Below are 57,671 nucleotides of genomic sequence, written 5' to 3' on the forward strand. Positions count from 1 at the left end.
GGTGGCGCCGGCCGATTCGACGGCGGCGATGCTGGCCGGCTGCGGCCCGACGGGGCCGCGCACGGTGAGGTTGGCAACGCGGCGGGCGCGGTCGAGGGTGGCCGAGACATGGGTGTAGTGCAGCGCGTCGGCTTCGATGCGGCGGGCGAGCGGCGGCAGGGCAACGCCGCGGCCGTCGGTGGGGCGGTCGCTGAGTGCGGCCAGTTGCAGCGCGCGCTCTTGCACGCGGGCGGCAAAGGCGGCCGGCTTGGCGATCTCGTCGACCAGGCGCCAGTCTTTTGCCTTCTGGCCGCGCACGCCCTCGGCGCTGGTGCAGAAGACATCGGCCAGGTCGTGGCGCACGCGGCGCTTGTCGGTCAGACGCGTCAGGCCGCCGGTGCCGGGCAGCACGCCCAGCAGCGGCACCTCGGGCAGGCTGACGGCGCTGCTGCGGTCGTCGACCAGGATGATCTCGTCGCAGGCCAGGGCCAGCTCGTAGCCGCCGCCGGCGCAGGCGCCGTTGACGGCGGCCAGGAACTTGAGCCCGCCGTGGGCGCTGCTGTCTTCGAGCCCGTTGCGCGTCTCGTTGGTGAACTTGCAGAAGTTCACCTTCCAGGCGTGGCTGGAAAGACCCAGCATGAAGATATTGGCGCCCGAGCAGAAGACCCGCTCGCGGGCGCTGGTGATGACCAAGCAGCGCACCTCGGGGTGCTCGAAGCGGATGCGGTTGACGGCGTCGTGCAGCTCGATGTCGACGCCCAGGTCGTAGCTGTTGAGCTTGAGCTTGTAGCCCGCGCGCAGGCCGCCGTCCTCGTCGAAATCGGCCACCAGCGTGGCCACGGCGCCTTCGAACAACAGCTTCCAGTGGCGGTAGCGGCTGGGGTGGGTCTGGTGGTCGACGCGGGGCGCTGGGCTCATGGGTTCTCCGGATGCGGCAGTAAAGTGCTCTTGTTGTCTTCAGTTTCGGCACTGTAAGACATGCACTATGCTGCAATCAAGCGCTATCTTTCCTGTGTAGAGCGGGCTTACCCGGGTAGGCCCAGCGCCTTGCCCACCTGTTCACGCAGCGCGGCGTAGGTGGCTGGCAGCGGCGCGGCGCTGGTGTCGAGGCGGAATTCGGCCTTGGCGTAAAAGGCGGCCCGACCGGCCAGGATGGCCTTGAGGTCTGCCAGCGCCTCGCGATTGCCCGCCATCGGGCGCAAGTCACCCTGGGCCATCACGCGCCGCATGTGGTCTTCGGGGTCGGCCTGCAGCCACACCGTGGTGCAGTGGGCCAGCAGCAGGTTGAAGGTGGCGGGGTCGGAGACCAGGCCGCCCGGGGTGGCGATCACCGCCTCAGGGTAGATCTGGATCGCCTCTTCCATCGCGCGCCGCTCGTAGCGGCGGTAGGCATTCTGGCCGTAGAGATTCTGGATCTCGTTGATCGAGCAGCCGGCAAACTTCTCGATCTCGCGGCTGAGTTCGACGAACGGAAAACCGAGGTCAGCCGCCAGCATCTGGCCCAGGGTGGACTTGCCGGCGCCGCGCAGCCCCACCAGGGCAACGCGGGCGCTGCGCTGTGAGAGGCCGCGGCCGTGGGCGCCGCCGGTGCCCAGCAGCTCGCCCACGGCCTCGCGCACGCGGCGCAGCGTGGCCTCGTCGCGGTTCTCGAGCAGTTCGCGCAGCAGCAGCCATTCGGGTGAGCGCGTCGTGGCGTCGCCCAGCAACTCGGCCAGTGTGCATTTGAGGGCCCGCGACACCTGCAGCAGCACCAGCACCGAGGCATTGCCGACGCCGTATTCCAGATTGGCCAGGTGGCGCTCCGACACCTCGGCGGCGGCCGAGAGTGCCTTGCGCGTCATGCCGCGGCGCGAACGCAGGGCGCGCACGCGCTCGCCCAGGCCGACGAGGAAGGGGTGCTTGGCAGCTGGATCGGTGCCGGCGTCGGCGGCACCGTTCTCGTCCCGCGTCTGCCGGTGGGTTGGCGCCGGTGATTGCAATATATTGCTTGACATGCGAATCAGGCATCAATAAATTTCATCAACGCACAATACTGCAAGTGCCGACCGGCGGCAAGACAGAGGCCCGCACACAGGGCCCTCAGCCACCACGGATGGAGACAGGCATGACCGACCCCACGCTGAGCGCCGAGGTGAGCGCGCCTCCAGAGCGCTTCAACTTCGCCCAGCACCTGCTTGCCCGCAATGCCGGCCGCGCCGCCAAGGCCGCCTTCATCGACGACCAGGGCAGCCTGAGCTATGGCGAGCTGGAAGATCGCGTGCGCCGCCTGGCCACCGGCCTGCGCGCGCTGGGCCTCAAGCGCGAGGAGCGCGTGCTGTTGCTGATGCTGGACGGCAACGACTGGCCGGTGAGCTTTCTGGGCGCCATGTATGCCGGCCTGGTGCCGGTGGCGGTGAACACCTTGCTCACCGCCGACGACTACGCCTACATGCTGGAACATGCGCGCGCCCAGGCGGTGCTGGTCTCCGGGGCCCTGCTGCCGGCGCTGACGGCGGCGATGACACGCTCCGACCACGAGGTGACCAAGGTCATCGTCTCGCGCCCGCAGGCGCCGCTGCATCCGGCCGAAGTCGAATTCGAGGCCTTCCTCGATGCCCACGCGCCGGCGCCGCGGCCCGCCGCCACCAGCCCCGACGACCCCGGCTTCTGGCTGTACTCCTCGGGCTCCACCGGCCGCCCCAAAGGCACGGTACACACGCACGCCAGCCCCTACTGGACGGCCGAGCTGTACGGCAGCCGCGTACTGGCCCTGCGCGAGGGCGATGTCTGCTTCTCGGCGGCCAAGCTCTTCTTCGCCTACGGCCTGGGCAATGCGCTGAGCTTTCCGCTGAGCGTGGGCGCGACCACGCTGCTGATGGCCGAGCGGCCCACGCCCGATGCCGTCTTCCTGCGCTGGCAGGGTGGCGTCGGCGGGGTGAGCCCCACGGTCTTCTACGGCGCCCCCACCGGCTTTGCCGGCATGCTGGCCAGCCCGCGGCTGCCGGCGCGCGGCGCGCTGGCGCTGCGCCTGGTGTCTTCGGCCGGCGAGGCCTTGCCGGCCGAACTGGGCGAGCGCTTCAAGGCGCACTTTGGCGTCGACATCGTCGACGGCATCGGTTCCACCGAGATGCTGCACATCTTCCTGTCCAACTGGCCCGAGCGCGTGCGCTATGGCAGCACCGGCTGGCCGGTGCCGGGCTATGCCATAGAACTTCGCGGCGAAGACGGCGCGGCCGTGGCCGACGGTGACATCGGCGATCTCTACATCCAGGGGCCGAGCGCCGCACTGATGTACTGGGGCAACCGCGCCAAGACGCGCGAGACCTTCCAGGGCGGCTGGACCAAGAGCGGCGACAAGTACGTCCGCAACGCCGACGGCAGCTACACCTACTGCGGGCGCAGCGACGACATGCTCAAGGTCGGCGGCGTCTACGTCAGTCCCTTCGAGGTCGAGGCCACCCTGGTGCAGCACCCGGCCGTGCTCGAGGCCGCCGTGGTGGGCCGGGCCGACGCCGACGGCCTGGTCAAGACCCGGGCCTTTGTGGTGCTCAAGCCCGGCGCCAGTGCCGATGAGGCCGAGCTGAAGGCCTTCGTCAAGGACCGCATCGCGCCCTTCAAGTACCCGCGCTCGATCGAGTTCCTGGCCGATCTGCCGAAGACGGCCACCGGCAAGATCCAGCGCTTCAAGCTGCGCGAACGAGACAGCGGCAGCTGAAATGGCCGTCGACTTCGTTGGCATCGCCTGGCGCGGTCGCCCGGTCAACATCGAGCACGAATGGATTGCGCCCGAGCGCCGCGCTGCGCCGCTCTTCGTCTTTCTGCACGAGGGCCTGGGGTCGCTGGCGATGTGGAAGGAGTTTCCGGCCCGGCTTTGCGAGGCCCTGGGCTGCCGCGGCCTGGTCTATTCACGCCCCGGCTATGGCCGCTCGACGCCGCGCGCCGCCGAAGAGGCCTGGGACATCGACTTCCTGCACCGCCAGGCCGATGAGGTGTTGCCGGCCCTGCTGCAGGCGCTCGCCATCGATGCGGCTGCCGAACCCCCCTGGCTGCTGGGCCACAGCGACGGCGGCTCCATTGCGCTGCTGCATGCAGCCCGCCATGCCGTGGCCGGCGTGGTGGTGCTGGCGCCGCACATCATGGTCGAGGACTTGTCGCTGGCCAGCATCGAGCTGGCACGCCAGGCCTATCTGCAGACCGACCTGCGCCAGCGCCTGGCCCGCTACCACGACGATCCCGATTCGGCCTTCTGGGGCTGGAACCGCATCTGGCTGCACCCGCCCTTCAGGCACTGGTCGATCGAGGACGAGATTGCCGCCATCACCTGCCCGTTGCTGGCCGTGCAGGGCTTGGACGACGAGTACGGCACGCTCGCGCAGGTCCGCGGCATCGCGCGCCGCCTGCCGCAGACGCGGCTGCTGGAACTGGCGCACTGCGGCCATTCGCCCCAGCGTGACCAGGAGCAGGCGCTGATCGCGGCCATCATCGCCTTCCACCGCGACCACCCCCCTACACCCGACGGGGCCTGAAGACCGCCACCGCGGCCGCGCCACAATGCGCGCCTTCCGCCGGGCACCCGTCACCGCCGGCCGCCGCCACAGAGAACTTTCCCTTGGACCTCGCCACCTTCCTCATCCAGTGCCTGAACGCGCTGCAGTACGGGCTGCTGCTGTTTCTGGTGGCCTCGGGGCTGACGCTGATCTTCGGCATCATGGGCGTCATCAACCTGGCGCACGGCAGCTTCTACATGATCGGCGCCTACATGGCCTATGCGCTGTCACCGCTGGTGGCCACGCGCCTGGGCGGCGGTTTCTTCGTCATGCTGGCCCTGGGCCTGGTGCTGGCCGTGCTGCTGGGCTATCTGCTCGAATGGGCCTTCTACAGCTTTCTCTACGAGCGCGAGCACCTGCAGCAGGTGCTGATGACCTATGGCCTGATCCTGGTCTTCGAGGAACTGCGCAGCCTGCTCGTCGGTGACGATGTGCACGGCGTCAAGGCGCCGGAATGGCTGTCGGGCTCGCTGCCGCTGGGCGAGATGATGAGCTACCCGGTCTACCGCCTCTTCATCTCGGCGGTGTGCGTCGTGCTGGCGCTGGGCATGTACTTCGTGTTCACGCGCACGCGGCTGGGCATGATGATCCGCGCCGGCAGCAGCAACCGCGAGATGGTGCAGAGCCTGGGTGTCGACATCCAGTTCCTCTACCGCGTCGTCTTTGCCGCCGGCGTGGCGCTGGCGGCCCTGGCCGGCATGGTGGCGGCGCCGGTGAGCAGCGTCTACCCGGGCATGGGCAACGGCGTGCTCATCATCTGCTTCGTCGTGGTGGTGATCGGCGGCATAGGCTCGATACGTGGCGCCCTGGTGGCGGCGCTGCTGATCGGCCTGGTCGACACCTTCGGCAAGGTGCTGCTGCCGCAGGCGGCCGGCGTGCTGGTCTATGTGCTGATGGCGCTGATCCTGCTGTGGCGGCCGGACGGCCTCTTCAAGGCGGCCTGAGGTCATGGGCCGCGTCTCAGCCTCCAAGCTCGCCTTCGTCGCCGCAGCCTTTGCGCTCCTGGCGGCCTACCCGCTGGTGGCGGGCAGCTTCGGCATCGACCTGGTGAGCAAGATCATGGTCTTTGCGATCTTCGCCCTCAGCCTCGAATTGCTGGTGGGCGGCGTCGGCCTGGTCTGCTTCGGCCAGGCCGCCTTCTTCGGCATCGGCGCCTATGCGGCCGTGCTGCTCTCGCCGGCCGACGGGCCGGCCGGCCTGGCCTGGCTGCTGCCGGCGGCGGTGGGCGCGGCGGCGCTGTATGCGCTGGCGGTGGGCGCGCTCTCGCTGCGCACGCGCGGCGTGTACTTCATCATGGTCACGCTGGCCTTTGCGCAGATGGCCTATTACGTGGTGCACGACACGCCGCTGGGCGGCGGCACCGATGGCATCTACCTCACGGCCAAGCCGGTGCTGGGGCGCTGGCTCGATCTTGATCGCCCGCTCGTGCTGTATGCCTTCACGCTGGCCGCATTGGTGGTGGTGTTCGGCTTCCTGGCCCTGCTGTCACGCTCACGCTTCGGGCGGGCGCTGGCCGGCATACGCGCCAGCGAACAGCGCATGCGCGCCACCGGCTTTGCCACCTACCCCTACAAGCTGGCCGCCTTCACGATTTCGGGCGCCATCGCCGGCCTGGCCGGCTTTCTGTTCGCGGTGAAGGATGGCTTCGTCAATCCGGAGCTGATGAGCTGGCACTTCAGCGGCGCGGTGCTGATCATGATCATCCTGGGCGGCATCGGCCATCTGCGCGGTGCGCTGGTCGGCGCCTTCGCCTTTGCGCTGCTGCAGGAATTCTTCAAGTCCGAGGCAGTGTTCGGTGCCTTTGCCAAGCACTGGCAGCTGGGCCTGGGCCTTTCCATCATCGCCAGTGTGGCCCTGCTGCCCCGCGGCCTGGTGGGCCTGCCCGGGCAGTGGCGCGAGCGCCGCGAACGCACTGCAGGTCGCGCCGAGGCGGAGGATCAGCCGTGAGCGGTGAGGTGCTGTTGCGCGGCAGCGGGCTCACGCGGCGCTGGGGCGGGCTCACCGCCGTCAGCCGCGTCACGCTGGAACTCGAACGCGGCACGGTACACGCGGTCATCGGCACCAATGGCGCCGGCAAGTCGACGCTGATCAACATGCTCTCGGGCGAGATCCCGCCGTCCGAGGGCCGGGTGGAACTGCTGGGCCAGGACGTCACCGGCTGGAGCCAGCCGCGGCGTGCCCGCGCCGGTCTCGGCCGCAGCTACCAGCGCACCACCGTCTTCCCCAACTTCACCGTGCTGGAGAACTGCCGCCTCGCAGCCCAGGCGCGCAAGCCCCGGCCTTGGCGGTGGTGGCAGGACGCGTCGCGCTGCCCCGACAGCGTGCCGGTGGCCCATGAGGCGGCGGTGCGTGCGGGGCTGCAGCACCTGCTGGATCGCGAGGCCGGCCTGCTGAGCCATGGCCAGAAGCGCCAGCTCGAGATTGCCATGTGCCTGGCCACCGCGCCCCAGGTGTTGCTGCTCGACGAGCCCCTGGCCGGCATGGGCGCCGAGGAGACCGAGCGCATGCTGGCCCTGCTGGCCGAACTGCGCGCCGGCCACGCCATCCTGCTGGTGGAACATGACATGGACGCCGTCTTCCGCGTGGCCGATCGCATCACCGTGATGGTCAACGGCGCCGTCATCGCCTCGGACACGCCGCAGGCCGTGCGCAGCAGTGCCGAGGTGCAGGCGGCTTATCTGGGCGGGCATTGAGATGGTGGCGCCGGAACTCTTCCTCGAAGCCAGCGCCATCCACGCCTGGTATGGATCGAGCCATGTGCTGCACGGCATCGATCTCGCCATCCACCGCGGCCAGACCGTGGGCCTGCTGGGGCGCAACGGCATGGGCAAGAGCACGCTGATCCGCACGCTGCTGGGCCATGTCGCGCAGCGCGAGGGACATATCGCCGTCCTCGGCGCCGATCTCTCGCGGGCGCGTCCGCACGAGATGGCGCGCCGCGGCGTCGCCTATGTGCCCGAGGGCCGCGGCGTCTTCCCCAACCTGACGGTGCGCGAAAACCTGGTGATGGCCGCGCGCACGCCGGCCCAGGCGGGCCGGCCCGCGGCCCGCGGCTGGGACATGGCGCGCGTGCTGCAGACCTTTCCGCGCCTGGCCGAGCGCATGGGCCATCTCGGCAGCCAGCTCTCGGGCGGCGAGCAGCAGATGCTGTCGATAGGCCGCGCGCTGATGACCCAGCCCGAGTTGATCATCCTGGACGAGGCCACCGAGGGCCTGGCGCCGCTGATCGTGGCCGAGATCTGGCGCGTCATAGCCTCGATCCGCGACGACGGCATTGCCACGCTCATCGTCGACCGCGACTACCGCAAGGTGCTGGCCCACAGCGACCACGCCCTCGTGCTGCAGAAGGGCCGCGTGGTGCTGGCCGGCGCCGCCCAGGACTTGGCCGACAGCGCCGAACTGGCGGCCTTCCTGGGCGTTTGAGGGCGAGCTCAGCCGTTCTTGGGGCGACGGGCGCGCGGAGCCGGCGTCGGCGCCGTCGTCGGCCGTACCGGGGTGGTTGCGGTGGTCCTTGTGATCACCGTCCCTGCGGCCGGGCCGGCCACCAGCACCGGCGGGGCTGAGGGGCGCGGCACAAAGCACCAGGCCTCGAAGACACCGGCCGGCACGCGTGGCTGGTCGAAGCCGGTCAAGGCCACCAGCGACGAGGAGAAGGGCCGCTTGAGCGTGTCGGCCAGGAAGCCGCAGTGAACGCGCAGCATCAGCCGGCCCGAACTGCCGAGCAGGGCCTGCAGGCGTTCGCGGTCGTCGGAGGCGGCCCAGTCGATGCTGGCCGGCGACAGTTTGCTCGAGCCATGCACGGCCAGCAGCACACCCGGCTGGGTGGCCACGCCTCCGGTGGCCAGCAGCGGCTCGGTCTCGAACCAGACCTGCACCGCCTGAGGCTGGGTTTCGAGCAGTTCGGGCAGCAGCGGCGCCGACAGCGTGAGGTTGATGCGCGACAGAAGCGTCATCGCGGCGGCCACCGTCAGCCGCTGGCCCTGGGGCCAGTTGAGGCGGGCAATGAAAGGCCAGTCCAGCGCCGCCGGGTCGCCGGGTGGGCCCTGCAGTCCCTGCGGCCCGGGCGGACCTGACAGGCCTGTGGGACCGACAGGGCCAATGGGGCCTGCGGGCCCGGTCAGACCCTGGGCCCCGGGCTGGCCCGCAGGCCCGGTGGCGCCGACGGCGCCAATCGCTCCGGCGGGGCCGGCGGGTCCGGCAGGTCCGGCTGGGCCGATGTCTCCGCGTGCGCCGGATGCACCGGGCAGGCCTTGCGGCCCCGCGGGGCCTTGCAGGCCCTGAGGGCCCTGAAGGCCAGTAGCGCCGGCGGGCCCTTGCGGTCCCGCCGGCCCTGGCGCGCCGTCAGCCCCCGGTTGGCCGGCAGCACCGTCCGCGCCCGCCGGGCCTTGCGGTCCTGGTTCACCCACCGGCCCAGCGGCGCCGGCTGCCCCCACCGGCCCCGGAGGACCGACCTCGCCGGCAAGCCCTTGCGCACCGGCTTCACCGACTGGGCCCTGTGGCCCGGTCTCACCCACCGGCCCTTGCGGCCCGGCGTCACCGGCAGGCCCCTGGGGTCCGGCCTCGCCCCCCGATCCCTGCGGCCCCGGTTCGCCCGCAGGTCCGGCTGGACCCGCCGGGCCCTCGGGGCCTATGGCGCCGGCGTCCCCGGCCGGCCCCGCAGGCCCCGGCGGGCCGGCGTTGCCGACCAGCGGAGCGCCGTCGTAATACCAGCGGCCGTCGGTGTCCTGGCGGTGCTCGCCGCTGTGGCTGTGGGCGCCTGCAGCAACGAACAAGGCCTCGTCCTGGCTGGGCCGTGGGCCACCATCGCCCGCGACCATTTGCGCGATCACCAGTGCGTCGGGGCCGGGGTCGCTGCCGTCGTCGGCTTCCAGCGTGGCCTGGGTCAACAGCGTGATGACCGTGGCCGTATTGCCCACGCGCAGCGCGGCGCGGTCGCCATTGCTGGCGCGCAGCACGACGCGCTGTTCGGATTGCGGCGCGCCCAGCGAGACCGTGCTGTCCAGCGCCAGGCGTACGCCGCCGGCGGCGAAGGCGACGCCGGGCGACACCTGCACCTGGCCGCCCTCAAGCTGCACACGCAGGCCCCAGGCGATGTGGCGCGGCCCCACCGTGCGGCGCAGGTCGGCCACCGATTCGCGCAGCCGGTCCTGCAGATGCTGCAGATGTTCGGCCGTGACGCGCAGGCCTTCAACGAATTGTGAGCGTGCATCGTCGGCCATGGTCTTGGTCCTTGGTTTCGTTCACGGGTTCATCAGACGTCGGAGACGACGTCGATGTCGCGCCAGGTCACGCTGCCCGCGACGCGGCTGGTCAGGCGCAACTGCGGCGCGGCGCTGGCAATGCCGCCGGCGGGCGCCAGCGTGCCGGCCGCGCCCTTGGCCGTGGGGGTCACGGCCACCGCGGGCGAGGCGTCGAGTTGCAGCTCAAGCGGCGCCATCGGTGCAGCCTTGGGCGGCAGGCCGACCAGGCGCAGGCGGGCGCGGGCATTGATGGGGCCGACCGCATCCTGCAGCGGTTGGGGCAGGGCCTTGAAGGGGCCGGTGGGCGGCCCGCGGCGTGGCAGCTGCGCGTTGAGCGGGTCGGCCGGAGTGGCGCTGGCGCTCGCCAGCGCCCAGCGCGCGCTGCCGCGTGCCACCACCAGCACCATCCAGGGCAGGGTGGCATCGGCCAGCGGCTGGGGCTGGGCGAAATCGAAGCGCACCCAGGCCTCGGGGGCATAGGCCGCGGCCGCGGCCAGCGTCACAGGCTCGCTGGCACCCTGCGGCAGGGCGGCCAGCGGGGCGCCGCCCACAGGGTCGGCCGACCACAGCACCACGCGCACCTCGGCGCCGTCGCCATCCACAGCCAGTGGCAGGCGCAGCGCCGTCAGCGTGGCCAGGCCGCTGCCCGGGGGCAGGCGAACGGCGACGGCGCGGCCGGAGTCGACCAGCAACTCGGCCAGCACCGGCGTGCCGCTGGCCTGGGCCGCGTCGGGCCCCAGCGGCGGCAGCACGCGCTCGGCCGCCAGGTCAGCCTCGGCGATCCAGCGAACTTCGTCGATGCGGCGCAGGCCGGGGCCGGGCGGCGAGGGCAGGTCTATGGGCAGATCGATGCGGCCCTCGCTGTCGAAATCGCTGCGGGTGCTGGTCTCGCCACCGAAGCGCAGGCGGCGGATGCGGCGCAGCTTGGGTGTGCCCGAGGTGGCCAGTGAAAGCTCGCAAGGCACGGCGGTGCGCAGCGTGAGCTGGAAGCTGGCCGGCGCCTCGTCGCCCAGCGGATTGGCGGCCAGCGCCGCCAGCGCTGCCGTCAGCGGAACGATGCGGCGCGAATCCTTGTCCCAGCCGGCCTCGTCTGGCGTGGAGACGTCGCCACGCGGCTGCACCGGCTCGGGGTGCTGGTACACCGGCTGGCCGCCATCGATGCTGATGGTCAGGCCCGAGGGCGGCTCGGGCAGGCGCAGGCTGACGGCGGCCAGCTCGTCGCCGTTCAGTTGGCGCGAGATGACGACGCGCAGGCGCTCGGTGCGCACCTCGGTGAAGAGGGCGTTCGAGGTGGCGGTGGCTGCAAAGGCGGCCGTGGGTGAGAACTGCGTGCCCAGCCAGGCGAAGACCATGTTCACCTGGGCGCCGCCGGGCAGGCTGATGCCGCTGACCGTGCGCGCGGTGCCGAAATCGACCACCAGCTCGTGGCTGGTCGTCGTGTCGTAGGCGCGCACCTGGGCCACCTGCTGCAGCAGCGTGGAGTCGACCCGCCTGGCCTGCACCAGCAGCTTCCATTCGTCGACCAGTGCATTGCGTGGCAGCGCCACCGTGAGCGTGGTCTCGCTGCGGCCCTGGAACAGCGCGATCGGGTAGAGGTAGCTCATCGCCACCTCGCCGACGAGGAAGGACTCGTAGCCGCTTACGGCTGTCACGGCGGCTGACGGGGCGGCCATTTCGATTGCCGGTGGCTCGTTACTTGAAGGCCAGCGCGCCGCGCGCCGCATTGAAGGCGGCGGTGAAGCTGGTGGTGGGGGCGGCGTCGTTGATGCGCACGTCCGCGGCCACGAAACTTTCGGTCAGCGCCGTGCGTTCGGCCAGAGGAACGTCTTCGGCCTTCTCGTACTTGAGCACGGTCTGGCGCGTCACCGGGTCGGCCAGCATGCCGTCGAGCAGATCACCGACATTGCGCTGCGCCAGGTCGGCGTGGACGTTCTCGAAAATGTTGAAGGGGATCACGCTGGCCGGCGCCAGCACCAGGTCGACCACCGTGCCCACGTTCACCTTGGTGCCCGGCTTGATGCTCTGGCCCACCACGCGCGGCGTCTGGCGCGGCTGCAGCACATCAAGATTGTCCAGGAAGAAGTCAGCCGCCGCCGGGTTGAAGGTGACCGGAGGCACCTGGAAGCCCTCGCGCACCACCTTGGCGAACACGGGCTGGGCAGCGACCTCGACCACCACCTGGCTGCGGTCCAGCGAGACAGTCTGGTTCTTGCTGATCTGATTGAAAGTGGGCAGTGTGGCCATGCTTGATCTCCTGCGGGTGAACGGGAATGGCGGTGCTCAGAGCGCCACGCGTGTCTGCTTGGTGACGACCTTGCCCAGCACCAGGCCCATGCCGTCGAGCGCCTTCTGCGCCTCGGCCAGCGTGAGGCCGGCCAGCGGCGGAATCTCCACCGTGGCCTGGGCGGCGATGGTGGCCGACACCACCAGCTGCACCTGTTGACCCACCGGCACCGCCGTGCCGGAGAGCGGCAACTGCATCAGCACGCGTGCGTCGGCGAACTGCGAGCCGGGGTTGGCCACCGGCACGTCGCTGCCGGTGATGTCGAGCACGCGGGCCACGGAGATCTGCAGATTGGCGAGCGCTGCCAGTGCCTCGGCCAGCGTGAGGCCGAAGACCGATGGCATGAAGGCGCCGCTCGGGCTGAGCGCGACTGCCTGCACCCCCGCCTCGGGCACGGTGACGTTCAGCGTCGCCGGCTGGAAGCCGGTGGCCGACACCTGCAGCGTGTAGCTGCCCGGCCGCAAGCCCGGAAACATGTGCTGCGTGGATGGCGGCAGCGGCGGCACGGCATCGAAGGCGATGCCGTCACTGCGCAGCGCCGAGACGCGCACCTGGGCCAGGTCGGCGCCGGCGGCGCTGATCTGCACTTTGAGCGCCGTGGCCTCGGTGTTCTCAAGGAAGGTGTGGACCTGGCCCAGCGCGTTGACGACGTCATTCCACGCCTGCGCGGTGAGCGGTTCGCCGGGGTTGACGAGCTTCTTGATGAAGGGAGGGTCGAAAATCATGGGGTCACTCCTCGGGTCAGACCGGGGCCTCAGCCCACAGCCGGGTGCCGGCGCGCAGCGCCTCGATGGGATCGTCGCCCTCGCCGCTGGTCAGCGTGCCGCCGCCCAGCGTCCAGCGGTCTTCGATGTATTCGACGGCCAGCGCCACGCCCAGCGGGCGGAAGCGCTCGACGGCGCGTGCCACCGCCTGCAGCGTGAGTACGCCCTCGGCGTCGTCGGCGCGCCAGGCGCGAAAGCGCGGCGGGATCAGCAGCCGGGCGGCAAAGGCGCGGTGCTCCTGCCAGCTCAGTGCCACGCGCGCCGCGGTGGTGCCGGGTGGCGTGGCGGTGGCAAAGACCGAACCGTCGAAGAGCGCGGCGCCGGTGCGCGGCGTCACACCGCGCGGCGCCGGCAGTTCGAGCGAGGCGAAATGCGCCTGCTGCACGAAGAAGGCCAGCCGCGTGATGCCCACGCCTATGCCCGGCATGGGCAGGCTCTCGCCGGCCGAAGGGAAGCCGGCCGCGCGGTCGAGCGCAGTGGCCGCCGGCGCGCCCAGCGGCACGGTGACGGCAAAGTTGGCCGGCCGCGCCCCGCCCGGCGTCGCCGCGGCCGGTGTGTCGCCCTGGAAGACGGCGTCGGTAGCGGCGGGCGCTATCGCATCGGCAAAGGAGGCGCCCTGCCAGGCATAGGCGCGCGAGGTGACGTCGGCGCCATCGAGCAGCACGCGGCCGTCCTCGTTGAAGACCAGCTCAGAACCGGCTGGCACCGTGCCATCGAAGCCGACGCCGTGGCCCTCGTCGCGGTTGACCAGCATCGGGCCTATGGTGTGGTCGAGCTCGCCGGTGATGCGCACCTGCATCAGCGCGCGCTCGAAGCCGCGGCGCGTGAGCGTGAAAAGCTCGGCGTGGGCGCGCGGCGTGTTGTCGGTGCTGTCACGCCAGAGCGGGTTTTCTTCGATGCCGATCAGCTCTTCGGCCGGCTCCAGCGTCTCGTCGACCTCGCCGCCGGCGGCCGGCACGCCATGCGCCAGGCGCAGCGTGTCGTTGACGCGGGCTGCATGCCAGTAGCGATCGGCGCTGTGGACGATCTCGCCGAGTTGCAGATCCAGCGCCGCGGCGGCGCCCCGCAGCATGGCCCCCACCGTGCCATTGCCTTCGAGATGGATGGATGCGGCCTCGGCGACGCGGCGGCGCACCGCGTCGGCCAGGCGCCCGCGGCGCAGCGCCTTGGCGGCCTGGGCCGAGAGACGGGCCACGGCGCGGGCGGCGTCGGCCGGCGCGGCCGGGTCGGCAAAGAGCGGCAGCACGTCCACACCGCCCTCGGCCGCGAGCGGCGCCCACAGCGCCACCAGGTCTTGGGCGGCGGCCTCGCGGCCATCGTCGTCGGCCGCGGTGTCCAATGCCTTCTGCAACTCGGCGGCACGGCGGAAGCGGCCGATCAGCACCTCGAACTCGGCCAGAGTCATGCCGTGCAGCGCGGCCAGGCGCCAGAGGTCGGTCAGCTCATCCGCATCGCCCAGCCGGTGCGAGCGCCGCACCGCGGCCAGCGCGGCGGCCAGCACATCGAGCTGCAGCGCGCCGGCCTGCACCACCGTGCCCAGCAGCTTGCCGGGACGGCCGGCCTCGAGGTGGGCCGGAAAGCGCGAGAGGATCTGGGTGGCGCGCATGGCTGGGCTTCAGACGCTGCCGGCCAGCGTGACGCGGCGTATCCACAGCCGCTCCAGGCCCGACAGCGGCACTTGCACGTCCTGCTGGTGCAGGCGCACGCCGGCGTCGACGTATTCGGCCTGGTAGTGCAGGTCGGACAGCGTGTAGCTGGCGGTCTCGGGCACCAGGTTCTTGAGCAGGGCCGGGCTCAGCACGGCGCCGGTGGCCAGTGCGGCGACGCCGTCCTTCAACCTTGTGGCGGCCTCGGTGCGCGCCACTTCGCGCGCCGTGGCCGGGTCGCCCAGCAGGCCGGCGCCCTGCAGTGTGAAGTCCACCGTGACGTCGAGCATGATCAGCGAGCCGCCGATCTGCACGTCGACGACGCCGGCCACCGGCCGCACCGTGGGGTTGTCCATCAGCAGATTGCGCCGGCGCGGGCTGGCGGGGTCGTTCTGCGGCCAGATCTCGAGCGCCACGTCGAGCACGCCGGGCAGGGCGATGAGCTGGCCGACGAGGCGGTTGTAGACCAGAGCCTCGCCGATGCCGGCCTCGGCGATGAAGGCCTGGACGACATCGCTGCCCTGGCGCTCTAGTTCGGCGCGCGCCTCGGGCGCCAGGGCCAGCGCGGCCGGGGTCAGCTCGACGTTGACATCGACAGGCAGGAACTTGAGCCCCGTGTCGGCGATGCCCAGCGTGGCCGGCTCATCGTCGTCATCGGCCACCACGCCGCCGCCGGGCGTGGCCGTGCCGGGGGGCAGCGGGGCGTCGATGTCATGCTCGATGCGCACGCCCAGCGGCCGCGTGCGCTCGATCAGGGCCACCGCCTGGGCCACGGTGGTGGTTCGCTCGCTTTCGCTGGCGGCCTCGGGCAGGGCCACGGTGAGCTTGACCACGCCCGGGTGGGCCAGGTAGTCCTCGGCGATGCGCACGTCCTTCTCGCGCAGGCCGGGCAGGCTGGTCAGTGCCGACAGCAGGGCGCCGGTGGTGGCCAGGCCGGCGCCTTCGTGGGCGCGCTGGATGCGGGCGCGCAGCAGGGCGTCGCTCTCGTCGGCGCCGGCAAAGCGCGTGGGCTGGGCGTTGGCGACGCTGTCGATGCCGAGGATGGGCCGGTTGACGACGCGGATGGCGCCGGCCGCCACCACGCCGGCGGCGCCGGGCTCGAGCGCCACCACCGGCACTTCGACCGAGAGATTGCCGCGCTGCAGCGTGCGGTCTTCGGTGGTCTCGAATTGCATCGCTGGCGCATCGGCCGTGGACAGCCGCGTGCCGGCGTCTATCGTTACGTCGCCCGGCGCCGGCGTGCTGCGCGCGAACACCACGCTGCCGCTGGCGGCCAGGCGCTGGCGGCGCTGCACGCCCACCAGGCGCGCCAGTTGATCCAGGTCGCGGCCCTCGGCGGTCTCGACGAAGCCGGCGCGGTAGACGCCTTCGAGCTGGCGCGACAGCACCGCGAAATCGCGCGCAAAGCTCTCGGCCAGCAGCCGCGTGACGCTGCCCACGTTGCGGTCGGTGAGCAGGCGCTCGGCGTCGGCGCGCTCGTAGGCTGCATAGAAGGCGCTGCCCTCGTCGGGCCAGCGGGCGTCCTTGGCCGGGCCGCCATCCAGCGTGCGCCAGGTGATGGTGTTGTCGGCCGCCAGCACGAAATCGGTCTGGGGACGGAAACGGAAGAAGGCGCCATCGACCTGGCCGACCACGCGCACGCTGCCCGCGAGTACCGCTGCCGTGGCGGCCAGGCGGTAGGGCGCCTGCTCGGGCAGGAAACGGAACTGCTCGCGCACATCGCCGCCAGTGAGCGATGACAGCAGGTCGTCGACGAACTGGGCATAGGGTTCTGCGGCGTAGGTCATGGATTCACGCTCCGGCTAGACACCCAGGGAAAAGGGCAGCACCAGGTTGAGGGGCTGTGACACCGCCTGCACGCGCAGCGACAGCGTGATGCGCACCGTCTCGCGCGGCGGCTGGTGGTCGGCAGCGACATCGACGGCCAGCACGCGCTCGATGCGGGGCTCGTCGCGCAGGGCCTGCAGCACATAAAGCTTGATCAGGTGGCGGGTGCGGTCGACATTGGGCTCGCCGATCAATTCGTGGTGGCGCGAGCCGTAGTCAGGGTGGCCCAGCGGCGCGAGTTCGCCCTTGCGCGTCTTGAGGCGGTTGGCCAGCGCCTGCTCGAAATCGGCCAGGCCGTCGGCCAGGGCGATGTCGCGCACGCCGCCGCGGCGCACGGTGTCGAGGTCGGCGTCCTCCCAGAAGCCGCTGCTGGAGCGGTAGTCCAGCAGCAGGTCGCGGCCCAGCACCGGGGCCAGCGATTCGGCAGTGCGGATCTCGCGGGCCATCTAGGGCGCTCCGGTGTCGGTGATGTAGGGCGCGGCGGGCGGGCCGATGATGGTGAGCACGCCGGGGCCGGAGGGAATCATGTCGCCCATGCGCACCAGGGGCTGGCCGTTGATCAGCACCGAAGTCGAGCCGCCCGGCCCGATGGGCAGCACATAGGGCACGCCCGAGACGCTGTTGACCATCTGACACAGGCTGCCGGCGGTGGCCAGGGGCTGGCCGCCGGCGGTGGCGATGGCCTGCAGCACGGTGGAGATCACACCGGAGTCGGGCGGCCCGGCGGCGCCGGGCGAGAGCAGCACCGCGCAGCCTATGGAGACGGGGGAGCCGGGCATGGTCTTCGTCCTCTTGCCGCTCAGCTGGGGCTGAACTGGATGTTGCCGCCCAGCGTGATCGCCGGGGCCTTGAGCTGGGCGCTGCCCTGGCCCTCGACCTTGGTGGCCACGCCTGAGAGACTGAGATTGCCCTGGGCCTTGAGGTCGATGTTGCCGCTAGCCTCGACGCTGAAATCGCCCTGAGTCTTGATCGTGAGCTTGGCCGCCGAGGTGATGGCGACATCGCCGTCCTTGTTGACGACCAGCTCGGTGCCGCCGAGCTTGACGGTGAGGTGCTCGTCGTCCAGCGTCAGCGTGACATCGCTGCCCAGCTCGATATGGACGCGGCGCAGCGAGGCGTCGCCGCCGGCGTCGCTGGGGATGTAGACCGTCTCGCCAGCCTTGGCCACGGGCGGGCGCACCTGGGCGTCGTAGAGCGAGCCCACCACCACCGGCGCGTTCAGCTCGCCCTGGATGAAGAGCACCAGCACGGTGTCGCCCACCTGGGGCAGGCAGGCCAGGCCGAGGCGGCCGACGGCCACCGCCACATGCTGAAGCTCGACCCCGGTGGCGACCAGGCGCACGCCGACCTGGTGGTTGTCGTCGCTGCCGTCGTCGGCACGCGGGAACACGGCGGTGACCACGCCCAGCTCGGGCCCGCGCTGCCGCGCCAGCTCGTCGCGCACGATGGCGCGCAGGGTGTCGAGGATTTCGGTGCTCATGAAGGCGCACCTTCCACGCGCAGGCGCGTCAGAAAGCCGCTGGCGCCGTCCAGCGTGTGCAGCACGGCGCGCACGCGCAGGGCGCCGGGGTCGCCGCCGGGCAGATCCTGCAGCTGAACCACGTCGCCCGGGCGCAGGGCCGGCCGGCCGGGCAGCAGCAATTCGCCGCGCACGGAAGATCTCTTGGCGCGGGCGCTCAGGCCGTCGGCCACGCCCTGGGCGCCGTCGCTGCTGGCCAGGCCGGCGGGCAGCAGGGTGGGGCCGGCACCGGCGCCCACCGGGTCGTGACGCAACCAGTGCCAGCGCGCCTCGCCCTGCTCGCTACCGGCGCCCGCCGCGGCCACGGCCGCGGGCGTGGCTTCGGCCACCGTGCTGAGGCGCCAGTCCAGCAGGTCGGCGCCGTAGCGCAACAGCGTGGGCGCGGCCGGCGAGCCGGCGGGAACGAAGCGCAGGCTGCCGTCGGCCGCCGAGCACAGGTCGGCATCGACCAGACGCGCCAGATCCTGCAAATGGCGCCACAGCGGCCGGCGGTTGTCGACATGCCAGGCCGGCAGCTTGAGCGTGGCCAGGGCCTGGTCGATCTGCACCTCGCCGGCGAGGTCGCGCACGATGTCGGCCACGCTCTGGTTGAGGAAGGCCTGCGACTTGCTGCCGCGGCTGAGCGCGAGGGTGGCTGCCAGCGCGTCCAGCACCACCTGCTGCGGCTGCTGGCTGCGCGCCTGCAACTCGCCGGCAAAGACCTCGGTCTCGTCGTCGCGCTCGCCCAGGGCGATCGTGACCGTCGCGCCCGGCGCCGCATCGGCGAACTTCGAGCCCGGCCACAACACGAGCTGGGCGCTGTCGTGGCCGCCGTCGCCGGCCAGAGCGAGTTTCAGGCGCACGAGGCCGGATTCGTCGGCGCCCAGCGCTTGGCCGTCGACGGTGAGGCGGGCGTAGGGGCGGGAGAGGGCCATGGATGTCTCGCGCGCTAGCTGCGCACGGCCCCCAGGTCGATGCCGTCGCGCTCGGCCTCGCGGCGCAGTGCGCGCGCCAGGCGTTCGAGCAGGGCCTCGTCGGATTCGGCGGCGGCCGGGCAGGGGGCGGCGGCGCCGGCCCTGGCTTCTGCCGCCGTGCCGTCGTTGGCGGCGGCCGTCGGCGCGGTGGTCCATGCGCCCGCAGAAGGCGAGGCAGCGGCTGGTGCATTGCTGGCGGCGGCTGCCGACGCTGCGGCGGCGCGCGCCGCCAGGCCGCGCAGGCCCGTCAGGCCGGAGGCTGCAGCCGCCATGCCTGCGGCGATGCCGGCGCCCAGGCCTGCCGCCCCGGCTGCTGCGGAGCTTGCCGACTGGCCGACTTCGTGGGCAGGGGCCTGGTCCCTGCCATCGCGGACCGGGCCTTCTGCCGCCCGCGGCCGACGCGGCGGGGCCGAAGTCATTGCGTCGGCCAGCGCCTGCCGGGCACCGCCCAGCCCTGGAAACTGGCTGGACATGGTCGAGCCCAGACCGGTGCCCAGACCAGGAGCCAGCCCGACACCGAGACCGGCACCGAGACCGGCACCCAGGGGACTCGTCGCCTGTGCGACGAGGGACTGCAAGGCGCTGCCCAGCGCCGGCCCCTTGCCCAGCAGTTCCAGCAGCGACTCGATGCGGTCCAGGCCGCTGGCGGGGCCGGACGCGGTGGCAACGTTGACGGCCCGCGGCCTGGTGCTTGTTGCCGTGGACCGGGTGCCTGCCGGCGCCGAGGCGGCTTCGGCACGGGGTACGCCGGGGCCGATCAGGCCGGCTTCGCTGAAGGCGGCATGCACGGCGGCGCCGAATGGCACCGAATGGCCGCCTGCGGGCGCCAGGGCCTGGGTGAAGGCGGCGCCCAGCCCGGCGCGCTCAAAACGAGCGACCAGGGTCTCCTGGGCCTCGGCGGCGGCGCGGCTGGGGGCCTGCTTCGCAGCAGGAGCCACCACCGGCCGCCGCGGGGGGTGCGGGTCCGCCAGGCCGGCCAGCGCCTTGGCCATCGCCGCGCCGGCCAGCGAAGGGATGGCAGCCAAGGGCGCGGTTGGCAGGCCATGCCTGCGCCGCCCCGCCGTAGCCGCGTCCTCACCGTCGCCATCACCCTCTGCCTCCGGGGGCGCCGCCGCCAAGGCGGCCAGCGCCGCACCGAGGCCCAACCCGGCCCGGCTGCCCATGGCCAGCGGTGCCTGGGTCAGGGCCGTCAGCGGGTCGGCGAGCAGGGGCAACTCACCCAGCGGGCTGCCCAGGCGTTCCAGCTGCTCCTGCGCCCCCGCCGCCTCGGCGCGCTGCTGCGCTGGCGCGGCAGCGTCGCGCCAGAGCTTGGACAGCAGCGGGTGCAGCGGGGAGGTCATGGTCAGTGCCGGGCTTTCAGACGGCGCGCCGCACGGCCGGTGCGGCAGCGTTGGCGGGCCGCTCGTCGCGGGCCAGCATTTCCAGGTAGAGCAGGATCTGGCCGACGGTGAGGGCCGAGCACTCGGCCGGCGTCCAGCCGAATTCGCGCGCCAGCACGAAGCAGGCGCGGGTGAGCGGCGCCTTGATGGCTTGTTCCAGATCGTCGTCGGCGATCGAAAGGCCCGACAGGCGGTTGACCTCGCCGAGCAGGAACTGCAGCAACCCCGCCGACAGCCCCTGCACCTGCTCGACAGCCAGCTTGGGCTCGACCAGGGCCTCGCGCACCATCAGCACGCTGGCCAGCAGGCGCTCGTCGCGCGACGCCTGGGCCACGCGCTGAACCTGGGCCGCGGTGAGCGGGCGCAGCAGCACATGGCCGGGCGCCGCGCCCTCGGGCAGCAGGGCCGCGGGCAGGCTCACGCGGTGCGTGGCCTGGGCGCCGGCCAGCAGGTCGTCGGCGGAGAGGGCGCGCGTGCTCACGATGCGTACCGGCAGCTCATGCGGTCGCGTCCTCGACCTTGACCCACAGCGCGCGGAAGTTGACCTTCTCCATCGCGAAGTCGTCCTCCGGCAGGCCGTAGTTCCATTCCTCGAGCTTGACGCCCATCACCGTGACGGTGGAGGCGGTGCCGGGCAGCGAGGGGTTCTCCACCCGCACGCTCAGGTTGAACGAGGGGCTGACGAAGGTGCCGGCCGGGCGGCTGTCGGCGGCGTCGCCCAGCATCAGCTTGAGCAGGGCGCCGTTGATGTAGGCGCGGTCTATGGTGCCGTAGACATTGACGTTGCCCGGGCGCAACTCGGTGGCGAAGCGCTGGCCGAGTTCGTGGAAGGGCCTGACGTCGTTGGTGACGCGCACCGTGACGCCGGTGACCCGGCCTATGGGGGTGAGCGAGTAGGCCTCGCTGACGGCCTTGGCCTTGTCGCCCTCGAGGCCGGATTCGACGGCCAGCGCGATCGAGCCGTCCGATCCGCGATATACATTGGTGCCCATGATGTTGTGCTCCTTGTGTCAGCTCAGGTGGACGGTTCAGGAAAGATTCATGATGACCTTGATGAAGTCGATCGAGAACGTCGGCTGCAGCGTCATCGTGACGATGGCCTGGCCGTTGATCTCCTGCGCCCGCGTCGCGCTCACATCGAGGGTGTAGCCCACCAGCTTCTCGTCGAGCACCATGCTCGAGAGGAAGCCGTCCAGCGTGGCCTTCAGCGCCGCGCGCACGCGGCTGTTGTTGAGGCGGCCGATGTAGGGGTTGCAGCCCAGGCGCACGCCGGCCTTGGCCTCGTCGACGATGCGCCGCACCGAGACCTGCTTGAAGGCGCCGGTGTCGGTGGTGATGCCCTTGAGCACGCGGATGCCGAAGCTGGGCACCAGCAGCATGACGCGGTTGTTGAGCAGGTTCTTCTGCTCGGCGCGCGTGTACTCGCGCGCCAGTGCGTCGACCGCCAGGTCCTTGTTGGTGAGGCTGATGTGGCTGGCCAGCGTGGACAGGCGGCCGGCCACCAGGGCCGCGGCGTAGGAAGCCGGCAGCGTGACCTGCTTGTTGGCCTCGCCGACGCGGGCCGCATCGTCGGCCTTGATGCCCGGCGCCACCAGCACCAGGCGCGGATTGCTGCCGCGGCTCACGTCGTTGGTCACCAGGGTGGACGGTTCGTTGCTGGAGGTGCCCATCACGCCGATGCGTTCGCGGCCGTCGTTCTCGGTGGCTTCGAGGTGGGCCAGCATGGTGGCGGCGCCGTCCTGGGCGCTGAAGCCGCCGGCGACGACGATGTTGACCGGCTGGGTGGCCAGCACGTCCAGCCCGGCGGCCAGTTCGGTGGTGGTGGCGGCGGCGCCGTCGGGGCCGCCGATGTCGGCCACCGCCGCGGCGGCCACGCTGGCCACCGCCGTGGCGGCGACGGCGGCGGCGGGGGCGGCCACCGAGACGAGGCGGCTGCCGTCGCGGATGGCGGCGAAGAAGTCCTGTGCGCTGGTGCCGGTGAAGGTTTCCTTCAGTCGGCCCAGCACCAGAGTCAGCGTGCTCGCCGCGCCCGCAGCGCCGGCTGTGAAGCTGGCGACGATGGCATTGGCCCAGGTGCCGGGCGAGGTGGCGTTGAGGGTGACGAGGGTCGCGTCCGCGGCGTCGCGCAGGCGCCAACTCATGGTCTGCATCGTCACGCCCACGGCCAGGTTGGCCACGCGCACCGCATAGACGGTGCTGCCGCCGCCCTTGAAGACCAGCTCCAGCGTGCGTGTCAGCGTCAGCGGCGTGGCGCCGGCCTCGGTGCTGAAACGGTCGTAGTTGCCGAAGGCCTCCTGGGCCTCGGCATAGCTGCCCAGGATGACCGGCGTGTTCAGCGGCCCGCGGTTGGCGGTGCCGACGACACCGATATTGCCGACGGCGATGCCGCCAACGCCGATCAGGCCTTCGGAACGCACCTCGATATAGGTGCCGGGCAGGATCATCTCGCTGATCACTTCGCTCATCGCGTCTCTCCTTCAGTGGCGGGGTGTGGGGTCTGCGGACGAACGCCGCCCGCCGGCGGTGGACGCGCATCGCGGCCTGGGTGAGGCTTGGTCGTCATGGGCTGGTCTCGGTGGTCTCGGTGAAGAGGGTGGTGATCAGCGCGCCGCTTGCGGGCTCGACGCTGGTGGCCAGCAGGTGGCTGGTGATGGGCACGCGGCGGATCACGCCGCCCGAGGAATCAGGTCGGTCGACGATGTGCTGGTACTCGTAGGCCAGGCGCAGCAGCCGCCCGCGCGAGCCGGCCAGCGTGGGATCGGCGCGGCCCACCGCGCCCAGAGACAGCGGCGCCAGCGTGCGCAGGCCGGCAGGCCTGCCGGCGGCGCTGTCCAGCACTTCGAGCAGAGCGTCACTGAGGGCCTGGGTGTCGGCGGCCGAGTTGGCGCGGACATCGACGACCAGCACGCCGGCGATGGGCTGTACCCGCCGCTCCCACTGGCCGACGAAGTAGGTGGCCTCGACGAAGCCCGCTGCGGGCAGCGGTGCGCCAAAGACCAGGGTGCCGATGGCGGCGTCGGGGCGCACCTCGGTGGCGCCCGGCGGCGCATTGACGACTGTGCGCGCGGCGCCGGCCACATTGACCTGCAGGTCGGCCGAGGCCATGAAGCCCTCGCTGCCGTCGGCCTTGACCCAGCCGCCATGGGGCAGCACCAGGCTCAGGCGGTCGGCGCTGAGCAGGCGGAAAGTCGGCTCTTCAGGCAGCACCGGGTTGGCCAGATCGATGCGAGCCGTGACCGCGAGCGCGCCGCTGACGAGGCTGGCTCTTTCGCCCAGGCCTGCACCCTGGCGCCTGACCTCGTCGAGCGAGAGCACCAGGGCTGGCAGTTCGGCGGCTCCCGAGGGCAGCGCCGTGCCCACCAGGGCCGGCGACGGCACCAGGCCGGAGGCCGCGAGGCGGGCGGCCAGGTCGGTGAGGAAGGCGGTTTCGGCGGTCATGGCTGGGTGTCGATTCAGTTGACTGCGCCGGACAGGGCGTGCCGCCACAGGGGCTGGCCATCCGCCAGACGCCAGGCCCGCAGTTCGACCCCGGGCAACGCGCGCTTGTTCATGCGCGGTCCGAACTGGCGCGCCACAACCAGCGGGCCAACGCGGCAGAAGGGCGGGAACAGGCCCAGCTCGTTGTCGAGCTGGCCCAGCGCCTCGCCGTGGGGCGCGCCAAAGAAGCGCCAGCGCGAGCCACCGCTTGCGGGCGTAATGTGCAGCAGGGCGATGAATCCGGCGTCGGGCGACGGTCGGTGCAGTATTTGGTCGGACGGCGCCGCATCCATCAGCACTATGCGGTCGGTCCTGGCACCCTCGCGGCGCAGCAGCACCAGGCGCCGCAGGTTTGCGGGGTCGCCGGCCAGCGTAAGGCCCAGATCGAAGCCGGCCACCCGCCAAGCTTCCGACTGCTGGCCCATGGCGGCGAGGGGTGGGTCGGCGGGCGTACCCGGCCAGGGCGGTATCGGCGGCAAGGCCTGGGGCCGAGCAGGCAGGTCGAGCCGATCCGGGTCCAGCGCGCAGGCACCGCCCTCCGCGGCCGTACCACCGGGCCTGAGGTCACGCCAGCCCAGCAGCAGCCGCCCTTCGCTCCAGAGGACGGCTGCGATCTCGACCTCGCTGCCCGCCGCTCCGAACAAGGGCGGTCCGGCCTGGCCCAGGGCCGTGCCGTCGTCCAGCGCCAGCCAGCGTGGCCTCAGCGTGGAACCGTCCTGCTCCAGCACGAGCACGCGGTCTTCGCGCGCCAGCACGGCCAGCCGTGCCGAGTCCTGGCGCCAGCGCGGCGCCCCGGTCTCGGCCTCGACCGCCGCTACGCCGCCGGCCGCTGCCGGTACGCAGAGGCAGCGGCCATCGGGCGTGGCCATGCCATCGGGTACCGGATGCAGCGGCGTATCCGGTGCGGTGGAGGGCGTCATGCGGCGGGTCATGATGCTGCGAATGCCTGTCTCAGCGGACCCGCAGGGCCCGCGCAGCGACGTTGTCGCTGCCGTGGCCGCGCTTGAGGAAGGTCATGAAGGCCGCCTCGTCGGCAAAGAGGCCGGGCACCGGCGCCGGATCCTGGGTGTCGGCGCTGTGCACCATCGCCACCAGGATGTAGCTGGGGTGGCCGGGCGCCGGGTCGGGCACGTCCCAGGTCTGCTCGACCAGGCGGTGGCCATTGGCGGGCACATCGAGTTCGAGCTTGCCCGGCGCGACTGGCGTGATGCGTATCCAGCTGGCGAAGGCGAAGTCGGGATGGCCGTCGGCCTTGACCTTGACTGCGAAGATCTCGACCTCGGCATGCACCTGGGTCGCGCCGCGGTTGTGTACGCGCACATAGAGGTGGTTGGTGCCCGGGCGCTCGAGATGGTCTTGCGGCCGCGCGTCGAGGCGGTCGCGGAAGGCGACTTCGGCGCCGCCGGCCACTGTCGGCGCCGCCGGTACCGCGATGATGTCTGGGCTGCGCAGAGCGGAAACCGAGGCACCGGAGCCCGCGAGCCCGTCGTCGTCGACCGCGGCGCGCAGATAGAGATCGGGCAACGGCGCCGCGCCCACGGCAAGGATGCGCAGCGCCGCCCGCCGCTCGGCTGGGATGAAGGTGTCAATGCCGGGGCCGGCAACCGGCGCCGCCGGCAGCTGGCCCTGGCCGGCGGCCGGGTTGACCAGGGCCAGCAGCGCCACGTTGGCGCCGGCCAGCGCCGCCGGTGGCATCCAGTCGAAACGCTCGACCACCGGCGTGCCGGGGTCGACCTGGGCGATGCTGCGCTTGGCGCCTATGCGGGTCCAGCGCGTGCCGGCCACCGGGTCGCCACCGCCGGTGGGGTCGAAGCCGGGTGGGTTGTAGAAATCGGCCACCGGGCCGAGGTCGGGGCCGGCGCCGTTGGGCGGGATGGCGACGCCGGGCGGGGCACCTATGGGCGCGGCGATGGGCGAGGCGCGGAAATACAGGTGCAGTTCGGCCTGGGTGGCGGCCGTGCGGCCGTTGTTGTGAACCTGCACGTAGATGGCGTTGGGCTTGGTCGGGTGCAGGGTGTCCGCACCGAGCTCCTCATCGAACTCGACGCCGTCGACGCGGTCGTCGAAGAGGCGGTAGGGGGGCGCATCGACGCGGATGTCGAAGGCGTGGGTGAAGTCCAGCCCGACGATGCCGGCGGGCAGGCGCGGGTCGTCGGGCAAGGGCAGCGGCAGGCGCGGCTGGCGGCCGTCCTCGACCACGGTTTGCCGGATGAAGAGGTTCTGCGCCACCGCCGGTGGCGTGAGGTCGATGTCGTAGAGCCCGCGGCCGAAGGTGGCGATGCGCAGCCGGTTGGCGCCGGTATGCGTGGCGATGGCGTTGACCAGCGTCAGCGGCAGGCCGTTGCTGAAGGGCTGCCAGGCCACGGTGACTGGCGGCGCCACCATGGCCGCGGGTGCTGCCGGCGCTGCTGGCACCGGGCCCGGCGCGGCGGCGACGTTGATGACGATGGTGGCGCTGAGCGCGCCGCGCCGCGCCGTCACGGTGGCGGCGCCGACGGCCGTTGCGGTCACCTGACCCAGCAGCGGCGCCGCGCCCAGCGTCACGATGCCGGCCGGTGCCACCGTCCAGTCGACCTCGGTGGTGGCGTCGACGGCCGCGCCCACCGTGAACGCGAGCGAGGCGCGCAACTGCACCGTGTGGCCCACCGGCAAGGCCAGCGGCGATGGCGGTGCGATGGTCAGCACATTCGGGCAGGGCAGGCCATTGAGCGCATAGACGCCGGCCAGCGTGCCGACGAAGAGCCGCCCCGGCAGCGCCACCGGCTCGAAGGCCAGGCTGGTCATGGGACCTGGCGGCAGGCTGAGGGGGTCGACGCCGCGGGCCGGAATCGGCAGAACCGCCGCGGGCGCGTTGCCGGCCGTGACCGTCTGCGCCAGCGCCGCCGAGGCCACGCCGGCCAGCGTGGCGGTGACATTCGGGACGCCGGCCGCGACGGCGATGAACTGGCCTTCCTCGCCGACGATTGCGCTGAAGCCGCCCAGCGCGACGTTCGAACTGGCCCAGGCCACGCTGGTGGTGGCGTCGTACTGGCTGCCGTCGGCGAAGCGCGCCGTCGCCGTGAACTGGCGCCGCGCCCCCGCCACCAGCGCCGCCGGCGCCGCCGGCGTCACGGTGACCGAGGCCGGCGTGCGCGCCGTCAGATCCTGCCAGGTCAGGCCGCGGTCGAAGCTGATGCAGACGCGGCCCTGGGTGCTGGCATTGGGCACCCGGCCGACGGTGCAGACGACGACGATGCGCGGGTCGTTGGGATGGACCGCGATGCCGCTGATCGGCTGGCCCAGTGCCGCGGCCGGCAGCGCGCCCACCGGGGTCCAGGCCGCGACCCCCGCTGCATTGGTGGCATGGATCAGCGAGCCGTTGTAGAAGCCGACCCAGCCCTCGGACGTGGCGGCCGGCGCGATGGTGGGGCCGAAAGCGGCGGCGCTGGCATCGAAGCCATTGGCGACAAAGGGAACCGGTGCCGGTGTCAGTCCGGGCAGGGGCGCTCCCGAGCCGGCGGCCGTGCTGAAAAAATAGGCGCCAGCCACCGTGGCGGGCGGTACGGCCGTGATGGCGCTGGTGATCGGGTTGAACCGCAAGGCCGCGCCGGCCTGACGCCAGCCCAGCAGCAGCTGGCTGGGGGTAGCCCGATCTTGCGCGATCACCGGCACGAAGGGCGAGCCCGCGCCGGCATTGTCGACGAGCCAGTCGCTGAACCCCGCCGGCGCGGCGACTTGCGCGACGTTGCCGGTTACGCCCATCACGAACTGCGGCGCCAGGGCCTCGGGCAGATCGTTCAGTATCGGATTCACGATGCCGGGCCGGGGGGACAGCGCCACCACCGTGTTGATGCCCTGCCCGTTCTGCTGGCTCAGCACATAGCTGCGCGGATTGGCGGGATCGAAGGCGATGTAGCCACCGTCGGCCCATCCCACGTGCGCCCAAGTCGGGCCGCCGTATCCCACCCAGCTGCCGTTGTCCTGCAAGCCACCACCCGAGAAGCTGGCCAGGCCCGGCAGCGGGTGCATGGCCACATGCTGGAACTGCCCGGCCTGGATGCCGTGGCCGCGCGCGCGCCAAAAGCCCGGAGAGTGGGTCGGCCGTTGCAGGTCGCGGCTCAGCGAAACGCCGCCATCGTTGCCTATCCAGAGCCGGCGGCGGTCGTAGCGGTCGAACATCGCCGCGTGCTGGTCGGCGTGCTGGGCGTAGTCGCCGATGGTGTTGTAGTCAGGCCAGTAAAGGATTTGCTGCCAGCGGCGGCCGCCGTCGCGGCTGAGGAAGACGTCGAGCAGGCCGGCCGTCAGCACGTCGGGGTCGGTGGGGCTGGCCTCCAGTACGAGGTTGTATTCGGCCTGGTTCTGGCCGCCGCCGAGGTATTCGGCGGCGATGGACCAGCTGTCGCCGGCGTCGTCGCTGCGGTAGACCGGGGTCGGCAGGCGCACTTGCTGGAATGGCTGCGGCTGGTGAGCGATGGCGTAGAGCCGCCGCGGCTGGCGCTCGCACGCGGTCACGCGCAGGGTGGCAAAGGTCACCGGGCCTCCGACACGGCGATAGCTCGCGCCCGCCAGCGGGGCGGCGAAGGGCGCGACGTTCATCTGCAGGTCGCCGCCAGCGTCCTGCGCGACGTTGATGACCACGCGCTGGGCACCGCCGATCGGCGCCTCTATGGTGTCGCCGGGGCGGAACATGCGGCGCAGCCGCGTGCCGGCGGCCGCCGGGGCCAGCGTCACGAGGCCGGCGGCGACGCTCACGGTGCCGGTGCCGATCTGGTCGGGGATGGGGCGTGGCACGTCGAGCCGGCTGTCCCATTGAACCGGGTTGGCGGCGTGCTCGCGGTCGAAGCGGCCGCGGTAAAGGCCGCCGACGGTCGAGCCTGCGGCGGCCCCCGCAAGGCCGTCTATGGCCACCACCAGCATCAGGTAGCGCGGTGGGCCGTCGTCGCCGACGCGGGCATCGTCGCGCGGGTCGTGCACCACCACCAGGTCGGTGGCATAACCGGCCTGGCCGCCCACGGCCGCCGCCGCGGCCAGCGGCGGCGGCACGGCACCCGAGGCGATGGAGGCGGGCGGAAACTCGAGCGTGAAGACCGGCTGGCCGCTGTGCAGTTCGCAGCGCCACAGGCCGGTCTGCGAGGCGACCCAGAAGCGCAGCGGGTCGTCCGGGTCCATGCGGATGCGGCCGTAGCGCAGCGCCATGCCGCGGGTCTCGGGGCGGCTGGCGGCCTGGGCCGGAGGCTGCGAAGAGGGCGGCGCGGCGCGCAGCTGCCGGAACACCGCGGCCGCGCGCGGCCCGGCCACCGTGACCTCATAGAGGCCGCGGCCCGAGACCTGGGCCTCGAGTGGCGAGCCGGTGCCGACGTAGAGCTTGGTCGGCGCCTGCTCGGGGATGGCGATGGTGGAGACCGGGAACTGGTGCTCGGGGCCGCCCAGCGGCACCCAGGTGTCGCCGCCATCGACGCTGCGCCACAGGCCGCCGTGGGCGGTGCCGACGTAGTAGACCAGCGGGCTCACCGGATCCTGCGCCAGCGCCAACACGCGGCCGCAGACGTTGCGCGGCCCCACCGGCAGCCAGCTCTGGGCCGCCGGCGCCGCCGCCGCGCGTGCCGCGGTGGCGTGGGCGACGGCGGCGTCCAGCACCTGGGAGTAGTCGAGCTCGCTGATGCCCAGGCGGCTGAGGAAGGCCTCGGCCCGCAAGGCCACCGAATTCGGCTTCTCGGCCGGGTCGGTCAGGAGGTTGTCGAAGTCTGCCATGGCGCGCTCAGACCGTGGGCTCGGGCATGTCGAACAGATAGGCCAGGGCCCGCGTGAGCTTGCGGTTGCTGGGCTGGCCGGGACGGAAGGCGGTGTCGGCCAGCGCGTCCTGCTCGGGGCGGCCGGCCATGTCGGACCAGGCGCGCAGCAACCGGGCCCAGCCCAGCGAGTTGCTGGTGTCCTCGCCATCGGCCACGCGCAGCTGCCAGCCCGCGGGCAGGGGCGACAGCGCCGGGTCGGCGGCGGCGGCGTCACCGCGCTTCTCGCTCAGTGCCTCGCCCTGCACCAGCATCTTCCACTCGTTCTGGCGCCGGCGGTCGAGATTCCAGTTGCGGAAGACCTGGGCCACGGGGTTGAGGTCGCGGGCGCCGCCGAAGGCGCCCTTGGCGAGGTCGGCGGCCGGCATCAGGCGCGAGGTGGCGGCCAGGCAGAGCAGGGTGGCCAGGTCGGCGGCCTCGTTCATCACCGCGTCGCCGCTGTCCAGGCCGTCGTCGGCGCCGGCGACGAAGGGCAGCAGGTGCTCGGGCTCGCGGCCCACGCGCTCGAAGGTGAAGGGGCCGATGGAGGGCGGCGAGAGGATGTCGAACTCGCTCTCGAGCAGCATCGTGGTGTCCGACAGCACCTGCACCACCAGACGCGACTGGTCGGCCGCCGGGTTGCCGGCCACCATGTGGACGCGGATGGTGTCGCCGGCGCGGAACATGGCGCCGAAGGCCACCGCGCCGGCCGCGACTGTGACGGTGCAGGTGCCGACGGCGTCGACGCCGGTGTTGATCTGGGCCCCGGCGGGCGAGGGGATGGGCTGGCGCGGGTCCATCGCCAGCCGGGCGAAGGCGGTGCCGGGCGGCACGCTGGTGACACCGGCCGCGGGCGGGAAGGGCGTGGAGACGGTCAGCTCGAAATCGCTGGACACCGCCTCGACGATGCGCGCCACACCGCCGCCGGCAGGCGCCTCGATCAGGTCGCCGGGGCGGAAGAATCGGGTGAAGCGGCTCACGCCCGGGCCGGGCGCCAGCGTCACGGTGCGGGTATTGAGCAGACTGGTCACGGTGCCGACGCCGGCCGCGGCCGCCGTGGTTTCGTCGACATCGGTGCTCGCGCCCAGGCGGTCGAAGCGCACCGCCTGGGCCGCCTTGTGGGCGTGGAACACCAGCACGGCGTCGCCTCCGGGGGCGTTGAGCGTCTTGGCGCTGGCGGCGGCGGTGCGCGCGGCTATGAGTGACTCGACCGTGACCGTCTTGTCGTCGTCCAGGTCTTCCGGGTCGCCGGCGTCGACGAAGGCGCTGCCGGGGGCCAGTTCGGCGTCTTCGAGCGCATCGCCGGCCGTATGCGCCAGTTCGGTGACCAGGCCCTGGGCGCCCCCGCGCAGTACCTGAGTCTGCAGGTAGGCGGCGAATTCCGAGGCCGTCATCGGTGCCGGCGGCACTGGCACCATGGTAGAGGCGCCGTCGACGAGGAATTCCAGCCGGTCGCCCAGGTGGCGCAGCTGCACCGTGCCGTCGCCGCTCCACCAGAGCTTGAGCAGGGCGCGCCGGCCGGAGGGGTAGAAGAGCGCATCGAGCGCCGGCGAGACACCGACCGGCGAACGCAGCAACGCGGTGTCGTCGAAGAGGCGCAGGCCGTGGCGCTGGCGGCCGGCGCGCGCATTGCTCACGTCGTCGGGCAGGCCCTGGGCGTTGATGAAGCGCAGCGCCAGCGCCACCAGCCACCACAGGCCGAAGAGCAGCAGGAACCAGACGACGAAGCGCCAGGCGAAGTCGACCCCATCGCCCTTGGCCTGCCCCGCCGGCGGCTCAGCGATGGCCTCGATGCCCTTGTGGAAATCGCCGAAGTAGAGCGCCAGGAAGAGCAGCGACAGGCCCACGGGAATGAGGATGGAGGCCATCAGCTGGCGCCGCCGCGGATTGGTGCTGCCCTTGAGGCCGATGAGCACCACCTCGATGATTTGCAGCACCAGCGGCAGGCCGAAGAGCAGCACCCAGCGCGGTGCCAGGCCGGAGCCGCCGGCCTCGAGCGAGGCGAGGAAGGCGATCAAGGCCACCAATTGCACGCCGGTGCTGACCCAGCCGAAGATGACTTCGGACTCGGCGCCCAGGTAGCTGGTGGTGGCCAGGATGTGGGCGTAGAGCGCCGAGGCGGCGTTGACCGCGAAGGGCAGGCTGATCAGCTCGAAGAGGCCGGCGCCGTCGTCGTGGTCTGCGGGCTTGACCTCGCGCAGGTGGTTCTTTCCGTGGGGCAGGGCCAGCACCATGGGGTAGGCCACCAGCGCCGGCACGTACATGAACCAGGTCGCGCCCAGCCAGTCCCAGTAGTCCCAGGCGACGCCGACGTCCATCACGGTGCGGAAGCTCTCGTAGCCGTCCTTCAGCAGCGCGCTCGACAGCGGTGGCGGCTTGTCGTCGGCGCGCTGCAGCTCGTAGGCGGCACCGCCCACACGCACGGCGCCGGGGCCGTAGAGTTCTTCCAGCGCCTGCTGCATTGCGGTGTAGAAGGCATCGGGCACCTGGCCGGCGGTGGGGAACCAGTCGACCCAGTGGCTGCCGCGGGTGCCGCTGCCGCGGCCGAAGATGACGCGGGCCACTTCGGACTCGATGGCGCCGACCACGGCTTCGCGCGACAGCTTGGGCAAGGCCGGATTGGGTGGCGCCGCGGCGCGGCCGGGCATCCAGGCCAGGTTGTCTATCCAGGGCGCGCTGACGACATCGGTGGCGACGTGGGCGAAGTGGCCCAGCACATAGGCCTGCATCGCCAGGCGGTCGGCGTTTTTCTCGGCGCCGCCCTCCAGGCGACTGGGCAGCAGCGGGTCGACCTTGCGCCAGAAGGCCAGCGGCAGGTCGGTGGAGCCGGCCAGCACCTGCTCGCGGTTGGCGTCGGGCGTGCCCTTGTGCAGGGTGTCGCGCAGCCAGCGCTGGCCCTTGGCATTGAACGCGGCATATCCGGGCAGCTCGGGGCCGATGGCGCCCATGAGCAGGAACTTGGACAGCTGGTCGCCGCGGGCCGGGCCGTAGAGCGGCGTCGGCGCGCTGACACCGGCTGGCGCGTTGTTGACGATGGCCAGCGCGCGCTCGGACAGCACTAGCAGATGGCGCTCGGCCTCGCTGAAGAAGCGGCCGTGGGCCTGCTTGGCCTTCAGGCGCCGCTGCAGCGAGCGCACGCGGTCACGCGCCATCAGGGCGACCGCGGCGTAGGTGATGGGTCCGGGCATGGTCTTGCTCGCTCAGGCGCTGGCTGCAGGCAGCGCGTCCTGCAGGCGCTTGAAGCCGGCCACCGTGTCGTCGAGGCCGCTGGAAACTTCGGCGGCGATGGCGTCGAGTTCGTCGAACACCGGGTCGAGCAGGCCGGTGGGATCGACGGCGCGCAGCTGGGCCAGCAGGTCGTCGTAGATTTCCAGCGGCGTTGCCAGCAGCACCTCGAGCGAGAGCTTTTCGAGCACCGAGGCGACGAGATCGCGCAGGTTTTCGATGATGGCCAGCACACGCGAGAGCGGGTCGCTGTCGACGAAGGCGGCGCGCAGGGTGTCGAAAGAGGCGATGGGGCCGGCCAGCAGTTGCGCCGGCGACAGCGCCAGCACCTGGGTCTTGACCTCGGCGACCACGCCGTCGGCGGCCTCGGCCAGCGGCGTGAGGTCGATGGCGTCGAGCAGGCTTTGCAGGCTGGCCAGGGCGTCGCGCAAGGGCGCGATGACGGCGTCGAGGAGGGCGCGCAGGCGTCCGCGCAATGCCTCGAACAGCGGCATGGGCAGCGCTGCCATGCGTTCCGGCGGCACGGCGGCCAGCACCGCCTGCACGACACCGACCACGCTCAGCTGGCCCTTGGGAATGCCGGCCGCGGCCATCAGCAGCTGCAGCTGCGCGGCAGCCGGGGCCAGCGGCGCCAGGGCCTGGCGCAGGCGCTGGGCGGCGGCGTCGGCCTCGGAATAGCCGCTGCGCGAGAACTGCGTCGCCAGGCCGACCGCGCGTTCCAGCCCGGTGAGCAGGCGGGCGCGGTTGGCCTGCAGGCCGGCAAAGGCGAGCGAAGCGTCCAGGCGCGGCAGCAGGGCCTCGAAGGCCGCGCGCTCGTTCCCGGCAGCCAGGCGCCCGGCCAGGGCTTGGACGGCGCCGCGCAGGGCGGCCACCGCCGCGGCCGCGCCGGGCGCAGTGCTGTCCACATCCACGGCCGCTACGGCGGCGCGCGTCTTCTCGAAGGCCACTGCCAGCGCTGCGCTTCGGGCCGACAGCGCGGTGGCGGCATCGGCTTCGCCAAACAGCCAGCCGCGCACCGCGCCGAAGCTGTTGGGCGAGACGCGCAGGCCGCTGCTGCCGGCCAGCAGCGCCACCAGGCTGCCCAGGCTGCGGCCGGGGTCCAGCGAGGGGAATTGCGCCAGCAGCGCCAGGGCCTCGTCGAAGGCCGACCGCAGCGGTGCCTGCAGCCGCGCGGGGTCGGCCATGTCGAGCAGGCCGACCACGCTGTCGGACAGCTCGTCCAGCGTGGGCTGCCAGCGCTCATAGCCGATCTGGGCCAGCAGCTGCGTGCGCACCGCAGAGATGCGCTCCTGCAGCGGTGCCACCAGGGCGCTGGGGGCATAGCGGTCGAGCGCGGCGACGATGTCGTCGAAGACCTGCTGCACCGGCTCCAGTGTGGCCGTGAGATCGATGCCCTGCAGCACCGCCTTGACGCTGTCGAGCGCCTCGCGTACCGGCTGCAGCGTGAGGCCGGGCTCTAGGGCCTGCACGCGCTCGGCGATGGCGTCCAGGCGCTGGTCGACCTCGGCCAGCAATTCGCGCGGATGGTTGGCCTCGACGAGGTCGAGCAGGGTCTGGTACTTGGCCTGCAGTTCGGCGATGGCGGCCGTGAGGTCGTCGCGCGGCGTGAAGCGGCCGTCTGCGCTGATGCCCAGCAAGCCTTCGATCTGGGTCTGCACCGCGCCCACATCGACGGACTTGATGGGCGCGACGACGGCGTCGACATCGGGCTTCATCGAATCGGGCAGCATGTCGAAGGGCACGGCCGCGACGACATCGGTGGCGGAGCCGATGGCATCGACCGCGGTGTCGAAATAGGGCTTGAGCCGCGCCTGCGACAACACCTGCGAGAAGTCTTGTATGCCCTGGCCGATCTGGCCGACCGCGGCTTGCAGGTCGATGGCGTCGACCGCGTCCTTGACCTCGCCGAAGAGGCCGTCGATGGCGGTCTTGAAGCGCGCCAGCGCGGCGTCAACCTCGCCCAGCGCGCCGCCGGTCACGTCGGCGGCGGTCTGCAGCGCTGCTTCGATGTCGTCGAGCAGAGCGGTGACGGCGTCGAGCAGGGCCGAGACTGGCTCCAGCGCGCTGCGCAGCGCATCGGCCACGGCCTGGAAGGGCAGGGCGGCGACGGCCTGGCGCAGGGTGTCCAGCGCGCTGCGCAGCGCCGTCATCACCTCGGCGATGAGGCGATCAAGCTCGCGCAGCGGCGCCGTCAGGGTGGCGATGCCGTCGGACAGGGGTGCCACAAAGGTGGCGGGGTCTATGGCCGTGATGGAGGCCGCGATGCCGGCGATCTCGGCTTCGGCACGCGCGGCCAGGGTGTCGAGTTGTCCGGCCGGCAGCATGGAAGGATCGAGCTTGCTGAACAGCGGTGCCAGCAGCGCGGCAAGCTGGCTGGCGAAGCGGCCCAGCGTGTCGGCTTCGGCCGCGCGCAGCGCGGCGCGGGCTGCATCGACCTCGGCGGCGAGCTTGTCGACATCCAGATAGACGAGCGTGGCCTCGGCCATGCCCATCTCGGCGCCCAGGCGCTCGGGTAGCAGCGTGAGTTGGCCGGCGATGTCGGCCACGGCGATGCGGGCGGCGGCGAGGCCGGCACTGTCGTCGGCGGCCAGGCCGGTGACGAAATCGGCCAACGAGACCGGGCCGCCGCTCAGCGAGTGGTTGAGGCCTTCGATGGCGCTGCGCAGACCCACCGGATCGATGGTGCGCGCCATCGTCGCTGCCAGGCCCTGGGCCTCGGCCAGCACGGTTTCCAGGCTCATCAGCGCGCCGGTGATGGACAAGGTGCCGGTGGCCGCGGCCAGCGCGTCGCTGACGCCACCCAGCGCCGGCAGACGCACGCCGGCGGCGCCCAGCAGGGGCTCGACCAGCCCTTTCAGCACCTGGCCTTCGGCCGAGCCGCTGAGGATTTGCACCAGGCGCAGCAGCAGGGTCGGCAGCGCCGGGCGGCCACCTTCTGTGGGCGCTTCCAGCTCGGCGCGCAACTGGTCCAACAGGCCGTTGACCTGCACCGACAAGTCGTGCTGGGTGGCTGTCTCCACCAGGGCCACGGCGTCGCCCAGCGGGCCGAAGATGGCGGCCGGGTCGGGCAGGGCCGCCAGCAGCGGCTGGGCCAGCTGGGCCAGATTGCCGACCACGCCGTCCAGCGACGAAAGATCAATGCCCGAGGCGCCGCTGCCCAGACCTTGCAGCGCCTCGTCGGAGGCCGGCAGCGCGACGCCGGCGAGATCGGCCACCGGCCCCGACAACTCGGCCAGCAAGGTCGTGCCCAGGCTGCGGCAGTCGAGCTTGGTGCTGAGCGTGGCGGTCAGGCCCATGGCAGCGTCAGGCGTTCAATCGAAGATGCTGGCCAGCGGCGACAGCAGGTCGCCGGCACCGGCCAGCGCATCCTTCAGGCCCTGGGCGGCGGGTTGGATCGGCGCCAGCAGGTCGCCGATCTCGGGCACATCGCCCAGCAGGCCGGCGATGTCGAGCAGGTCGAGGCCGAGGTCGACATCGAGGCCGAGGTCGGCGTCGACATCGAGGCCGAAGTCATCGGCCAGGCCTGTGGCTGGCGGCTCGGGCGGCTCGGTGTACTCGCGCAGCAGCAGGCGGTAGCGGAACTCGTCGGCGATGGCCGCGGTTTCTTCCAGCGCGAAGCCGACGATGAGCACCTGCTCCAGTTCGGACTCGTTGACGATGTCGGCGACGAAGTCCACCGGGTCGCCGGCCAGAAAGGCCGTTCGCAGCTCTTTCAAGAAGGCGTCGCGGGCCTCGTCGCCGTAGAGGCTGCCGGAGATCTCGACCTCCAGCGCGTCGCGGCCCAGGTCCTGCTGCAGGCTGCCCGAGAGCCCGGGCACCGGCAGCAGGGCCAAGCGGCGCGATTCGCGGCTGGCGATGGCCTCGATGCGGGGCAGTTCCCAGCGGCCGACCATGGGGCGGACCAGCATGAGGGTTCCGTCTGCGGCGCTGGGTTGCGGGCAGCGATCAGGCCTGGGGCGAGGGTGCCCAGAACCGGCGCAGGCCCTGGATGGCGGCGTCGAGCGCGCCCCAGGTGACAAGGAAGGCGCCGCACTCGAGCGAGAAGCTGTGGAACTTGTAGAACAGCTCGGCGATGAGCCAGGCGATCAGCAGGGCCGGCAATTGCTCGGAGAGCAGCCTGCGGGCGGGCAAAAGGCGCAGCAACGTGAACATGGCACCACCTCCGGCCCCACCGGGTCAGGTGGGGAGGCGCCGACTGTGCCAGCCACGTCGGCGCAGCGTCACCCCTAGGTTGCACGCGCATCCGTCGTGCGGAGGAGCCGTTAGCAGGGCGCCTCAACCGCGCACGCGGCGCTGGGTTTCGCGGGCGTGGGCAAGCCAGCCTCGGCCGTGCCAGCGCCACAGCAGCAGCAGGCCGCGCACCCATTCGTCGGCGGCATACGCGATCCAGATGCCGGGGAGACCGAACCAGCGGCCCATGAAGTAGGAGCCCAGGCCCAGTACCAGCAGCATCGAGCCCATGCCCGAGGCGGCCGGGTAGGTGGCGTCGCCGGTGGCGCGCAGCGCGCCGTTGAGCACCAGGTTGAAGACGCGCCCGGTTTCCAGCAGCAGCGACAGCCACAGCAGCGTGGTGGCCGCGGCGATGATGGCCGGGTCGCGCGTGAAGGCCCGCATCAACCAGGGCGCGCCGATGGCCACCATCAGGGCCAGGCCGCCCGATGCCAGCAGGCCGTTGCGCACGCCCTTGCGCACCAGGCGGTCGGCGCTGGTGAGTTCGCCGGCACCGACCAGGCGGCCGACCATGATCTCGCAGGCCCAGCCGATGGCGATGCTCACCAGCGCCACGTACTTGAGCACCTGCAGCGTGTAGGACTGGGTGGCGAGTGCGGCCACGCCCAGGCGTGCCGCCGCGGCCAGCGAGACCATGAAGCCGATGCGGTAGGCGACCTCGACCGCGGCGCCGGGCAGGCCGATGCGCAGCACCGGTGCCAGCACCGGCAGCGGCACCGCCCACCAGTCGCGCAGCGTCGGCCGCAGGTTCATGCGGCGGCGCCACAGCCACAGGTGCAGGAAGAGCGCGAGCAGGCGGCTGACGGCCATGGCAACCGGATAGCCGTAGAGGCCCAGGCCCTCCCACGGCCCCAGGCCCAGCATCAGCGGCACGGCCAGCGCCAGGTGGGTGCTGTGCATGCAGACCATCACCATCAGCGAGGCCCGCACATGCAGGTGGGCGCGCAGGATGGCGCTCATGCTCATGTTGTAGGCGTCGAGCAGCAGCGTCGGCGCCAGCAGCATCAGAAAGGCGCCGGCCAGGGGCTGCACTTCGTCCGGGGCGTTGAGCGCCTCCAGGATGGCGGCGTCGCCCAGCAGCACGATGGCCATGGTCAGCAGGCCGGCCCAGGTGCCGGCGCCCAGGGCCAGCAGCGAGGTGCGCCGCACCTGGGCCTGCAGGCCGCCGCCCAGCATCTGCGTCACCACCACGCCCAGGCCGATGGCCAGCACGCGGAAGATGGCGAACAGCGTTTCCAGCACCTGGGTGCCGAGACCGAAGGCGCCGGCTGCCGCGTCGGAGGTCTGCGAGGCCAACCAGAGGCCGCCCATGGCCACGCTCATGGCGAGCAGGAACTCGCCGAGTATCGGCCCGGCGATGGCATTGAGCCGCGGGCGCGCAATGGCGGCCATGGCTAGATGCTGACGGCTTGGCTGCGGCCGGCCGCCAGCGGTGCACCGCTGAAGACCCAGGGTTCTGACACCAGGGTCAGCGTTTGCGTGCCGGTGGCGGTGGTGACGACGACGCTGCGTGCGCCGTCATAGCCCACCACGCACAGGCGCAAGGGCTTCCAGCCGGCCTCGAGCACCGCGGCCTCGAGATGCAGCACGTCGCCCTCGCGCCAGGCGGTGAAGCGCCACAGGCTGCGCTCGTCGCGCCGGTAGCCGTAGCTGAGGCCGTCGTCGGCGGCATAGTCCAGCGCCGCCTCGTCGCTGCAGCCGGCGCCCAGGATCAGGTGCAGTTCGATGTCGGCCAGGTCATTGGTCTGGCTGATGCGCGCGCCGGGTTGCATGGGGATCAGCTGCCCCTCGCGCAGGAACACTGGCGTCGAGGCCACGTTGCTCGTGACCTGGATGCTGCGTCCGGCGCGGATGAAGCGGCCGTCCGAAACATCCATCCAGCGCCCGCGGCCGGGCAGGGTGACCGTGCGGCGCTGCTGGCCGGGGTGCAGCAGCGGCGCCTGCATCAGCGCCGGGCCGACGAGGAACTGGTCGTCGATGTGGTCAAGCTCCTGACCGTCTTCGTTGTCGAAGTCGTGGAACAGCGGGCGCATCACGGCCGTGCCGTCGCGCTCTTGCGCGATCCACAGCTGGTACAGGTAGGGCAGCAGCTTGTAGCGCAGGCGCACATGGTGGCGGATGATGGCCAGCGCCTCGTCGCCAAAGACCCAGGGCTCCTGCTGGGCCGAGCCCGCCACCGCATGGTTGCGCAGGAAGGGGAAGAGCATGCCGGCCTTGTACCAGGCGATGGCCAGCTCGCGGCTGGCGTGGCCGCCGAAGCCGGGCACGTCGGGGCCGTTGAAGGGGATGCCCGAGAGCGCCAGGTTCAGCGTGCAGGGGATGGTGGCGCGCAGGTGCTGCCAGTTGCTCCAGTTGTCGCCGGTCCACACCGCCGTCCAGCGGCTCGATCCGGTGGCGGCGCTGCGCGAGAGGAGGAAGGGGCGCTCGTCGGGCCGCGCGGCCAGGAAACCCTCGTGCGTGGCCTGGGCCATGCCGGTGGCGTAGAGGTTGTGATAGGTCCAGTGCGGCCAGGCGCCGCGCTGGAAGCGCATGTCGTCCACTTCGGCTGCGCCGGTGCTGGGGTCGTTCATGTCGATCCAGGCGCCGCCGAAGCCCCATTCGCGAAACTGCCGCGCGTAGCCGGCCCACCAGACGCGCGCCTCGGGCAACGAGAAATCCGGAAACCAGGTGCGCCCGGGCCAGACGAAGCCGACATAGGGCGCCCCCTCGGGGTTGAGGCAGTAGATGCCGGCGGCCTGGCCGCTGGCAGCGACCTCGTAGCCCTGCTGCACCTTGACACCGGGGTCGAGGATGGGCACGACGCGGTGGCCGCGGTCATTCAGCGCCTGCAGCTCGGCGGCGCGGTCGCCGAAGTGCGCGGGGCTGGTGGTGAAGACCTTGTAGTCCTCCATGTAATCGATGTCCAGCCAGAGGCCGTCGTTGGGGAATTCGTGCGCCGCGAAGGCCCGGTCCAGGCGCTGCAGGTCGCGTGGGCCCCTGTAGCCCCAGCGGCACTGGTGGTGGCCCAGGGCCCACAGCGGCGGCAGCGGCGTCTTGCCCACCAGGCGCTGCAGGCGCTGGGTGACGGCCGCGGCGCTGTGGCCGGCGATCACGTAGAAGGCTGGCACGCCCTCGTCGGCGCCGAACCACAGGCTGGGCGGCGCCTGCAGGTCGTCGCGGCCACTGAAGAACCAGTTCGAGCCGGTGTCCATGAAGACGCTGCCCGGGTGGTCCACCAGGATGCCGACCCAGTGGGCGCCACGGCGTATCAGCAGATAGGGAATGGCGGCGTACTGAGGGTCGGGCTGGCCGTCAATGACCACCGGCATGGGGTGGTCGGCCCAGACATCAAGATTCCAGAACTTGGTGCGCTTGCCGGTCTTCTCCAGGCCGGTGAGCTTCTCGCCCTGGCCGTAGAAGCGCATCGCGTCGTCGCGCGCCAACTGCAGCAGCCAGGCCCTGCCACAGACGCCGAAGCAGGCGCCGCCCAGGCCCTCAAGCAAGATCGTGCCGCCAGCGTCGGCGAGTTGCAAACTGGCACCGGCGCCCCAGCCCAGGCGGTAGCCCGACGGGCCGTCGAACTCGTCCTCGTTCAGGCGCAGCAGGCGCGCATCCAGCGGCCAGCGCGCCGCATCGGCGATCTCGACATGGAAGACGTCTTCGCCCAGATCGCGAACCCGCGCCGGCAATTCGCTGTCGGCCAGGCGCAGGGCCGTGCTGGTATGGGCTTCGGCGAAGCGGAAATTGGAGGGGTGGCGGATCTTCTGGAAGTACATGCCTGGTCTCCTCGCTATTCCGGTGGCCGCGGGCATTTTCGCGAAGGGCGGCCGGTGCGCGGCCTGCCGCCGCGCAAGCCCCGGGGCGGGCCGCAGCGGAGACCCGCCCGGCTCAGGCGGGCACCGTGCGGGCGTGCTCCACCATCTCGGCAAAGAGCTGGCTCAGCGCCGAGGCGCGCATCTGGTAGGGGTCGAACTCGGCCTGCGCCGAGTACTTGAGAAAGATCGCGCGGTGGGCCTCGGTGGTGCTTACCAGCCCCATGGCCCAGCCGCCGAAGAGGCGGGCGTCGATCTCGCCCAGGCTCAGTACCGCCGGCTCGCGGTGGCGCGGGTCGAGCACGATGCGGTGGTACAGGCCGTTGACCACCAGGTGGTCGCCCTCCAGGCACTGCAGGAAGATGCCATTGGACAGCATCAGGGCCCCGGTCACGCCCAGGGCCGCGTTGTTGCGCTGCGAGGCGCGGACGATGTCCTTCACCTCGAGCGGCGTCAGCAGGCCGGTGCTGCGGCTGGCATAGATCAGGCGTATCAGCATGAGGGGCTCCGAGGCTGCGAGGGCCCCCGATGCTAGGGCCGCACGGCAAAGCCGTGGCCGCGGGCGGGCTATGCCCGCCGCCGCCGGCCAAGTGGGCCGACCCGCAATACCGCGCCAACAAACGTGCAAGGCGCGCGTCATTCTCTGCAGGGCGGCACGGCCGCCGTTACGAATGGCTTCAAGTCCTCCCGGCAGCGGCAGAAAGGGAGCTTAGCCACATCCACCCAGCCGTCATGCAAGCAGCCAACTTCAAGATCAGCACGCGGATTGGCGGCGGATTCTTCGTTTTCGTGGCGCTGACGGTGCTGCCGGGCGTGCTGTCGATACTGCAGTTGCACAACGTGGCGGCGGCCATGGCCGAGATGGCCGATACCCATCTGCCCCAGGTGCAGCTGACGGCCCGGATGCGCGATCTGCTGAACAGCGTGCGGGGCGCCGAAGCGCGCCATCTGCTGTCGTCCGCGCGCAAGGAGATGAAGGGTCTGGAGGCCGAGATGGAGGCCATGCGCAAGAAGCTGGCCGAACGGGACGCCGCCGCCGATCGCCTGATGAGCCACCTCGACGACCGCGCCTTGCTGGCGGTGTATCGCGAGCACCGCAAGTCCTGGTTCGCCGCCAGCGAGCCGCTGACCACCTCGTCGCGAGCGGGCAAGCCGGACGAGGCCACCAACATCTACAACGGCGACTCGAACACCGCCTTCAGCGCCGCGATGGCAGGGATCGTCAAGTTCAGCGAGTTCGCCGCCCGGGCCACGGCCGCCGCTGCCGTGGCCTCCGAGGCCGCTTACCAGAACGCGCGGCAGATCGTGCTGGTCGGCGTTGCCATTGCCGTGCAGCTGGCCGTGGCCATCTCCCGTTCCATCGCCAGGTCCATCGAGGCCGCCGTGCAGGCGGCAAGCCAGATCGCCGATGGCGACATGACGGTCGACCTGCATGTCGTGGTCCGCGACGAGACGGCGCAACTGCTGCGTTCACTGGTCGCGATGCGGCTGCGGCTGGCCGGCGTGCTGTCGACCTCAGGCGCGTGGCTGCGTCAACTGCCACAACAACATCCACGGTGGCAGCAACCCGTCCAGCACCGGCACGCAACGCACCTTCCGACGCTAGGAGCACCAATTGCAACAGCCCCGTTCGCTGGCCCAGCGCGGCCTCTTCCGACCCTGCGTCCTGGCCGCCGCGCTGGCCCTGGCCTTCGGTGGCGCCGCGGCCCAGGATGCCGCCAAGGCCGACGAGTTGCGCGTGGACCTGGCCACGCCCCAAAGCGGCCTGCGCATGGCCCTGGGCGAGGTCTCGGCCCCCAACCGCCGCTTCGGCCAGCACACGGGCCGCGAGCGCGAAGGCGTGCTGGGCCTGGCCAGCCTGGACCTGATACGCCGCGACGACGCCACTGGCACCTGGCTCAGGCTCTCGGCCCGCAATCTCGGCCGCGACAACGCCGAACGGCGCTTCACGCACGAGCGCCAGGGCGACTGGTCTTACACCTTGCAGGGCAGCCAGGGCACCAGCCATGAACCCCTGGCCATCGTCAGCGGCCTGCAGGGCGTGGGCACCGGCACGCAGGTCGTCAGCGCCGCTGCGGCCAAGCGTCCGCTCGACCTGCAGATCCAGCGCGATGCCTTCGCGCTGGGCGCGCGCAAGTGCTTCCTCGGCGGCTTCGATGTGCAGCTGAGCTTCATGCAGGAAGACGGCAAGGGCGCGCGCCTGTTCTGCCGAGGCAGCGGCAATGTGATGGAGTTCCTCACCGAGCCCATAGACCGCGTCACGCGTCAGTGGCAGGCGCTGCTGAGCTACGCCGACCGCAGGCTGCAGCTGTCGGGCGGCTACAGCGGCTCGAGCTGCGACAACCTGGTCCCGGAGCTCAATGCCAGCGGCGGCAACACCACCGTCTTCGGCGCTCTCTGGGCCCATGCCCTGCCGCCCGGCAACAGCGCGCACCAGTTGCACCTGGCGGGGGCTACAACTTCAGCCCGGCCACGCGCACCAGCTTCAAGCTGTCGCGCTCGGTGGCGGTGCAGAACGAGGCCTTCGCCGCGCAGTTCACGCGCCTGGCCGGCGCCCCCGATTCGCTGGACGCCAAGGTCGTCACCACGCTGGCCCTGGCCGATCCCAACCTGCGTCCGCTGCGCGAGCTGGACGTCCTGGCCTCGCTGCGCATGGAAGACTGCGACGACCGCACGCCCGAATCGCGCTTCCTCAACGACACGCCGGCGTCCATTGGCGGCTCATGCACGACCTCGGGTTACATCGGCCTGTACAAGCCGCGCTCGTTCCGGCAGGTCAACGCCAAGCTGGATGCCGGCTGGCGCCTGCCCGACGGCTACCGCCAGGGCGCCGTGCTCGAACAGGAGGACATGCGCCGCAGCGTCTCGGCCAAGTACCGGCGCAATGGCTTCCGTGCCGACACCTCCGAGCAGAGCGTGCGGCTGGATATCAAGCGCAGCATGGGCGAGACGCTCAACGGCAGCATCGCCCTCATCCACAGCGAGCGCGGCGGCTCCGACTACGTGCCCGACACCTTCGACCCGAATGCGCTGACCAACCAGGTGGCGGGCCTGATCTGGGCCGACCGCACGCGCGACAAGCTGCGCCTGAGCGCCGACTGGCTGCTCGGCACGGCTCGACAGGCCGCTCGTCGGCCACCTGCAGGATGGCGCCTCGCTGCAAGGGCGGAGAGTGCTGCTGTACGCCGAGCAGGGCCTGGGCGACCTCATCCAGTTCCTCCGCTACGCATCGGTGCTGGCCGACCGGGGCGCGCTGGTGCTGGTGTGGTGCTCGGCGCCCATGGTGCCGCTGGCCCGCAGCGCGCGTGGGGTCTCCGAGGCCTTTGCCTGGGAAGAGACGCCGGCGGAATTTGACCTGGACTGCCACCTGCTCAGCCTGCCGTCGCTGCTGCATCCACAGGCGGCGACGCTGCCCGTGGCCGTGCCCTACCTGCAACCGGACCCCGGCCTCGTACAGGCCTGGGGCAGCCGCGCTCCGCCAGGCGGGCGCCTGCGCGTGGGCATCGCCTTGGGGCGGCAACCCCGGCAATGCCTACGACCGCCGTCGTTCGCTGGCGCTGGCCCAGCTGTTGCCCCTTCTGGCCGAAGCAGGAGTGCAGATCTTCTCGCTGCAGCGCGGCCCTCGCGCCGCCGAAATCGCCGGCATCGAAGCGCCGTTGCGGCCACTCAAGCTCGAGCGCGACGACGGCAGCGTGCTGGACACGGCCGCCGCGATGGCGAATCTGGACCTGGTCATCTCGGTGGACACCATGGTCGCCCACCTGGCCGGCGCACTCGGGCGGCCGGTCTGGCTGCTGCTTCCCTTCGCGCCCGACTGGCGCTGGATGCTGGAACGCGCCGACAGCCCCTGGTATCCGACCCTGCGCTTGTTTCGCCAGCCGCGGCCAGGCGCTTGGGGCCCCGTCGTCGATGAAGTCGTCCAAGCCCTGCGGCAGTTCACGGGTGCCGGCTCATCTCAGCGGTGATCCCTGGCCCGCTTCTGCCTTGACCGACGATGGAGGGATCGAGCTGCGCCGGATCGGCGCCATGCAAGAGGCACCGCGCGGACGTGGCTGCCGTGGTGGACGCGGTGCGTGCGGACGAGGGTGGACAGGGCCGTGTGCCTTTCGTGGCTGAATCCTGTCAGGCCGTCGCCAGCGCCGGATAGTCGATGTAGCCCTGCGCGGTGGGAGGCGAGAAAAAGGTCTTGTGGTCCGGTGCGTTGAGCGCGGCGCCGACGCGGAAGCGCTCGGGCAGGTCGGGGTTCGCGAGGAAGGCGCTGCCGAACACGGCCGCATCGGCCTTGCCTTCGGCCAGCAACTTCTCGGCACTGGCCTGGGTGAGCCCGCTGCCGACGAGGTAGGCACCATCGAAGCGCGGGCGCAGCAGCGCGTGGTAGTCGAACTTCGCGCCGAACAAGGCCACATGCAGGTAGGCCAGGCCTTTGCCGCGCAGCTGGTCGACCAGGCAGGTGTAGGTTTCCTGCGGCGCGGCGTCGGTGATGCTGTTGTAGTTCATCTCCGGCGACAGCTTGATGCCCACGCGGTCGGCACCAGCCTCGGCAGCCATGGCGTCCAGCACCTCCAGCATGAAGCGGGCACGGTTCTCGGCCGTGCCGCCGTAGGCGTCCTGGCGCTGGTTGCTGCCCGACGACAGAAACTGCTCGGGCAGGTAGCCCGAAGCGCCGTGCAGTTCCACGCCGTCGAATCCGGCATCGAGGGCCCGGTGCGTGGCCTGGCGGTATTCGTCGACAACGCCGGCAATCTCGGCAAGGCTCAGCTCGCGCGGCGTCACGAAGTCGACCTGGCCCACTGGTGTCCAGGCCTGGCCATCCGGCTTGATGGCCGACGGCGCCACCGGCGTAGCGCCACCCAGCAGCGAAGGATGGGAGACGCGCCCGCAATGCATCAACTGCATGAAGATGCGGCCGCCCTGGGCATGCACGGCCTCGGTCACCTTCTTCCAGGCGGCCAGCTGCGCTGGGGTTGCCATGCCGGGCGTGTTCACATAACCCTTGCCCATCGCGGACGGGAACACACCCTCGGTGATGATCAGGCCAGCACTCGCGCGCTGGGCGTAGTAGGTGACGGTCAGCGCGCCCGGTGCGCCATCGGCATCGGCGCGCGAGCGGGTCATGGGGGCCATCACCAGGCGGTTGGCTGCCAGCGTGCGGCCGATGCGGACGGGGCTGAGAAGTGGGCTCATGGTCGGTTCCTCGGTTGGGGTGGGCCTGCGATGGCTGAATCTTCTGTTGTCCTGCCTTGGGGATAAAGTGGGTACGATGGAACTCATTGATCCATCAATGGCGCTATCTGCATGGAACTGTTGAACGACATGGCCTTGTTCGTCGCGGTCGCCCACAGCCTGAGCTTTCGCCGCGCGGCCGACGCCACCGGGGTGCCGAACTCGACGCTGTCGCGGCGCATCAGCGCCCTGGAAAAGGCCATTGGCCTGCGGCTGCTGCACCGCACGACGCGCAAGGTTGAATTGACCGAGGCCGGGCAGATCTACTACGGGCGCTGCCGGCCCATCGTCGATGAGGCGCGGCGGGCCCACGAGCAACTGGGCCAGTTGCTGGCGCAACCCAGCGGCGTGCTGAGGGTGTCGCTGCCGGTGGACTTCGCCACCACCTACATGGCACCGCTGATCGCGGAGTTCGCGCGCCGCCATCCCGGCATCAGCTTCGAGTTCGACCTCACGCCGCGGCGTGTCGACCTGGTCAGCGAACCCTTCGACGTGGCCATCCGCATGGGCGGACTCGCCGACTCCAACCTGGTTGCGCGCCTGCTGGCCCGCCTGCCGGTGGGGGTCTATGCCTCGCCGCGCTATCTGGAGGCTTCGGGAGTGCCCGAGCACGCCGGCGACCTTGCCCGGCACGCTTGCCTGGGCTTTCCCAAGGCGGGCAGGTGGGTGCTGCACCGCGGGGAGGAGGTCGCCGAGGTCGAGGTTGGTGGCCGGTTCCAGGTCAACAGCGTGGGCATGCTTCGACGGCTGGCGGCGCTGGACCTGGGCGTGATCCTGCTGTCCGAAGAGCTTGCCGCCGATGACGTGGCCGCTGGACGCCTGCGCCGGATACTGCCTGCCTGGCAAGGCCGGCCGACGCCGGTCTACGCGCTCACCGAGACGCGCCTGCTGCCCGCGAAGACGCAGCGCTTCATCGAGTTCTTGCAGGAACGATTGACGCAGCCATGTGGCGCCCATGCGGTGACGTAGATCCGGGCGGCGCTGGATCGTCGCCTGGCACAACCGTCATGCGCCAGCCATTGATTACCATGCACGAGCCGGTGTGCCTCATTCCGGCTTTCGCCTCGTCGATCCCAACCCGGCAGGGACCGACAGAAACACACAGAGCCATTGAATCCACCCCTTGACCCCTGGCGCCTGTCCGTCGCCCCGATGATGGACTGGACCGATCGCCATTGCCGCTACCTGCATCGGCTGATCACCCGCCACACGCGGCTTTACACCGAGATGGTGACCACCGGGGCGCTGCTGCATGGCGATGTGCCGCGCCACCTGGACTACAACGCCGAAGAACACCCGCTGGCGCTGCAGCTGGGTGGCAGCGAGCCGGCCGACCTGGCGCAGTGCGCGCGCCTGGCCCAGCGCTGGGGCTATGACGAGGTCAACCTCAACTGCGGCTGCCCCAGCGAACGCGTGCAGCGCGGGGCCTTCGGCGCCTGCCTGATGGCCGAGCCCGAGCTGGTGGCCGATTGCGTGAAGGCCATGCGCGACGCGGTGGCGCTGGCGGTGACGGTGAAGCACCGCATCGGCATCGACCGCGTCGAAGACTACGGCTTCGTGCGCGATTTCGTCGGCACGGTGGCGCTGCGCGGCGGCTGCGAAGTCTTCATCGTCCACGCGCGCAATGCCTGGCTGCAAGGCCTGTCGCCCAAGGAGAACCGCGAGGTGCCGCCGCTGCGTTACGAGATGGCGCACCGGCTCAAGGCCGACTTTCCGCAGCTCACCATCGTCGTCAATGGCGGCCTCGCCACCGACGCGCAGATCGCCGAGCAGCTGCGGCATGTGGACGGCGTGATGGTGGGCCGCCACGCCTACCACGAGCCCTGGGCGATGGCGGGCTGGGACGAGCGCTTCTTCGGCAGCGCGCCGGCCGTGGCCAGCCGCGACGAGGTCGAGGAAGCGATGCGGGCCTATTTCGAGCGCCTGCAGGCCAGCGGCACGCCCTGGGGCCACGCCGCGCGCCATTTGATGGGCTTGCGCAACGGCCAGCCGGGAGCCCGGCGCTGGCGCCAGGTGTGGTCAGACCCGCGCTTCAAGGCCGGCCCGCCGCGCGCTGCGCTGGAAGCCGCCAACCGCGCACGGCTGCAGTCGCAGGCAGCCCCCGCGTGACGCAGCGCAAGCCAGGATATAGCCCGCCTGCCTACACTGCGCCAGACACTCGGGGGGGTGTGGCGCCAAGGCAGCGCAAAGCGGGCGTGAAGTCGCCATGAGGCAGGGCTTGGACAGGCGGCGTTCTCTGAAGCTCATGCGTTGGGGCGGCCTGGCCTTCGTCGCGCTGGACATCTGCAGCCATGCGCTGATGGCCCGCGGCGACGCGCCGTCGGCCCTGATGCAGGCCTGGGCCCCCATCGCGCCCTGGCTGTCGGTGCTGACGACGCTGATCCTGGCCCTGCTGCTGTGGCGCGCCACGCGCGAGCTGGTTACCGTGCGCGCCGACAACGATGTCGAGGCGGCGCGCCAGCAGGAGGTTCTGGACGCACTGCAGATTGGCGTCGTGCTGTACGACCGCGAGGACCGCCTGGCGCTCAGCAACCGCGATTTCCGCCAGCTCTATCAAAACTTCGCGAAGGCACTGGTGCCGGGGCGAACCTTCGAGCAGCTGCTGCAGGTGGTGGTCGATGGGGGTGGCATCGCCGAAGCTCAGGCCGACCCCCGGGCCTGGATCGCGCAGCGGCTGGCCCAGCACCGCCAGCCCGGCCCGCCGGTGCTGCGCCAGATGCCCGACGGCCGCTGGCGCCGCATCATCGAGCAGCGTCTGGGCGACGGCAGCCTGCTCGCCCACAGCGTGGACGTGACCGAGTTGATGGAGCGCGAGCGCGAGCTGCAAACCCTTAACGCCCGGCTCGATGCGCTGAACACCGAACTGGCCCAGCTGTCCGAGACCGATGCGCTGACCGGCCTGGCTAACCGGCGCCAGTTCGACCGCCGGCTGAGTCAGGAATGGACGCGGGCTCAACGCCACGGCATTCCGCTGGCGCTGCTCATCCTCGACGTCGACCACTTCAAGCCCTTCAACGATCACCTCGGCCATCCGGCCGGCGACAGCTGCCTGCGCGAGGTGGCGGCCTTGCTGCGCGGCTCGGCGCACCGGCCCGCCGACCTGGTGGCGCGGGTGGGCGGCGAGGAGTTCGCGATCCTGCTGCCCCACCAGGACGGCCACGACGCCGATGTCGTGGCCCGGCGCTGCCTGGAAGCGATGGCGTCGGCGGCCATCGCCCACGGTCATTCGCCGGTGGCGCCGCATGTCACGCTGAGCATTGGCGTGGTCCACGTCGGCCGCGTGGATGGCGGATTGGAGGCTGCGGCGCTGGTGGCCGCCGCCGACGCCGCGCTTTACCGCGCCAAGCGCGAAGGGCGCAACCGCTGCGTACACGCCGCGGCGTTGTAGGCGCGGCCGCCGCGTGCAGAATGCGCCCCTGTCCCGGGCCCCGGCCGGCACCGGGCTCACCCAAGGACACCCATGAGCGAACCCCTGCTCGGCATCATCGGCGGCAGCGGCCTGTACGACCTGCCCGGACTCACCGACACCGGCTGGAGCCGCGTCGAGACGCCCTGGGGCGCACCGTCTGACGAGGTCTTCCAGGGCCGGCTGGGCGGCGCCCGCCTGGCCTTTTTGCCGCGCCACGGCCGCGGCCACCGCATCCCGCCGGGCGAGGTGAACTACCGCGCCAACATCGCCGCGCTCAAGATGCTGGGCGCCACTGATGTGCTGTCGCTGTCGGCCGTGGGTGGGCTGCGTGCCGACCTGCCGCCCGGCACCTTCGTCGTCGTCGACCAGTACATCGACCGCACGGTGGCACGCGCGCCCAGCTTCTTCGGCACCGGCCTCGTCGCCCATGTCTCGCTGGGCCACCCGGTGTGTGCGCGCCTGGGCGACCATGTGAAGGCGGCGCTGGTGCAGCAGGGCGTACACCATGTGCGCGGCGGCACCTATCTGTGCATCGAGGGGCCGCAGTTCAGCACCCTGGCGGAGTCTCAGCTCTACCGCAGCTGGAACGCCAGCGTCATCGGCATGACCAACATGCCCGAGGCCCGGCTGGCGCGCGAGGCCGAGCTCTGCTACTGCTCGGTGTCGATGGTGACCGACTTCGACTGCTGGCACCCCGATCACGACCACGTCACGGTGGACGCCATCATCCAGGTACTGCTGGCCAATGCGCAGGCGGCGCGCACCCTGGTGGCCGGCCTGGCCGGTGCCATCACCGCCGATGCCAAGGGCCCCGCCTGCGCCTGTCGCCATGCGCTGGACACGGCGCTGATCACCGCCCCCGCGGCGCGCGACCCGGCCCTGGTGGACAAGCTGCGCGCCATTGCCGGCCGCGTGCTGGGGCCGGCCGCATGAAGGTGGGCGGTGTCGCGATGCGCCCGCTGCGCGCCGAGCCGGCGCGCGACGCGGTGGTCGTCATCGATCAGCGCCTGCTGCCCCACCGACTGCAGCTGGAACGCCTGGCCACGCCGCAGGCCGTGCATACGGCCATCCGCGACATGTGGGTGCGCGGCGCGCCGCTGATAGGCGCCACCGCCGCCTACGGCTTGGCGCTGAGCCTGAACGAGGCCGCCGACGACGCCGCGCTGGAAGAAGCCGCGGTCTGGCTGCGCCAGGCGCGCCCCACCGCGGTCAACCTGGCCTGGGCGCTGGACCGCATGCTCGCCCGGCTGCGTCCGTTGCCGGCGGCGCAGCGTGCGCCTGCCGCCTGGGACGAGGCCGATGCCATCGCCGAGGACGACGTGCGCGCCAATGCCGCCATCGGCCGCCATGGCCTGGTGCTGCTGCAGGCCATCGCGGCGCGGCGGCCGGGGCCGGTGAACGTGCTCACCCATTGCAATGCCGGCTGGCTGGCCACGGTCGATTGGGGCACGGCCACCGCGCCCCTCTACCAGGCGCAGGCGGCCGGCGTGCCGCTGCATGTGTGGGTGGACGAAACGCGGCCGCGCAACCAGGGCGCCAGCCTCACGGCCTGGGAGCTGGGTCAGGCCGGCGTGCCCCACACCCTGGTGGCCGACAACGCAGGCGGTCATCTGATGCAGCATGGCCGGGTCGACCTGGTCATCGTCGGCTGCGACCGCGTCAGCGCACGCGGCGATGTCTGCAACAAGATCGGCACCTACCTCAAGGCGCTGGCGGCGCGCGACAACGGTGTTCCGTTCTATGTGGCGATGCCGACCTCGACGCTGGACCGCGCCATCGAAGACGGCGTGGCCGAGGTGCCCATCGAAGAGCGCAGTGCGCGCGAGGTCACCCACCTGAGCGGGCTGGATGCGGCGGGGCAGGTGGTCGAGATCGCCATCGCACCCGCGGCTACGGTGGCCGCCAACCCGGCCTTCGACGTGACGCCGGCGCGCCTGGTGACGGGCCTGATCACCGAGCGGGGCATCGTCACGGCCACGGCCGAGGCGCTGGCCGCGCTCCCCGGCCCCGGCTGAGGGGCATGGCGTGCGCCCAGAGCGACGTCCGCGCCGGCCCCGACTGACGAGCCTGGCCCGACTTACTGCGAGACGTGGATCACGTCGCGCACCAGCGGGTAGATGTGGTTCTGCCAGCGCCGGCCGCTGAAGACGCCGTAGTGCCCCACGTCGGGCTGCACGTAGTGGGTGCGCATGTAGGGGCGCAGGCTGCTCAGGATGTCCTGCGCCGCCAGCGTCTGGCCGATGGCGCAGATGTCGTCGCGCTCGCCCTCCACCGTGAGCAGCGCGGTGCGGCGCACGGCGGCAGGGTCGACGCGGCGGCCGCGGAAGGTGAGCTCGCCCTTGGGCAGCGCGAATTCCTGGAAGACCAGGCTCACGGTCTCGAGGTAGAAATCGGCCGCGAGGTCGGCCACCGCCAGGTATTCCTCATAGAACTGGCGCGTCACCGCAGCCTTCTCGGCCTCGCCGTCGACGAGGTGGTGGTAGTAGTCGCCAAAGGCCTTGCGGTGGCGCTCCTGGTTCATGCTCATGAAGGCCGCCAGTTGCACGAAGCCCGGGTAGACGCGGCGGCCGGCGCCGCGGTAGCGCCAGGGCACGCGGGCGATCAGGTTTTTCTCGAACCAGCTGATGGGCTTGGAGGTGGCGAGCTTGTTGACCTCGGTCGGGCTGACGCGGCAGTCGATGGGCCCGGCCATCAGCGTCAGGCTCACCGGCGTGGCCGGGTGGTCGTCTTCCGACATCAGGGCCACCGCGGCCAGCGAGGCCACGCAGGGCTGGCAGACCGCGACGATGCTGGCGCCAGGGCCCATCGCAGCCAGGAAGTCGATGATGTGCTGGGTGTATTCGTCGAGGCCGAAGCGGCCGGCCGCCAGCGGCACGTCGCGCACGTTGTGCCAGTCGGTGACGTACACGTCGTGGTCCTGCAACACGGTCTGCACGGTGTCGCGCAGCAGGGTCGCGAAATGGCCCGACATCGGCGCCACCACCAGCACCTTGGGCTGGGCCGGGGCGCCGGCCTTGCGAAAGCGCCGCAGCGCGGCAAAGGGCGTGCTGGCCGCCACTTCCTCGGTGACCGGCACTTCTTCGCCCTTGATCCGGATGCTGTCTATGCGCCAGGGCGGGCGGCTGTGCGTGATCTCGCCCAGCTCCAGCACCTTGGCGGCGGCTGACAGCTGGCGCGCGCCGCGCAAGCCACCGACGGCGCTGCGGGGAAGCAGTGCGGCGGCCGTGCGCGCCGACGCGCGCAGGGGCCACATCAGGTCGGTCTGGGTCTGGTAGGCCTGGTACATCATGGTGGTGGGCGGGGCAGGGTGCGGATGAGCAGCCCTGCCGCAACAAGCGCGCCAGGGCCTGTGGCACAGGGCTTGCACCGCAGCCCGCCGTGACCCTCTTGCCGGAGACTGCCCCATGCCTGCCGTGAAATCCCCTGAGGCCAAGGCCAGGCCGCGCAAGGTCGCAGCCGCCACCGCGACAGCCACCGCCACCCTCACGCTGAGCAGCAAGAACTACTCCTCGTGGTCGCTGCGCGGCTGGCTGCTGGCGCGCTTTGCTGGCCTGGCCTTTGAAGAGGTGATGGTCGCGCCCGACGATGCCCAGGCGCGGCGCGAGCTGCTGCTGCTGGCGCCCTCCATCCTGGTGCCCTGCCTCAGCCACGAGGGCGCCAAGGTCTGGAACACGATGGCCATCGCCTGCTACCTGGACGAGCTCCATCCCGAGGCCGGCCTGCTGCCCACCGAGCGCCTGGCGCGCGCCCACTGCCGCTCGGTCTGCGGCGAGATGAATTCCGGCTTCAGCAATCTGCGCTCCTCGCTGCCCATGAACCTGAAGGGCCACTTCCCGGGCCACAAGGTCTGGGGCGGGGCCCAGCCCGACATCGACCGCATCTGCGAGATCTGGCTCGACTGCCTGCAGCGCCACGGCGGCCCCTTCCTCTTCGGCGCGCGCCGCGGCATGGCCGATGCGATGTTCGCGCCCGTGGCCACGCGCTTCCTCACCTACGACGTCAAGCTGCCGGCGGCCTGCCTGCAGTACTGCCACACGGTGATGGCCATGCCCGAGATGAAGGAATGGGTGGCGGCGGCGAAGCAGGAGCCCGAGGAAATCGACGAGCTCGACATGGACTTTTGAGCGCCAGCGCGCACCAAGGCGGCGCGCGAGCGCCCGGCCCCATGCCCCGGACCGAGGAATCCCCGCGATGAACCACCGCCCGATACGCTCCATCCTGATCGCCAACCGCTCCGAGATCGCCATCCGCGTGATGCGCGCCGCCTCCGAGATGCGCATCCGCACGGTGGCCATCTATTCGCAGCAGGACCGCCAGGCGCTGCACCGTTTCAAGGCCGACGAGAGCTACCTGGTGGGCGAGGGCCAGAAGCCGCTGGCCGCCTACCTGGACGGCGACGACATCCTGTGCATCGCGCGTGCAGCCGGCGTCGACGCCATCCACCCGGGCTATGGCTTTCTGTCCGAGAACCCCGACTTCGCCGCCAGCGTGATCCACGCCGGCATGCGCTGGATAGGGCCCACGCCCGAGGTGATGCGCACGCTGGGCAACAAGGTCGCGGCGCGCCACGCCGCGGTGGCGGCCGGCGTGGCCGTGATGCCGGCGACGCCGCCGCTGCCGCTGGACCTGGCCGAATGCGCGCGCCTGGCCTCCGGCATCGGCTACCCGGTGATGCTCAAGGCCAGCTGGGGCGGCGGCGGGCGCGGCATGCGCGTGATCGAGGGCGAGGCCGAGCTGGCCTCGGCACTCGAGGCCTCGCGCCGCGAGGCCCTGGCGGCCTTCGGCAACGACGAGGTCTATTTCGAGAAGCTGATCCGCCGCGCCCGCCACGTCGAGGTGCAGATCCTGGGCGACCAGCACGGCAACGTCGTACACCTGCACGAGCGCGACTGCACGGTGCAGCGGCGCAACCAGAAAGTGGTCGAGCGCGCGCCCGCGCCCTACCTCGACGCCGCCGGCCGTGCCGAGCTGTGCGACAGCGCGCTGCGCCTGATGCGCTCGGTGGGCTATACCCACGCCGGCACGGTCGAGTTCCTGATGGACGCCGACACCGGCAAGTGCTGGTTCATCGAGGTCAATCCGCGCATCCAGGTCGAGCACACGGTGACCGAGATGATCACCGGCGTCGACATCGTGAAGGCGCAGATCCGCATCACCGAGGGCGGCCACATCGGCGTCACCCAGGCCGGCGCCGACGGCCGCCACCCGACGGGCGTGCCGGCGCAGCCGGACATCCCCCTCAACGGCCACGCGCTGCAGTGCCGCGTCACCACCGAAGACCCCGAGAACGGCTTCCTGCCCGACTACGGCCGCCTGGCGGCCTACCGCAGCGCCGCCGGCTTCGGCATCCGGCTCGATGCCGGCACGGCCTACGGCGGCGCGGTGATCACGCCCTACTACGATTCGCTGCTGGTCAAGGTGACGTCCTGGGCGCCGACGGCGCAAGAGACCATACAGCGCATGGACCGCGCGCTGCGCGAGTTCCGCGTGCGCGGCGTGGCCACCAATCTGCAGTTCCTGGAGAACCTGATCAACCACCCGGCCTTTGCCGAGGGCCGGATCACGACGCGCTTCATCGAGAACACGCCCGAGCTGCTGGCCTTTGCCGCGCGGCGCGACCGCGCCAGCAAGCTGCTGCGCTTTCTGGCCGAGGTGGCCGTCAACGGCAACGCCGATGTGCGCGGGCGCACGCTGCCGGCCCTTCCGCTGCCCAAGCCGGTGCTGCCGCCAGTGGATGCCGAGGTGCCGGTGACCGACGGCAGCCGCCAGCGCCTGCAGGCCCTGGGGCCGGCGCGCTTTGCGCAGTGGATGCGGGACCAGAAGCAGGTGTTGTGTACCGACACCACGATGCGCGACGCCCACCAGTCGCTGCTGGCCACGCGCATGCGCGCGGCCGACATGCTGCCGATCACGCCCTTCTACGCCCAGCATTTGCCGCAGCTTTTTTCGCTGGAATGTTGGGGCGGTGCCACCTTCGACGTGGCGCTGCGCTTTCTCAAGGAAGACCCCTGGCAGCGCCTGGCCCAGCTGCGCAGCCGCATCCCCAACGTGCTGTTCCAGATGCTGCTGCGTGGCTCCAACGCCGTGGGCTATACCAACTACGCCGACAACGTGGTGCGCCATTTCGTGCAGCAGGCAGCGGCCGGCGGCATCGACCTGTTCCGCGTCTTCGATTCATTGAACTGGGTCGCGAACATGCGCGTCGCCATCGACGCCGTGCTCGAGAGCGGCGCGCTCTGCGAAGGCGCCATCTGCTACACGGCCGACCTGCACGACGCCCGCCGCGCCAAGTACGACCTCAAGTACTACATCGGCCTGGCGCGCCAGTTGCAGCAGGCGGGCGTACATGTGCTGGCCATCAAGGACATGGCCGGCATCTGCCGCCCGCGCGCCGCCGCCGCCCTGGTCAAGGCACTGAAGGAAGAGACCGGCCTGCCCATCCACTTCCACACCCACGACACCAGCGGCGCCGCGGCGGCCTCGGTGCTGGCCGCCATTGACGCCGGCTGCGACGCGGTGGACGGCGCACTCGACGCCATGAGCGGCCTGACCTCGCAGCCCAATCTCTCGGCCATCGCCGCCGCGCTGGCCGGCAGCGAGCGCGACCCCGGCCTGCCGGCCGAGGCCTTGCACGCGGCTTCGATGTACTGGGAGGGCGTGCGCCGCTTCTATGCGCCCTTCGAGAGCGAGATCCGCTCCGGCACCGCCGACGTCTACCGCCACGAGATGCCCGGCGGCCAGTACACCAATCTGCGCGAGCAGGCGCGCTCGCTGGGCCTGGCCCACCGCTGGACCGAGGTTTCGCAGTGCTATGCCGACGTGAACCGGCTCTTCGGCGACATCGTCAAGGTCACGCCCACCTCCAAGGTGGTGGGCGACATGGCGCTGATGATGGTGGCCAGCGACCTGACGGTGCCGCAGCTGCTGGACCCGGCGCGCGAGGTGGCCTTCCCCGAATCGGTGGTCTCGCTGTTCAAGGGCGAGCTGGGCTTTCCGCCCGACGGCTTTCCGGCCGACATCGGCCGCAAGGTGCTCAAGCTAGGCCCCGATGCGCCGCTGCCCGAACCCTACCGCCCGGGCGACCGCCTGCCGCCGGTGGACCTGCAAGCGGCGCGCGCCCAGGCCGAGAGCGACTGCGGGCAGGCGCTGGACGAGCGCCAGTTCGCATCCTGGCTGATGTACCCCAAGGTCACGCGCGAGTACTACCAGCACCTGCAGCTGCACGGCGACACCGCGGTGCTGCCGACGCCGGTGTTCCTCTACGGCCCCCAGCCGCAGCAGGAGATGGCGCTGGAGATCGACCCCGGCAAGACGCTGCTGGTGGCGCTGCAGGCCATCACGCCCGATGGCGACACGGCGCACAAGGTGCAGTTCGAGCTCAACGGCCAGCCACGCACCGTGCGCGTGCTGCGGCCCGACGCCGCCGGCGCCGCGAAAGGGCGGCCGGTGGCCGAGCCCGGCAACCCCTGCCATGTGGCCGCGCCCATGCCCGGCGCCATCGTCAGCGTGGCGGTCAAGCCGGGCCAGCGCGTCAGCGCCGGCAGCACCCTGCTGGCGCTGGAGGCGATGAAGATGGAAACCCACGTCGCCGCCGAGCGCGATGCCGAGGTCGAGGCGGTGCTGGTGGCGCCGGGGGATCGCGTGCAGGCCAAGGACCTGCTGATCGTGCTCAAGCCGCTGGCCTGAGCCTCAGCCGCGCTCCGGCCACGTCGCCAGCAGCAGCCCCGCCAGTGCCAGCGCAAAGGCCACGACATGGGCCGCGCCCCAGGCCTCACCCAGCACCGCGATGCCCACGGTGGCGGCGGCCAGTGGCAGCATCACGGTGAAGACGCCGGCGCGCGAACTGGGCACATGGCGCAGGCCCTGCATCCACAGCCACACGGTCACCATGCTGGCGGCCACGGCGTAGAACAGCAGCAGCAGCCACAGCGACGGCGCCACGCGGCCGAAGTCGAAGCTCCAGGCCTGCCAGAGGCCGAAGGGCGTCACCAGGGCCAGCCCCCACAGGTTGATGAGGGCGCTGATGCGCCGCGGCGAGACGTTGCCGGTGAGCCGCTTGCCGATCACCACATAGGCGGCCTCGCAGAACACCGCGGCCAGCAGCAGCGCATAACCCAGCGCAGACTGCCCCGTGGCCGCCTCGGAGCCGCCGCCCTGGTGGCGCGCCACGGCGAGAAAGGCGATGCCGGCGGCGGCGCAGGCGATGGCCGTGGCGACGCGGGGTTTGATCTGCTCGCCCAGGAACGCACGCGACAGCAGGGCCACGGCGGCCGGGATGGCCGCCATGGTGACGCCGGCGGCCAGCGCCGAGGTCAGCTGCACGCCGTAGAGCATGCAGATGCTGAACAGGAAGTTGCCGAGAAAGCTTTCCCAGAACAGCAGCTTGCGGTCGTGCGGCGACAGCGCCGCCTCGCCGGGCCGCCGCCGCACCCAGTGCAGCATCACGACCGCC

At 71.4% G+C, this 57,671-nt stretch carries 43 protein-coding genes and 2 pseudogenes (2 of these 45 running past the window's edge); 16 read left to right on the forward strand and 29 right to left on the reverse strand.

The genetic code is table 11. From position 1 onward, the window contains the following. Both boxC and JMV16_RS00525 read right to left on the reverse strand, forming a co-directional pair. Positions 1-897 carry the 5' portion of a 2,3-epoxybenzoyl-CoA dihydrolase gene (gene boxC / locus JMV16_RS00520; RefSeq protein ID WP_201492202.1) on the reverse strand. The gene continues 762 nt to the left of window position 1, outside the view, so only the first 897 of its 1,659 coding nucleotides appear in the window; the start codon lies at positions 895-897; its stop codon lies off the left edge, out of view. A 107-nt stretch (positions 898-1,004) separates the two neighbouring features. Continuing rightward, complete coding sequence (locus tag JMV16_RS00525; RefSeq protein ID WP_201492203.1) at positions 1,005-1,973, reverse strand: helix-turn-helix transcriptional regulator; 969 nt, start codon at positions 1,971-1,973, stop codon at positions 1,005-1,007. Between the two features lie 110 nt (positions 1,974-2,083). Between JMV16_RS00525 and JMV16_RS00530 the strand changes: the two genes are divergently transcribed. The 6 genes from JMV16_RS00530 to JMV16_RS00555 all read left to right on the forward strand — a co-directional run bounded on the left by JMV16_RS00530 (position 2,084) and on the right by JMV16_RS00555 (position 7,928). Next, entirely contained in the window at positions 2,084-3,673 is a 1,590-nt protein-coding gene (locus JMV16_RS00530) for a benzoate-CoA ligase family protein (protein WP_201492204.1), read from the forward strand. A gap of 1 nt (position 3,674) precedes the next feature. Continuing rightward, positions 3,675-4,484, forward strand: a complete 810-nt coding sequence (locus tag JMV16_RS00535; RefSeq protein ID WP_201492205.1) for an alpha/beta fold hydrolase — start codon at positions 3,675-3,677, stop codon at positions 4,482-4,484. A gap of 83 nt (positions 4,485-4,567) precedes the next feature. Next, complete coding sequence (locus JMV16_RS00540) at positions 4,568-5,449, forward strand: branched-chain amino acid ABC transporter permease (RefSeq protein ID WP_201492206.1); 882 nt, start codon at positions 4,568-4,570, stop codon at positions 5,447-5,449. Positions 5,450-5,453: 4 nt separating this feature from the next. Continuing rightward, positions 5,454-6,452, forward strand: coding sequence for a branched-chain amino acid ABC transporter permease (locus JMV16_RS00545; protein ID WP_201492207.1), 999 nt, complete (start codon positions 5,454-5,456; stop codon positions 6,450-6,452). Continuing rightward, a complete protein-coding gene (locus JMV16_RS00550) occupies positions 6,449-7,198 on the forward strand; it encodes an ABC transporter ATP-binding protein (RefSeq protein ID WP_236580291.1) in 750 nt (249 codons plus the stop codon). The genes JMV16_RS00545 and JMV16_RS00550 overlap by 4 nt, the downstream gene beginning before the upstream one ends. A 1-nt stretch (position 7,199) precedes the next feature. Continuing rightward, complete coding sequence (locus tag JMV16_RS00555) at positions 7,200-7,928, forward strand: ABC transporter ATP-binding protein (RefSeq protein WP_201492208.1); 729 nt, start codon at positions 7,200-7,202, stop codon at positions 7,926-7,928. Between the two features lie 8 nt (positions 7,929-7,936). Here JMV16_RS00555 and JMV16_RS24475 read toward each other — a convergent pair whose 3' ends face one another. From JMV16_RS24475 to JMV16_RS00675, 24 genes are all read right to left on the reverse strand, one after another. Then, complete coding sequence (locus tag JMV16_RS24475; RefSeq protein WP_201492209.1) at positions 7,937-9,724, reverse strand: collagen-like protein; 1,788 nt, start codon at positions 9,722-9,724, stop codon at positions 7,937-7,939. A 32-nt stretch (positions 9,725-9,756) separates the two neighbouring features. Further along, positions 9,757-11,418 carry a hypothetical protein gene (locus JMV16_RS00565; protein WP_201492210.1) on the reverse strand — a complete coding sequence of 554 codons (1,662 nt, stop codon included), beginning with the start codon at positions 11,416-11,418 and terminating at the stop codon, positions 9,757-9,759. Positions 11,419-11,437: 19 nt separating this feature from the next. Next, positions 11,438-11,989, reverse strand: coding sequence for a hypothetical protein (locus JMV16_RS00570; RefSeq protein ID WP_201492211.1), 552 nt, complete (start codon positions 11,987-11,989; stop codon positions 11,438-11,440). A gap of 36 nt (positions 11,990-12,025) precedes the next feature. Then, on the reverse strand, positions 12,026-12,754 hold the full coding sequence (locus JMV16_RS00575; RefSeq protein ID WP_201492212.1) for a PASTA domain-containing protein: 729 nt from the start codon (positions 12,752-12,754) through the stop codon (positions 12,026-12,028). 16 nt (positions 12,755-12,770) lie between these two features. Beyond that, positions 12,771-14,399, reverse strand: a complete 1,629-nt coding sequence (locus JMV16_RS00580; protein ID WP_201492213.1) for a hypothetical protein — start codon at positions 14,397-14,399, stop codon at positions 12,771-12,773. Positions 14,400-14,408: 9 nt separating this feature from the next. Further along, entirely contained in the window at positions 14,409-16,226 is a 1,818-nt protein-coding gene (locus tag JMV16_RS00585) for a baseplate J/gp47 family protein (RefSeq protein ID WP_201492214.1), read from the reverse strand. Between the two features lie 15 nt (positions 16,227-16,241). Next, positions 16,242-16,712 (reverse strand): GPW/gp25 family protein, encoded by a 471-nt coding sequence (locus JMV16_RS00590; protein ID WP_201492215.1) that lies wholly within the window; start codon positions 16,710-16,712, stop codon positions 16,242-16,244. After that, complete coding sequence (locus JMV16_RS00595) at positions 16,713-17,045, reverse strand: hypothetical protein (protein ID WP_201492216.1); 333 nt, start codon at positions 17,043-17,045, stop codon at positions 16,713-16,715. Between the two features lie 20 nt (positions 17,046-17,065). Beyond that, positions 17,066-17,746, reverse strand: coding sequence for a phage baseplate assembly protein V (locus JMV16_RS00600; protein WP_201492217.1), 681 nt, complete (start codon positions 17,744-17,746; stop codon positions 17,066-17,068). Continuing rightward, the gene (locus JMV16_RS00605; protein ID WP_201492218.1) at positions 17,743-18,699 is read right to left on the reverse strand and encodes a phage late control D family protein; all 957 of its coding nucleotides are present in this window, start codon (positions 18,697-18,699) and stop codon (positions 17,743-17,745) included. The genes JMV16_RS00600 and JMV16_RS00605 overlap by 4 nt, the downstream gene beginning before the upstream one ends. Positions 18,700-18,713: 14 nt before the next feature. Next, the gene (locus tag JMV16_RS00610; RefSeq protein WP_201492219.1) at positions 18,714-20,078 is read right to left on the reverse strand and encodes a hypothetical protein; all 1,365 of its coding nucleotides are present in this window, start codon (positions 20,076-20,078) and stop codon (positions 18,714-18,716) included. 16 nt (positions 20,079-20,094) lie between these two features. After that, positions 20,095-20,598 (reverse strand): hypothetical protein, encoded by a 504-nt coding sequence (locus JMV16_RS00615; RefSeq protein ID WP_201492220.1) that lies wholly within the window; start codon positions 20,596-20,598, stop codon positions 20,095-20,097. Positions 20,599-20,614: 16 nt separating this feature from the next. Then, positions 20,615-21,109 (reverse strand): hypothetical protein, encoded by a 495-nt coding sequence (locus JMV16_RS00620; protein WP_201492221.1) that lies wholly within the window; start codon positions 21,107-21,109, stop codon positions 20,615-20,617. 36 nt (positions 21,110-21,145) lie between these two features. Further along, a complete protein-coding gene (locus tag JMV16_RS00625; RefSeq protein WP_201492222.1) occupies positions 21,146-22,582 on the reverse strand; it encodes a phage tail sheath C-terminal domain-containing protein in 1,437 nt (478 codons plus the stop codon). A gap of 94 nt (positions 22,583-22,676) precedes the next feature. Then, complete coding sequence (locus JMV16_RS00630) at positions 22,677-23,555, reverse strand: hypothetical protein (RefSeq protein ID WP_201492223.1); 879 nt, start codon at positions 23,553-23,555, stop codon at positions 22,677-22,679. 14 nt (positions 23,556-23,569) lie between these two features. Continuing rightward, the gene (locus JMV16_RS00635) at positions 23,570-24,514 is read right to left on the reverse strand and encodes a PQQ-binding-like beta-propeller repeat protein (protein WP_201492224.1); all 945 of its coding nucleotides are present in this window, start codon (positions 24,512-24,514) and stop codon (positions 23,570-23,572) included. Between the two features lie 31 nt (positions 24,515-24,545). Continuing rightward, positions 24,546-29,324 carry a hypothetical protein gene (locus JMV16_RS00640; protein WP_201492225.1) on the reverse strand — a complete coding sequence of 1,593 codons (4,779 nt, stop codon included), beginning with the start codon at positions 29,322-29,324 and terminating at the stop codon, positions 24,546-24,548. 7 nt (positions 29,325-29,331) lie between these two features. Further along, the gene (locus JMV16_RS00645) at positions 29,332-32,529 is read right to left on the reverse strand and encodes a hypothetical protein (RefSeq protein ID WP_201492226.1); all 3,198 of its coding nucleotides are present in this window, start codon (positions 32,527-32,529) and stop codon (positions 29,332-29,334) included. A 12-nt stretch (positions 32,530-32,541) separates the two neighbouring features. Beyond that, positions 32,542-35,862: a hypothetical protein gene (locus JMV16_RS00650; RefSeq protein ID WP_201492227.1), complete on the reverse strand. Its 3,321-nt coding sequence runs from the start codon at positions 35,860-35,862 to the stop codon at positions 32,542-32,544. A 15-nt stretch (positions 35,863-35,877) separates the two neighbouring features. After that, complete coding sequence (locus tag JMV16_RS00655; protein ID WP_201492228.1) at positions 35,878-36,474, reverse strand: hypothetical protein; 597 nt, start codon at positions 36,472-36,474, stop codon at positions 35,878-35,880. Positions 36,475-36,511: 37 nt separating this feature from the next. Then, positions 36,512-36,718 carry a hypothetical protein gene (locus JMV16_RS00660; protein WP_201492229.1) on the reverse strand — a complete coding sequence of 69 codons (207 nt, stop codon included), beginning with the start codon at positions 36,716-36,718 and terminating at the stop codon, positions 36,512-36,514. 123 nt (positions 36,719-36,841) lie between these two features. Beyond that, positions 36,842-38,188, reverse strand: coding sequence for an MATE family efflux transporter (locus tag JMV16_RS00665; RefSeq protein WP_201492230.1), 1,347 nt, complete (start codon positions 38,186-38,188; stop codon positions 36,842-36,844). 2 nt (positions 38,189-38,190) lie between these two features. Continuing rightward, complete coding sequence (locus JMV16_RS00670; RefSeq protein ID WP_201492231.1) at positions 38,191-40,551, reverse strand: glycoside hydrolase family 31 protein; 2,361 nt, start codon at positions 40,549-40,551, stop codon at positions 38,191-38,193. A 112-nt stretch (positions 40,552-40,663) separates the two neighbouring features. Next, positions 40,664-41,086, reverse strand: coding sequence for a BLUF domain-containing protein (locus JMV16_RS00675; RefSeq protein WP_201492232.1), 423 nt, complete (start codon positions 41,084-41,086; stop codon positions 40,664-40,666). Between the two features lie 233 nt (positions 41,087-41,319). On the opposite strand from JMV16_RS00675, the pseudogene JMV16_RS24060 reads away from it, so the two are divergent. The 3 genes and pseudogenes from JMV16_RS24060 to JMV16_RS00690 form a co-directional block, all read left to right on the forward strand. Beyond that, positions 41,320-42,072 (forward strand): annotated as a pseudogene (locus JMV16_RS24060) (MCP four helix bundle domain-containing protein); the annotation flags it as partial. A 286-nt stretch (positions 42,073-42,358) separates the two neighbouring features. Further along, positions 42,359-43,941 (forward strand): annotated as a pseudogene (locus tag JMV16_RS24065) (MtrB/PioB family outer membrane beta-barrel protein). A 239-nt stretch (positions 43,942-44,180) separates the two neighbouring features. Then, the gene (locus tag JMV16_RS00690) at positions 44,181-44,552 is read left to right on the forward strand and encodes a glycosyltransferase family 9 protein (protein ID WP_201492234.1); all 372 of its coding nucleotides are present in this window, start codon (positions 44,181-44,183) and stop codon (positions 44,550-44,552) included. 157 nt (positions 44,553-44,709) lie between these two features. On the opposite strand, the gene JMV16_RS00695 is transcribed toward JMV16_RS00690, so the two are convergent. Further along, entirely contained in the window at positions 44,710-45,771 is a 1,062-nt protein-coding gene (locus tag JMV16_RS00695; RefSeq protein ID WP_201492235.1) for an alkene reductase, read from the reverse strand. A 111-nt stretch (positions 45,772-45,882) separates the two neighbouring features. On the opposite strand from JMV16_RS00695, the gene JMV16_RS00700 reads away from it, so the two are divergent. The 5 genes from JMV16_RS00700 to mtnA all read left to right on the forward strand — a co-directional run bounded on the left by JMV16_RS00700 (position 45,883) and on the right by mtnA (position 51,234). Beyond that, the gene (locus tag JMV16_RS00700) at positions 45,883-46,779 is read left to right on the forward strand and encodes a LysR family transcriptional regulator (protein WP_201492236.1); all 897 of its coding nucleotides are present in this window, start codon (positions 45,883-45,885) and stop codon (positions 46,777-46,779) included. A 183-nt stretch (positions 46,780-46,962) separates the two neighbouring features. Beyond that, a complete protein-coding gene (gene dusA / locus JMV16_RS00705; RefSeq protein WP_201492793.1) occupies positions 46,963-47,919 on the forward strand; it encodes a tRNA dihydrouridine(20/20a) synthase DusA in 957 nt (318 codons plus the stop codon). A gap of 136 nt (positions 47,920-48,055) precedes the next feature. Further along, positions 48,056-49,198, forward strand: coding sequence for a sensor domain-containing diguanylate cyclase (locus JMV16_RS00710; RefSeq protein WP_201492237.1), 1,143 nt, complete (start codon positions 48,056-48,058; stop codon positions 49,196-49,198). 72 nt (positions 49,199-49,270) lie between these two features. After that, positions 49,271-50,152, forward strand: a complete 882-nt coding sequence (locus JMV16_RS00715) for an S-methyl-5'-thioadenosine phosphorylase (RefSeq protein WP_201492238.1) — start codon at positions 49,271-49,273, stop codon at positions 50,150-50,152. Next, positions 50,149-51,234: an S-methyl-5-thioribose-1-phosphate isomerase gene (gene mtnA / locus JMV16_RS00720; RefSeq protein WP_201492239.1), complete on the forward strand. Its 1,086-nt coding sequence runs from the start codon at positions 50,149-50,151 to the stop codon at positions 51,232-51,234. The genes JMV16_RS00715 and mtnA overlap by 4 nt, the downstream gene beginning before the upstream one ends. Positions 51,235-51,296: 62 nt before the next feature. On the opposite strand, the gene JMV16_RS00725 is transcribed toward mtnA, so the two are convergent. Further along, positions 51,297-52,508 (reverse strand): polyhydroxyalkanoate depolymerase, encoded by a 1,212-nt coding sequence (locus JMV16_RS00725; RefSeq protein WP_201492240.1) that lies wholly within the window; start codon positions 52,506-52,508, stop codon positions 51,297-51,299. A gap of 115 nt (positions 52,509-52,623) precedes the next feature. On the opposite strand from JMV16_RS00725, the gene JMV16_RS00730 reads away from it, so the two are divergent. Together JMV16_RS00730 and JMV16_RS00735 are read left to right on the forward strand one after the other, a co-directional pair. Continuing rightward, positions 52,624-53,343, forward strand: a complete 720-nt coding sequence (locus tag JMV16_RS00730; protein WP_201492241.1) for a glutathione S-transferase — start codon at positions 52,624-52,626, stop codon at positions 53,341-53,343. A gap of 67 nt (positions 53,344-53,410) precedes the next feature. Then, positions 53,411-56,905, forward strand: a complete 3,495-nt coding sequence (locus JMV16_RS00735) for a pyruvate carboxylase (protein WP_201492242.1) — start codon at positions 53,411-53,413, stop codon at positions 56,903-56,905. Between the two features lie 3 nt (positions 56,906-56,908). On the opposite strand, the gene JMV16_RS00740 is transcribed toward JMV16_RS00735, so the two are convergent. After that, positions 56,909-57,671, reverse strand: the 3' portion of a protein-coding gene (locus tag JMV16_RS00740; protein ID WP_255511404.1) for a DMT family transporter. The gene runs 179 nt beyond the window's last position; 763 of the gene's 942 nt are visible here — the last part of the coding sequence; the start codon falls outside the window, past its right edge; it ends in the stop codon at positions 56,909-56,911.

Origin of the sequence: Rubrivivax sp. A210, assembly GCF_904426505.1 — a bacterium.
Lineage (GTDB): Bacteria > Pseudomonadota > Gammaproteobacteria > Burkholderiales > Burkholderiaceae_C > Rubrivivax.

What these genes read in the sequence shown, in the direction of transcription:
- JMV16_RS00570 (WP_201492211.1), bottom strand. Translation starts at nt 11,989, where the DNA reads ATGGCCACACTGCCCACTTTCAATCAGATCAGCAAGAACCAGACTGTC.
- JMV16_RS00595 (WP_201492216.1), bottom strand. Translation starts at nt 17,045, where the DNA reads ATGCCCGGCTCCCCCGTCTCCATAGGCTGCGCGGTGCTGCTCTCGCCC.
- JMV16_RS00665 (WP_201492230.1), bottom strand. Translation starts at nt 38,188, where the DNA reads ATGGCCGCCATTGCGCGCCCGCGGCTCAATGCCATCGCCGGGCCGATA.
- JMV16_RS00620 (WP_201492221.1), bottom strand. Translation starts at nt 21,109, where the DNA reads ATGGGCACCAATGTATATCGCGGATCGGACGGCTCGATCGCGCTGGCC.
- JMV16_RS00545 (WP_201492207.1), top strand. Translation starts at nt 5,454, where the DNA reads ATGGGCCGCGTCTCAGCCTCCAAGCTCGCCTTCGTCGCCGCAGCCTTT.
- JMV16_RS00635 (WP_201492224.1), bottom strand. Translation starts at nt 24,514, where the DNA reads ATGACGCCCTCCACCGCACCGGATACGCCGCTGCATCCGGTACCCGAT.
- JMV16_RS00710 (WP_201492237.1), top strand. Translation starts at nt 48,056, where the DNA reads ATGCGTTGGGGCGGCCTGGCCTTCGTCGCGCTGGACATCTGCAGCCAT.
- JMV16_RS00585 (WP_201492214.1), bottom strand. Translation starts at nt 16,226, where the DNA reads ATGACCTACGCCGCAGAACCCTATGCCCAGTTCGTCGACGACCTGCTG.
- JMV16_RS00630 (WP_201492223.1), bottom strand. Translation starts at nt 23,555, where the DNA reads ATGACCGCCGAAACCGCCTTCCTCACCGACCTGGCCGCCCGCCTCGCG.
- JMV16_RS00590 (WP_201492215.1), bottom strand. Translation starts at nt 16,712, where the DNA reads ATGGCCCGCGAGATCCGCACTGCCGAATCGCTGGCCCCGGTGCTGGGC.
- JMV16_RS00555 (WP_201492208.1), top strand. Translation starts at nt 7,200, where the DNA reads ATGGTGGCGCCGGAACTCTTCCTCGAAGCCAGCGCCATCCACGCCTGG.
- JMV16_RS00715 (WP_201492238.1), top strand. Translation starts at nt 49,271, where the DNA reads ATGAGCGAACCCCTGCTCGGCATCATCGGCGGCAGCGGCCTGTACGAC.
- JMV16_RS00535 (WP_201492205.1), top strand. Translation starts at nt 3,675, where the DNA reads ATGGCCGTCGACTTCGTTGGCATCGCCTGGCGCGGTCGCCCGGTCAAC.
- JMV16_RS24475 (WP_201492209.1), bottom strand. Translation starts at nt 9,724, where the DNA reads ATGGCCGACGATGCACGCTCACAATTCGTTGAAGGCCTGCGCGTCACG.
- JMV16_RS00660 (WP_201492229.1), bottom strand. Translation starts at nt 36,718, where the DNA reads ATGTTCACGTTGCTGCGCCTTTTGCCCGCCCGCAGGCTGCTCTCCGAG.
- JMV16_RS00725 (WP_201492240.1), bottom strand. Translation starts at nt 52,508, where the DNA reads ATGATGTACCAGGCCTACCAGACCCAGACCGACCTGATGTGGCCCCTG.
- JMV16_RS00645 (WP_201492226.1), bottom strand. Translation starts at nt 32,529, where the DNA reads ATGCCCGGACCCATCACCTACGCCGCGGTCGCCCTGATGGCGCGTGAC.
- JMV16_RS00625 (WP_201492222.1), bottom strand. Translation starts at nt 22,582, where the DNA reads ATGAGCGAAGTGATCAGCGAGATGATCCTGCCCGGCACCTATATCGAG.
- JMV16_RS00605 (WP_201492218.1), bottom strand. Translation starts at nt 18,699, where the DNA reads ATGGCCCTCTCCCGCCCCTACGCCCGCCTCACCGTCGACGGCCAAGCG.
- JMV16_RS00580 (WP_201492213.1), bottom strand. Translation starts at nt 14,399, where the DNA reads ATGCGCGCCACCCAGATCCTCTCGCGCTTTCCGGCCCACCTCGAGGCC.
- JMV16_RS00610 (WP_201492219.1), bottom strand. Translation starts at nt 20,078, where the DNA reads ATGACCTCCCCGCTGCACCCGCTGCTGTCCAAGCTCTGGCGCGACGCT.
- JMV16_RS00565 (WP_201492210.1), bottom strand. Translation starts at nt 11,418, where the DNA reads ATGGCCGCCCCGTCAGCCGCCGTGACAGCCGTAAGCGGCTACGAGTCC.
- JMV16_RS00600 (WP_201492217.1), bottom strand. Translation starts at nt 17,746, where the DNA reads ATGAGCACCGAAATCCTCGACACCCTGCGCGCCATCGTGCGCGACGAG.
- JMV16_RS00640 (WP_201492225.1), bottom strand. Translation starts at nt 29,324, where the DNA reads ATGGCAGACTTCGACAACCTCCTGACCGACCCGGCCGAGAAGCCGAAT.
- dusA (WP_201492793.1), top strand. Translation starts at nt 46,963, where the DNA reads ATGATGGACTGGACCGATCGCCATTGCCGCTACCTGCATCGGCTGATC.
- JMV16_RS00530 (WP_201492204.1), top strand. Translation starts at nt 2,084, where the DNA reads ATGACCGACCCCACGCTGAGCGCCGAGGTGAGCGCGCCTCCAGAGCGC.
- JMV16_RS00730 (WP_201492241.1), top strand. Translation starts at nt 52,624, where the DNA reads ATGCCTGCCGTGAAATCCCCTGAGGCCAAGGCCAGGCCGCGCAAGGTC.
- JMV16_RS00695 (WP_201492235.1), bottom strand. Translation starts at nt 45,771, where the DNA reads ATGAGCCCACTTCTCAGCCCCGTCCGCATCGGCCGCACGCTGGCAGCC.
- JMV16_RS00575 (WP_201492212.1), bottom strand. Translation starts at nt 12,754, where the DNA reads ATGATTTTCGACCCTCCCTTCATCAAGAAGCTCGTCAACCCCGGCGAA.
- JMV16_RS00675 (WP_201492232.1), bottom strand. Translation starts at nt 41,086, where the DNA reads ATGCTGATACGCCTGATCTATGCCAGCCGCAGCACCGGCCTGCTGACG.
- JMV16_RS00670 (WP_201492231.1), bottom strand. Translation starts at nt 40,551, where the DNA reads ATGTACTTCCAGAAGATCCGCCACCCCTCCAATTTCCGCTTCGCCGAA.
- JMV16_RS00655 (WP_201492228.1), bottom strand. Translation starts at nt 36,474, where the DNA reads ATGCTGGTCCGCCCCATGGTCGGCCGCTGGGAACTGCCCCGCATCGAG.
- JMV16_RS00735 (WP_201492242.1), top strand. Translation starts at nt 53,411, where the DNA reads ATGAACCACCGCCCGATACGCTCCATCCTGATCGCCAACCGCTCCGAG.
- JMV16_RS00700 (WP_201492236.1), top strand. Translation starts at nt 45,883, where the DNA reads ATGGAACTGTTGAACGACATGGCCTTGTTCGTCGCGGTCGCCCACAGC.
- JMV16_RS00525 (WP_201492203.1), bottom strand. Translation starts at nt 1,973, where the DNA reads ATGTCAAGCAATATATTGCAATCACCGGCGCCAACCCACCGGCAGACG.
- mtnA (WP_201492239.1), top strand. Translation starts at nt 50,149, where the DNA reads ATGAAGGTGGGCGGTGTCGCGATGCGCCCGCTGCGCGCCGAGCCGGCG.
- JMV16_RS00650 (WP_201492227.1), bottom strand. Translation starts at nt 35,862, where the DNA reads ATGGGCCTGACCGCCACGCTCAGCACCAAGCTCGACTGCCGCAGCCTG.